Annotated in this window: 48 protein-coding genes (2 of these 48 cut by a window edge); 30 read left to right on the top strand and 18 right to left on the bottom strand. The window is 39.4% G+C overall.

Translation table 11 applies throughout. The features are described from left to right. Window positions 1-331, bottom strand: the beginning of a protein-coding gene (gene pgi / locus DTA23_RS15785; protein ID WP_070565858.1) for a glucose-6-phosphate isomerase. 1340 nt of this gene lie to the left of the window's left edge; only the first 331 of its 1671 coding nucleotides appear in the window; its start codon is at window positions 329-331; its stop codon lies off the left edge, out of view. A 218-nt stretch (window positions 332-549) separates the two neighbouring features. On the opposite strand from pgi, the gene prfB reads away from it, so the two are divergent. The 3 genes from prfB to DTA23_RS15770 all read left to right on the top strand — a co-directional run bounded on the left by prfB (window position 550) and on the right by DTA23_RS15770 (window position 4824). Next, window positions 550-1633, top strand: a protein-coding gene (gene prfB / locus DTA23_RS15780; protein ID WP_112375267.1) for a peptide chain release factor 2 whose coding sequence is annotated in 2 segments (ribosomal slippage) — window positions 550-609 and window positions 611-1633 — 1083 coding nt in all. Because the reading frame shifts where the segments join, the coding sequence is not laid out codon by codon here. Window positions 1634-2042: 409 nt separating this feature from the next. Beyond that, window positions 2043-3488 carry a glycosyltransferase family 2 protein gene (locus DTA23_RS15775; RefSeq protein ID WP_201303443.1) on the top strand — a complete coding sequence of 482 codons (1446 nt, stop codon included), beginning with the start codon at window positions 2043-2045 and terminating at the stop codon, window positions 3486-3488. Window positions 3489-3522: 34 nt separating this feature from the next. Continuing rightward, a complete protein-coding gene (locus DTA23_RS15770; RefSeq protein WP_112375265.1) occupies window positions 3523-4824 on the top strand; it encodes a nucleotide sugar dehydrogenase in 1302 nt (433 codons plus the stop codon). 185 nt (window positions 4825-5009) lie between these two features. On the opposite strand, the gene DTA23_RS15765 is transcribed toward DTA23_RS15770, so the two are convergent. The 5 genes from DTA23_RS15765 to DTA23_RS15740 all read right to left on the bottom strand — a co-directional run bounded on the left by DTA23_RS15765 (window position 5010) and on the right by DTA23_RS15740 (window position 15082). Beyond that, a complete protein-coding gene (locus DTA23_RS15765; protein ID WP_088159797.1) occupies window positions 5010-5645 on the bottom strand; it encodes a carbonic anhydrase in 636 nt (211 codons plus the stop codon). Window positions 5646-5727: 82 nt separating this feature from the next. Then, window positions 5728-6600, bottom strand: a complete 873-nt coding sequence (locus DTA23_RS15760) for a phosphotransferase (protein ID WP_239468906.1) — start codon at window positions 6598-6600, stop codon at window positions 5728-5730. An 830-nt stretch (window positions 6601-7430) separates the two neighbouring features. Next, window positions 7431-10769: a DUF6443 domain-containing protein gene (locus DTA23_RS15750; protein WP_112375262.1), complete on the bottom strand. Its 3339-nt coding sequence runs from the start codon at window positions 10767-10769 to the stop codon at window positions 7431-7433. A 33-nt stretch (window positions 10770-10802) separates the two neighbouring features. Next, window positions 10803-11219: a hypothetical protein gene (locus DTA23_RS15745; RefSeq protein WP_112375261.1), complete on the bottom strand. Its 417-nt coding sequence runs from the start codon at window positions 11217-11219 to the stop codon at window positions 10803-10805. 8 nt (window positions 11220-11227) lie between these two features. After that, window positions 11228-15082, bottom strand: a complete 3855-nt coding sequence (locus DTA23_RS15740) for a hypothetical protein (protein WP_112375260.1) — start codon at window positions 15080-15082, stop codon at window positions 11228-11230. A gap of 624 nt (window positions 15083-15706) precedes the next feature. On the opposite strand from DTA23_RS15740, the gene DTA23_RS15735 reads away from it, so the two are divergent. From DTA23_RS15735 to DTA23_RS15695, 10 genes are read left to right on the top strand one after another with little or no spacing between them, the layout of a single operon-like run. Then, window positions 15707-16075: a hypothetical protein gene (locus tag DTA23_RS15735; protein ID WP_046674316.1), complete on the top strand. Its 369-nt coding sequence runs from the start codon at window positions 15707-15709 to the stop codon at window positions 16073-16075. A 2-nt stretch (window positions 16076-16077) separates the two neighbouring features. After that, window positions 16078-16584 (top strand): hypothetical protein, encoded by a 507-nt coding sequence (locus DTA23_RS15730; RefSeq protein ID WP_112375259.1) that lies wholly within the window; start codon window positions 16078-16080, stop codon window positions 16582-16584. Next, window positions 16574-17212 carry a toxin-antitoxin system YwqK family antitoxin gene (locus DTA23_RS15725; protein WP_112375258.1) on the top strand — a complete coding sequence of 213 codons (639 nt, stop codon included), beginning with the start codon at window positions 16574-16576 and terminating at the stop codon, window positions 17210-17212. The genes DTA23_RS15730 and DTA23_RS15725 overlap by 11 nt, the downstream gene beginning before the upstream one ends. Window positions 17213-17223: 11 nt before the next feature. Further along, on the top strand, window positions 17224-18474 hold the full coding sequence (locus DTA23_RS15720) for a hypothetical protein (RefSeq protein ID WP_112375257.1): 1251 nt from the start codon (window positions 17224-17226) through the stop codon (window positions 18472-18474). Next, window positions 18464-18697: a hypothetical protein gene (locus DTA23_RS15715; RefSeq protein WP_112375256.1), complete on the top strand. Its 234-nt coding sequence runs from the start codon at window positions 18464-18466 to the stop codon at window positions 18695-18697. The genes DTA23_RS15720 and DTA23_RS15715 overlap by 11 nt, the downstream gene beginning before the upstream one ends. 2 nt (window positions 18698-18699) lie before the next feature. Further along, window positions 18700-18840, top strand: a complete 141-nt coding sequence (locus DTA23_RS27160; RefSeq protein WP_172462428.1) for a hypothetical protein — start codon at window positions 18700-18702, stop codon at window positions 18838-18840. Continuing rightward, window positions 18837-19331: a PulJ/GspJ family protein gene (locus DTA23_RS15710; RefSeq protein ID WP_112375255.1), complete on the top strand. Its 495-nt coding sequence runs from the start codon at window positions 18837-18839 to the stop codon at window positions 19329-19331. Before DTA23_RS27160 ends, DTA23_RS15710 begins: the two co-directional genes overlap by 4 nt. A 12-nt stretch (window positions 19332-19343) precedes the next feature. After that, entirely contained in the window at window positions 19344-20495 is a 1152-nt protein-coding gene (locus DTA23_RS15705; protein WP_112375254.1) for a type II secretion system F family protein, read from the top strand. Between the two features lie 18 nt (window positions 20496-20513). Beyond that, the gene (locus DTA23_RS15700; RefSeq protein ID WP_112375253.1) at window positions 20514-21452 is read left to right on the top strand and encodes a hypothetical protein; all 939 of its coding nucleotides are present in this window, start codon (window positions 20514-20516) and stop codon (window positions 21450-21452) included. A 40-nt stretch (window positions 21453-21492) separates the two neighbouring features. Further along, a complete protein-coding gene (locus DTA23_RS15695; RefSeq protein ID WP_146753089.1) occupies window positions 21493-22413 on the top strand; it encodes a hypothetical protein in 921 nt (306 codons plus the stop codon). A gap of 760 nt (window positions 22414-23173) precedes the next feature. Here DTA23_RS15695 and DTA23_RS15690 read toward each other — a convergent pair. From DTA23_RS15690 to DTA23_RS15635, 12 genes are all read right to left on the bottom strand, one after another. After that, window positions 23174-23743, bottom strand: coding sequence for a hypothetical protein (locus DTA23_RS15690; RefSeq protein WP_112375251.1), 570 nt, complete (start codon window positions 23741-23743; stop codon window positions 23174-23176). Further along, on the bottom strand, window positions 23744-24034 hold the full coding sequence (locus tag DTA23_RS15685) for a hypothetical protein (RefSeq protein ID WP_112375250.1): 291 nt from the start codon (window positions 24032-24034) through the stop codon (window positions 23744-23746). It lies immediately after the preceding gene. Window positions 24035-24169: 135 nt separating this feature from the next. Next, window positions 24170-24733: a hypothetical protein gene (locus tag DTA23_RS15680; protein ID WP_112375249.1), complete on the bottom strand. Its 564-nt coding sequence runs from the start codon at window positions 24731-24733 to the stop codon at window positions 24170-24172. A gap of 601 nt (window positions 24734-25334) precedes the next feature. Continuing rightward, window positions 25335-25799, bottom strand: coding sequence for an Imm26 family immunity protein (locus DTA23_RS15675; RefSeq protein WP_112375248.1), 465 nt, complete (start codon window positions 25797-25799; stop codon window positions 25335-25337). After that, window positions 25796-29098, bottom strand: a complete 3303-nt coding sequence (locus tag DTA23_RS15670; protein ID WP_172462427.1) for a DUF6443 domain-containing protein — start codon at window positions 29096-29098, stop codon at window positions 25796-25798. The genes DTA23_RS15675 and DTA23_RS15670 overlap by 4 nt, the downstream gene beginning before the upstream one ends. 16 nt (window positions 29099-29114) lie before the next feature. Then, entirely contained in the window at window positions 29115-32981 is a 3867-nt protein-coding gene (locus DTA23_RS15665) for a hypothetical protein (RefSeq protein ID WP_146753088.1), read from the bottom strand. Between the two features lie 272 nt (window positions 32982-33253). Further along, entirely contained in the window at window positions 33254-33784 is a 531-nt protein-coding gene (locus DTA23_RS15660; RefSeq protein ID WP_112375245.1) for a hypothetical protein, read from the bottom strand. Beyond that, the gene (locus DTA23_RS15655; protein WP_112375244.1) at window positions 33762-34997 is read right to left on the bottom strand and encodes a hypothetical protein; all 1236 of its coding nucleotides are present in this window, start codon (window positions 34995-34997) and stop codon (window positions 33762-33764) included. The genes DTA23_RS15660 and DTA23_RS15655 overlap by 23 nt, the downstream gene beginning before the upstream one ends. 3 nt (window positions 34998-35000) lie before the next feature. Continuing rightward, entirely contained in the window at window positions 35001-36974 is a 1974-nt protein-coding gene (locus DTA23_RS15650) for a secretin GspD/PilQ domain-containing protein (protein ID WP_112375243.1), read from the bottom strand. A 2-nt stretch (window positions 36975-36976) separates the two neighbouring features. Then, window positions 36977-38404 carry a GspE/PulE family protein gene (locus DTA23_RS15645; RefSeq protein WP_112375242.1) on the bottom strand — a complete coding sequence of 476 codons (1428 nt, stop codon included), beginning with the start codon at window positions 38402-38404 and terminating at the stop codon, window positions 36977-36979. A gap of 38 nt (window positions 38405-38442) precedes the next feature. Then, window positions 38443-38946, bottom strand: a complete 504-nt coding sequence (locus DTA23_RS15640) for a hypothetical protein (protein WP_112375241.1) — start codon at window positions 38944-38946, stop codon at window positions 38443-38445. Window position 38947: 1 nt separating this feature from the next. After that, the gene (locus tag DTA23_RS15635) at window positions 38948-39364 is read right to left on the bottom strand and encodes a type IV pilin protein (RefSeq protein WP_112375240.1); all 417 of its coding nucleotides are present in this window, start codon (window positions 39362-39364) and stop codon (window positions 38948-38950) included. Window positions 39365-39940: 576 nt separating this feature from the next. Between DTA23_RS15635 and DTA23_RS26940 the strand changes: the two genes are divergently transcribed. From DTA23_RS26940 to DTA23_RS15550, 17 genes are all read left to right on the top strand, one after another. Then, window positions 39941-40099 (top strand): transposase, encoded by a 159-nt coding sequence (locus DTA23_RS26940; protein WP_146753087.1) that lies wholly within the window; start codon window positions 39941-39943, stop codon window positions 40097-40099. Window positions 40100-40920: 821 nt separating this feature from the next. Beyond that, window positions 40921-44013, top strand: a complete 3093-nt coding sequence (locus DTA23_RS15625) for a hypothetical protein (protein WP_112375238.1) — start codon at window positions 40921-40923, stop codon at window positions 44011-44013. A 17-nt stretch (window positions 44014-44030) separates the two neighbouring features. Beyond that, window positions 44031-46856, top strand: coding sequence for a DUF6443 domain-containing protein (locus DTA23_RS15620; protein WP_112375237.1), 2826 nt, complete (start codon window positions 44031-44033; stop codon window positions 46854-46856). A 13-nt stretch (window positions 46857-46869) separates the two neighbouring features. Continuing rightward, the gene (locus DTA23_RS15615; RefSeq protein ID WP_146753086.1) at window positions 46870-47325 is read left to right on the top strand and encodes a hypothetical protein; all 456 of its coding nucleotides are present in this window, start codon (window positions 46870-46872) and stop codon (window positions 47323-47325) included. 11 nt (window positions 47326-47336) lie between these two features. Then, the gene (locus tag DTA23_RS15610; protein WP_146753085.1) at window positions 47337-47816 is read left to right on the top strand and encodes a hypothetical protein; all 480 of its coding nucleotides are present in this window, start codon (window positions 47337-47339) and stop codon (window positions 47814-47816) included. 359 nt (window positions 47817-48175) lie between these two features. Beyond that, window positions 48176-48712 carry a hypothetical protein gene (locus tag DTA23_RS15605; RefSeq protein WP_112375234.1) on the top strand — a complete coding sequence of 179 codons (537 nt, stop codon included), beginning with the start codon at window positions 48176-48178 and terminating at the stop codon, window positions 48710-48712. 48 nt (window positions 48713-48760) lie between these two features. Continuing rightward, window positions 48761-49180: a DUF4372 domain-containing protein gene (locus DTA23_RS27765; protein ID WP_218565390.1), complete on the top strand. Its 420-nt coding sequence runs from the start codon at window positions 48761-48763 to the stop codon at window positions 49178-49180. Beyond that, window positions 49143-49937: an IS4 family transposase gene (locus tag DTA23_RS15600; RefSeq protein ID WP_218565389.1), complete on the top strand. Its 795-nt coding sequence runs from the start codon at window positions 49143-49145 to the stop codon at window positions 49935-49937. Before DTA23_RS27765 ends, DTA23_RS15600 begins: the two co-directional genes overlap by 38 nt. 301 nt (window positions 49938-50238) lie before the next feature. Further along, entirely contained in the window at window positions 50239-50535 is a 297-nt protein-coding gene (locus DTA23_RS15590; RefSeq protein WP_112375232.1) for a hypothetical protein, read from the top strand. Between the two features lie 2 nt (window positions 50536-50537). Next, entirely contained in the window at window positions 50538-50981 is a 444-nt protein-coding gene (locus tag DTA23_RS15585) for a hypothetical protein (RefSeq protein WP_112375231.1), read from the top strand. Then, on the top strand, window positions 50968-54210 hold the full coding sequence (locus DTA23_RS15580) for a MalT transcriptional regulator family protein (protein ID WP_112375230.1): 3243 nt from the start codon (window positions 50968-50970) through the stop codon (window positions 54208-54210). The genes DTA23_RS15585 and DTA23_RS15580 overlap by 14 nt, the downstream gene beginning before the upstream one ends. Further along, window positions 54203-54652 (top strand): hypothetical protein, encoded by a 450-nt coding sequence (locus tag DTA23_RS15575; protein WP_112375229.1) that lies wholly within the window; start codon window positions 54203-54205, stop codon window positions 54650-54652. The genes DTA23_RS15580 and DTA23_RS15575 overlap by 8 nt, the downstream gene beginning before the upstream one ends. A 357-nt stretch (window positions 54653-55009) precedes the next feature. Then, on the top strand, window positions 55010-55543 hold the full coding sequence (locus tag DTA23_RS15570) for a hypothetical protein (protein ID WP_256603938.1): 534 nt from the start codon (window positions 55010-55012) through the stop codon (window positions 55541-55543). Window positions 55544-55678: 135 nt separating this feature from the next. Continuing rightward, entirely contained in the window at window positions 55679-55957 is a 279-nt protein-coding gene (locus DTA23_RS15565) for a helix-turn-helix domain-containing protein (RefSeq protein ID WP_112375451.1), read from the top strand. Further along, complete coding sequence (locus DTA23_RS15560) at window positions 55944-56267, top strand: hypothetical protein (protein WP_112375228.1); 324 nt, start codon at window positions 55944-55946, stop codon at window positions 56265-56267. The genes DTA23_RS15565 and DTA23_RS15560 overlap by 14 nt, the downstream gene beginning before the upstream one ends. Next, entirely contained in the window at window positions 56260-56814 is a 555-nt protein-coding gene (locus tag DTA23_RS15555; protein ID WP_112375227.1) for a BfmA/BtgA family mobilization protein, read from the top strand. Before DTA23_RS15560 ends, DTA23_RS15555 begins: the two co-directional genes overlap by 8 nt. Window positions 56815-56819: 5 nt before the next feature. Continuing rightward, window positions 56820-57671: the 5' portion of a DUF5712 family protein gene (locus DTA23_RS15550; RefSeq protein ID WP_112375226.1), read on the top strand. 126 nt of this gene lie beyond the right edge of the window; only the first 852 of its 978 coding nucleotides appear in the window; it begins with the start codon at window positions 56820-56822; its stop codon lies off the right edge, out of view.

Here is a 57671-nt window from a genome sequence, read left to right as displayed (position 1 = left end):
GGTTTCTCAAAGCGGTGTGTAACACCGGTCTGTTTTCGGTCACGTTGATCCGCTCGCCCGAGAACATAGCCGCTATCGCTTCTTCAAGACCACATTCTTTAGCCAGCTGTACCAAGAGCGCTTTTGTCTCTGCAGTAATCCGATTTTTGGAGTAATCCAAAAGTATATCTTCAAAAGCGATCGAGAACTTCTCAAAACGTGCGGGATCTGCGGCGAAAAGTGTGCGTAAATCATTTTTTTCGCTATTGTTAGATAGCCCTGATAAAGAACCAAAATGCTGTGCTAGATTCGTATAGGCCGCAGTCTTTGTAAAATTAATTTTTGGGAACATACTGTTTTTACTGAAATTAGTTGTTTTAAACATCAATAAGAGCCTTCTGTATTTCATTGTTACACATCGTGTAGATCCTTAAATGAAGGTTTATTCTGTTGACAATACCAAAACTAAAAAAAAAAGGTCAAATTATCTCTATTTGACCATCTATTAGGACGCGAAGTTATTAAGCTAGAAGCGCGAATTTATTAATTAAAATTTCTACTTTAGCGGATATGACAAAAGAACAAATTCAAGACTTGAGGGATCGTGTTACTTCCCTGAGGAGGCATCTTTGACATCGATGCACGCAAAGAAGAAATAGAAAGAGATCAAGCTATTACGCTTGAAGCAAGCTTTTGGGATGATTCCAAAGCTGCAGAAAAAATACTCTTGGCCATAAAAAACCAAAAGGTATGGACAGACCACTTCGACGAAGTTGCAGCGGCGGTTGAAGACGCCTATGTCATGTATGAATTCTTCCAATCTGGCGACGCGAGTGAAAAAGAAGTGGACGATCAATATAGAGTAGCTTTAGAGAAAGTCGAGGAGCTCGAGTTCAAAAACATGCTTAGTGCCGAAGAGGATCAGCTGGATGCAATCTTACAGATTACAGCTGGTGCCGGAGGAACTGAAAGCTGTGACTGGGCTGCCATGCTGATGCGGATGTATATTATGTGGGGCGAGAAAAATGGGTATAGGGTGACCGAACAAGATTCGCAGGAAGGTGATGTTGCAGGTATCAAGAGTGTAACGTTACAGATATCCGGAGATTTTGCTTATGGCTATCTGAAGGGCGAAAATGGTGTACACAGGCTCGTTCGGATTTCTCCATTTGATTCCAATGCAAAACGCCATACCTCGTTTGCTTCTGTTTATGTCTATCCTTTGATTGATGATAATATTGAGATTGATGTTAAGGATTCAGAAATCGAATGGGATACTTTCCGCTCGGGTGGTGCAGGAGGTCAGAATGTCAATAAAGTGGAAACAGCTGTTCGATTACACCACAAACCTACTGGCATTATTATTAAAAATCAGGAATCCAGATCGCAATTACAAAACAAAGAAAATGCGATGCGCTTATTGAAATCACAGTTATATGAGATTGAAATGCGTAAACGCCAGGAAGCTACCGCTGCTATTGAAGGAAACAAAAAGAAAATCGAATGGGGATCCCAAATTCGAAATTATGTCCTCCATCCTTACAAGTTAATTAAAGATTTACGGACCAATTACGAAACCTCCAATACACAAGCTGTCCTGGACGGTGATCTAAATGATTTTCTAAAAAATTATCTAATGGAATTTGGTGGATAAAGACTATTCCGAAACTTGATGATATTGAAGACGTCCCCCTTTGGAGGCGTCTTTTTTTTGTACTATCCTTTGCCCCCTTTCCTACACAGTTTGTCACAAAAACTGTCAATTTCTTTTAACAATCTGCATGCAAATGTTAAAAAACCTTAAAAGTCTATTGAATCGATCGTCGTTATATTTTGGCATAATTCTGTTACAATAAAATCACAAAACACTACAAATCAACAGATTAATTACATATTATTTGTATCAAGAACGTTACAATTAGAAGGGATTGCTTATTTTTGGCACGAAATAAAGGCATGTCTTTTGCGTTTATGGAATCGTAATATTTTCATTACAAAAGATACCGACAGCGGTATCTCTTTAAACACTGAACGAAAGAATGTATATCTAAAATAGAACGGTTATGAATTACATGAAAGACAACTCGATCGTATCCAAGCAGATGGCCAAACAATGGAAGCCTGCGGTATATGATGTAAATGCAGGAGAAAAGCGATCTGATCACACAGTGAGCAAAAACGAGGAAAGCAACTTTGGACCAAAAGAATATGGTATTTTTGGAGCCACTTTTTTTATACTATTTGCGTCAGTTTTTGGCGTATACATGCTTCAACCAGATTTTGACGCATTACGTTTCCAACGTTTAGACAGCATCGGCGGAACATTTTTAATTGCGTTGGGAATATTTCTTGCTGTTGTTGCTATCAGCTTTTTGATTTTTTTGATTGTACTGCATCGTAAATATAAACCCATTGCTTCAGTATCGGACGATGAGCTACCGACTTGTACGATTATCGTTCCAGCTTATAACGAAGGACAATTAGTTTATGATACCTTACATAGTTTGGCTAGCAGCGATTATCCGGAGAAGAAATTGCAGATTATTGCAATCGACGACGGTAGTAAAGATAATACCTTTGCTTGGATACAACGTGCCAAAATGGAATTGGGCGATCGTGTTGAAATTTATCAGCAGCCCAAGAATATGGGTAAGAGACATGCCTTGTACCGTGGATTTAAGTTAGGTACGGGAGAGATTTTCATCACGGTTGATAGTGACTCTATTGTTAAAAAGGATACCATACGTAATATGGCCAGTCCATTTGTAACAAACAAGGAATGTGGGGCAGTTGCGGGTAATGTGCGTGTATTGAATACTAAAAAAGCGATTATACCGCGTATGTTGAATGTGAGCTTCGTATTCAGTTTTGAGTTTGTGCGTTCTGCACAAAGTATGTTGGGTACTGTCATGTGTACACCAGGAGCATTATCTGGCTATCGTAAAGAGGCTGTCATGAACTGTTTGGAAGATTGGATTAACCAGACTTTTATGGGACAACCGTCTGATATCGGTGAAGATCGCGCGATGACCAATATGATCCTGAAACAGGGGTATCATGTTCTATTTCAATCCAACGCATACGTTTATACCGACACACCTGTACGTTACAAAAATCTGTACAAGATGTTTATCCGTTGGGAACGAAGCAACGTGCGTGAAAACATTGCGATGAGTCAATTTGCATTTAAGAATTTCCGTCAGGGACCTAAATGGGGAGCACGTATCTTATTGCTTATGCAATGGAAAAAAGTGTTATTGTCTTATCCGATGATGTTACTGATGTTATGGACCGTATTTCATTATCCACTGATGTTCTTAAGCTCAACATTGGTCGGTATCTTAATATTTTCCAGCGTCCAGGCCTATTTCTTTGCTTCCAAAAACTCGGATGCCAAAGAAGCTTTCTGGGCATATAGTTACAGTATATTCTACGCCTTCAGTTTATTCTGGATTACACCCTATGCCATAGCAACAGCTGGACGCAGAGGTTGGTTGACAAGAGGTTAAATTTAAAGCAAAGAACGTATATTTACAGCTATATATGAGAGATTTTCAGGTAAAAAAAATTGCCATCATTGGTCAAGGATATGTCGGATTGCCGTTAGCAATAGCATTTTCCGATTATTTCCCCGTGATTGGATTTGATATTAATGAAACACGTATTGATGAACTTAGGCGCGGTGTTGACCGTACACTGGAAGCTGATAAAAAAGAACTGGAACGTGCAAGAGAGCTATTTATCACATCAAACCAAAGTAAGGGATATGATGCGAGTAATTCTACCGCAGACATTGCTGATGCAAACGTATACATAGTCACTGTACCAACTCCGATAGATCGCTATAATTCACCAGACTTGTCACCATTGTTGGAGGCATCTAAAATGATTGGCGGATTATTAAATCCGGGCGATTTGGTTATTTATGAATCTACCGTCTATCCTGGTTGTACTGAAGAAGAGTGTATACCTGTTTTGGAAAGTTGCTCGGGATTAAAATTTAACCAAGATTTTTTTGTTGGTTATTCACCAGAACGTATTAATCCAGGCGATAAAGTAAATTCACTTCAAAAGGTCATGAAAGTGACTTCTGGAAGTACACCTGAGGCAGGATTGGTGGTAGATGGACTTTATAAGAATATTATTGAAGCCGGGACACATTTGGCGCCCTCAATCAAAGTTGCCGAAGCTGCCAAGGTGATCGAAAATGCGCAGCGCGATGTAAATATCTCCTTTATGAATGAGCTCGCGCTAATCTTCGACCGTGTAGGAATAGATACACAGGATGTGTTAGATGCTGCGGGCACAAAATATAATTTTCTACGTTTTAAACCAGGACTAGTGGGCGGTCATTGTATTTCTGTAGACCCCTACTACCTCGCTCAAAAAGCAACTCAACTAGGTTATCACCCACATGTTATTTTATCTGGAAGAGAAGTAAATGATCAGATCGCCTCCTTCATCGCATCAAAAGTGGTGAAATTGATGATTCAGAAAAACATCAAATTTGAAGGGGCAAAAGCGTTAGTATTGGGCATCACCTTCAAAGAAAACTGTCCTGATATGAGAAATAGTAAAGTTATAGATATGATTCAGGATCTTCAAGAATTTGGTCTAAAAGTCGACATTTATGATCCATGGGTCAATAGAGATGAAGTGAAATCACATTTTAATTTAAAACTATTATCGGATCTTCCCGAATCTGCAGATTATGACAGTGTTATTCTGGCTGTGGGACACCGAGAGTTCTTACATTTAGATCTCAATAATTTAAAAAAGAACCCATCCGTTGTTTTTGATATTAAGGGCATACTCGACAGAAAATTTGTAGATGCTCGTCTATAAGGAATTTATTTTGATTACATTGGTTACTTTATAAGATCTTGATCTACTTAAATTTGTAATAAGTAGATCAAGATTTTGTTAGTATTGACAACTATATCCCATCGGCAATGTTGAATCGGTAGTCAAGTCAGCTGCGGTTGTTCATCTTTTATAAACGACAAAACCTATTTGTCTGTCTCTACAACTTACAACCAACTTACGCTACCGGTCTCAACGTCATAGTTTGCGCCAACAATCTTAATTTTACCCTCTTCTTCAAGTTTACGAAGCGTTGAACTTTGTCTGCGAATGTCACGGATTGCATGTTTAATGTTCTGTTGATTTAGTTTTTCAAGCAACACACTATTTTTAGAAGAACGTTCTTCCCCCTTATCGATCACCTCATTAATGATTGGGTCGAAATGATTTATCAAATGATTTAGGTTATCCATTCCCATACCCTCAATCTGCGCCGCATCCAATCCTCCTTTTAATGCTCCACATTTGGTATGCCCTAGAACGACAACAAGTTTAGAACCTGCCACATTGCAACCAAACTCCATCGAACCTAAAATATCTTGATTGACAAAATTTCCGGCAATCCGGATACTGAAGATATCGCCCAATCCCTGATCAAATATAAGTTCAGCTGAAGTACGGCTATCGATGCAGCTTAACACCACGGCAAATGGCCATTGTCCCTCACGCGTAGCGTTCACCTGTTCAAGTAGATCTCGGTTAGCTTTCAGGTTATTAACAAAGCGCTGGTTTCCCTCCTTCAGGAAATTTAATGCTTTTTCAGGTGTAATCGTCGATTGTGTTTCGTACGTATGTGCCTTCATAAAATTTTATTATTTGGAATATTAAAGGTAAAATTAATACGTTACATTTTAATTACCAATAGGAGAAAATACCTGTAATTTCTTATACAGCCCCAGTAACTTCGTTCTTTGTGTAATAATCCATCCAAGCTTTAATTCTTCCAACAAACATTTTAAGATAGTTTTCTGTCAAAAATATGTTGGACCAATCAAATCTTTGTGCCTGTACGCCCAGATAAAAAATAAAAATAGAAGCGCCAGCTTTTGGTATTAAGCTGAGCTCTTTTTCAGATAAAAATCTATTGCTCTGGTATCCCCGCAAGAAGCTTTGCATTTTTAATTCATACTGCGTTTTATCTGATTCTATGAAAAACAGTTGTTTGCAGAAATATCCAACATCTAAAATTTGCCATCCATTTCCACAAAAGTCAAAGTCAAAAATCGTAATCTCCTTTTCAGCCGTAACGGCCATATTATCATACCATATATCCATATGAATAATTCCGGTTTTCGTATTATCGAAATCTGAATTTTGAAAATTTCCTCCAAATTCCCTAATGAATTCCATTTCTGGCAACTTGTCCGAAAAGAATTGTTTCAAATACCCATAGGGTGATTCTATAAGAGACTCCTTATGATAAGATACTCGGTTAATGTTCTTGTTTTCGGTATGGTTGTGCATATTCGCCATTAGAGAACCTATTCGAAAACAAGTTTCCTTGTCCATAAATCGAATTTTCTCCCCTTGAGCAAAGGAAAAAAGTACAACATATCGGATTCCTTCAGGAGCATTTATTTCTTGAATGTATGCTCCGTCTTTATCTTCAATTGGAAAAGAAACACTTAAATTTTTATTCTTCAATGATTTCAGAAGTTCAAGCTCTTCAATAATTTCGATTTTTGACCTCCAGTTATGACTATAAACGCGCAAAACATATTTCGTTTCGGTGTTGGAAAGAAAATACGTATGATTCATTCCTGTTCTGAATAAGGTACAATTGTATTTGTCGTCTAGGCCATATCTATCTTTCACAAAATCTCCTAATTGTCTGGCAGAAAGAGTAGAGGCTATAACCGGAAATGTTGTCATTTTTTTTTGGAAGTTCGTATTGGTTTTTTAGATACTAAAAGACAAAAAAAGCTTGCAATTCATATTGCAAGCTTTTTTTAAGTTTTAATCTTTCGATCTGTAGCCCGTAGGGGAATCGAACCCTACTTGCATCAGTCTATTTATCAGTTATTTACAAACCTTCCATTTCCCTACTCACCGAATAACTCACTGGTTTGACATACGTTTTAGCTGCAAGTGCCTATAGATAAAGATAACGCAAAAAACTAAGATATTCACTTTAAAAGATAAAAGTATAACCATTTGTTTCTTTCAGTAAGATATATTATTATTTAGCTCTGGAAGTTTTACTCCAATATAGATTTCTTATAGGATTTGCTACAATTAGAGAAACCATCAATATATAAAAATATCTAGGGAAATCCCATAAGAAGGTCCAAACATAATTATTTTGGTAATACTCAAAAAACGAACGTATTTTATTGTATAAAGATCCTGTAAAGTTCATGTAAGTAGGATCACTGTAAATTTGCTGTCTAAAAATCATATTATACACGCCATACAAGCAAAAAATCAATAAAAAACTCCATGAAACCTTATTTCTAAAGAGCAATAAGATTATAAGAAGAATAACTATAAGAAAATGGTCAAATTTAAACCTGTGATTTTCTAAAAGTAATGTTAATTGTAATATCGCTATAAAGAATAAAAAAATAGCAATACCATAGAGTACAGTTTTATTCTTCATCCTCGTCATCCATTTTCAAATTGTAATACCTAATTTTCGGAGCACTATCATATATCCTATGCACTTCCTTTTTTGTTTGAACCTTTGGTGTCTCTTTAAATCCATTCTTAGACCAAAGATACAAAGTCCCATCTTTGGACACACCTAAATAGATTGCTGCGTGGATAGGTTCCTCATACTTTCCATCAAAAAAATTGGAATTCTCCTCATTAAAACTCACAACTGTTTCACCAAAAATATAATCATCTTTCTTTTCAGTAACTTCACGATAATTTGAACTAATAATGCTTGCAAAATCAGCGTTCTCAGTAGCTCGGCTTGAAAGGAAACGGGGAGTATCACCAATGGAAGTGGCAATGGCTGATTCATAGCAATTATAATTAATTTGATTAAACTTATACCACGGTGTATATTCCGCATAACGGCTTTTATTCGCTACAATATCATTTAATGCTGAATTAATAGATGCAACACCTGATATCTTGTCCGACAACCTCAATAGACCATATTTGCTTGTATTTGAATATTCCCTGTTAGCAGTATTCTGGTCAACATTTAAAAATTTTGCCAATGTCTGAGCATTGTCACCCTGTTCTTTTTGAAGTACCAATTTATTATTATAGACCCTCGGTTTCCATAACGGCGCCATCCCATCAGGATCTATGAAACGAATCGGGTTATCAAAAGCATAGTTATATGGTGAGTGTCTTCGCATTTTCTCTGCCAGAGGATCCACAACATTCCACCTACCGATTTCAGGGTCATAGAATCTTGCACCATAATCCAGCTGATCTCCGATTTCGTCCTGTTTTTCCTTTCCATTGTAAAGATATCTATTGCTTGCGCTTGCCAAAATAGATTTCGTCTTCCCGAATGGATAATAATCCTGTTTCTGTACCGTCTCTACATTGGATCCATTACGTTTTAAAACCGCACGTACATTTCCAAGGTTATCCTCAAGAAAATAGTGGTAAACATATGATCCTCCACTATTGACAAGATAGCCGTTCTCTGTCGCCACCCTTTCGATAGTATGGCTTGCAGAACCAACCTTATTATACTCTATCCCTTCAATATAATTTCGCAATGTCGTAGTGTTGCCGGAACTGACTATTTTCCTTAATTTCCCTCCCGATCCGTCATACAGGTATCCAACTTTCATTGTGCCGAACCAAACGGAATCCGGACGGTTAAGATGGTTATAGTTCAAGTTCATACCCATGCGTGTTGTTTTGGCATTTCCGTTCACATCGTAGGTATAGCGTCCGGAGAGCCCCCCTTTCAGTGAATCAAGTCTATTTCCGATATAGGCATATACAATAGCATTTGCATTATCCCGCTTTAGGCTGGTGATATTCCCCATCAAATCATAATCTACCTGCTCGCGCATAGAGGCCGAATTTCCATCTTTTAGTCTGTTCAACCTATCATAGCTGTAAGTAAAAAACTTGGATCCTGACTCTCCCTGACGGGTCCAGTACTGCTCAGAAATATTACCATTATACTGTGCCGTTGCTCCCTGCTCAGGGTCGTCATACCTGAGCCCATAGCTAAAGTAAGGCGAGCTAGCGGATCTCAGCCAGCCTCTGGCATTATAGCCATATTCCGTGACGTTATGAAAATTTGCACCCGAGCCATCTCCTCCGACAGATTTTTTCTTTAACTGCCCGATCTCATTATATTCATTGCTGACCAAAGTTACTGCATTCTGACTGTTTACACTATGCCCCACTGTTAATATCCGTCCTACATGGTCATATTTATAACTGTTTTTAAGTGTCAGAGCCAGAGCTCCGTCTTTATAATGTTTTCTGGTTGTGGAAACTACTTCATCAACAAAATTATAGCTGTTGGTGGTAATATCTACTCCGCCAAGTTGGTGCTCCTTTACGATCTTACTTATTCTCGCCTTATTATCGTAGTATGTCGCCACGATCAGAAATTTACTGGTTCCCAATATATTCGTCGCAGTCACTGTGGGTAGCCCTCTTGTATGCTGACTTTCGCTGGCGGTCCCATTTGGTAGGGTAAAATATGTACTGTAAGGATTCAGCGAGGAATTACCGAGTACTGCATAGTCATCATAATAACTGACCGTAAAAATGGTAGTTCCGCTGGTTGGCATCGTTATATTTGTATATCCCTTTGTAGCCGTCAGGGTCGCATCAAACGATTCATATAGCTGTGTGCTTCCTGTGGGTTTTAAAGTATTATCGACTGTCTGCTGTAAAGCTGCTCGGGTTGTCCCCACGGCAATTGCCGCTTCTCCTGTAATGATGATCCTTCCAAGTGCATCATATTTAACAAATCCCCATTTACCGCGATCTCTTTGCGCCTGATCACTGGAAAAGACAACCCGTCCGGCGACATTGTATACGGAATATTCCCACCCTTTGCCCGGAACCTTTTTTTCAATAAGCCTTAATTTACCATCATAACGATAGGCATAAATAAAATTTAAAAAGCTGGCATCCGACTCCGTAAAAGTTGAAATATTGTCCAGTGAAGGTGGTATAACATATATAAGTTGACCAAGATCATCATAGACATACTGCGTTGTCGCAAAAGCAGGTGCCTGATCTGTACCGCCATTCTGTACTTTTCTACAGATTAGCAGCCCATCCCTATCTTTATACTCAAGAACTTGGTTCTGCTGGTCATCTTTCGATACAATCTTATATAGCTGTCCGGCATTATATGAACCGGTGCTCGTTGCTCCCGTACTTAATGTACCATTATAATTTATATTCCATAACCTTACTTCCCCAGCTATATTGATCTGGTAGGCAGTCGTCATTGTATGCCCATTGCCTATGGCCCAGCTTGCACCAGGGGAAGACTGCTCTAAGGGACGGTCGAGGGATGAGCTTTCAAAAACAGTCTCCGAAAATGGATTTGAAATCATTGCCACCGCGCCTGTTTCCTGCTGATAGAATCTATATTGTGCACTATTATTATAATTGGCCAGATCAAGGGCACCTGTTCTATAAGATCCAGCACTACCAGCTGACGCATAAGCCAGATATTTTTTTGTCTCCCTTCCGAGCGCGTCATAACTGACTGGGGTGACAATATCTTTATTGTCTGATGACGCCTTTACGTTTACAGTCTGCAAGAGCCTCCCCAGACCATCAAAATACTGAACATCAGCACGCATGCTATCCGAAGGAAGTACCAAAAGGTCCGAATCTGTCTTTGTCCCCTTTTTCATGATCACCCGCGTAAAGATATAATTTGGATAAGGGGTCGGGATCACCTGGGCATTCATTTCCCCGGATAAAAAGGCCATGACTAAAAATGACGCTATATATTTTAAATTAAGCTGCATAAAAGAATATTTACACTGTTTCCAAAATATGTGTTATTTACTGCCGGCAGAAATTCCACGCCGATGGTTAATTGCCTCCATCCTTTTATCCGAACGCTTTCTCATTGCTTCCAGTAGAGAATCATAACGCTGTAACTGACTTGGATCAAGCAATGCTTTCATTCTAATCCTAAAGTCCCGTTGTACAGACTTGATCTTTTCCGAACGTTTCTTTCCCAGATCATCTCCATTGCCTTTAAAATTGAAATAGATACTGTCGACCAGTCTGCTGCGTTCCCTGTCCAGTTTAAAGAAAACATCGGATTGTTCTTCCGTTAATGTAAGCCCGTTTTTTATTGACTCTTCCATCCGGCTAAGAAGTAAGTGTTCATTCCTTGGCTGGGCATTTTGCTGCGCAAATGTGAAAAACCCAACATGTACGAGAATAATAGATAATATTAAGATCTTCATAATAAATTTTAATAAAAGGTAATCCGATAATTGGTCCCCGGCTGTAAAAAATAATTATCGGCACATTGCTCGACCAGACATATCTGTACCCAGGTACCCCCAGGATAATTCGGACCCGGCACTTCGCCCGGACCACATTCAGGACAGAATGTTGGAGGCTCATAGATCCATTCGCAGTCACTCTCATAGGAGCCATATATTTTTGCCTGGTATGCAAGAACGACAGAAGTTCCACTGGCAACCGCTGTGCGATAATAACCTGCCGGAACCGGGCCGGGTGGAACAGGCTCCGGTACCTCCCCACCATCAATTAAACCTCCGCTGCCGTATGTGTCCCCACCATACATTCCATCAACTGGCTCTGCAATAGGTTCACCCACTGGCAGACCGGGAATATTCGCACACCCAAAGTTTATATTATAATTGACGGTCATATTTTCAACACGTATAGGTCTGGTGCATGCCTCATCGGAAAAGAATTTCACAATAACATCCGCATAGTTATTTCCAGCACCGGGATTCCAGTTTTCATAGACCAGTTTCGCATAAACTATCGCCCCAGGTTCTGCCTGAGGAATGTAGTTAATATCAGCAAAACCATAGTCGTATCGTTTAACTATATCTCGGTTGGCATCATATACAGTTTTTAGCCTCTGAGCATTGTCATATGCGTAAAAAACATTAATTTCCTGTGGGCTGCCTATCTTGGAGAGAAGCCCCAGACTGTTGCTATTGTAGAAATAGATATCCGTCTTGTTGAAATAACTCCTGATACTATTTTCAAGATCATTTATTTTTGACTCTGTCAAAAAGTACCGTTCAGCGAGATCAATGTTGGCGCCAAACTGGGACTTGATCGTAGCATAATCAGCATTCTTTACTACTGCAATTGGACGGTCCTTGTAAAATCCCCACACATAACTGATCCTGTCAGCCTGTTTGAATAGTATTTCAGTCGGTTTTCCATATTTATTATAAGACTCTATCCGTGCAAGTTCATCGATATTACCCGCTTTTGTCAGCGTTGTTCCGGACTTATATAATTTCTGATAGGATGCAGAGAGAAATTTATTCCACTGAAATTCTTTAGAGATCTGTGCGGGATTGTTAAGTCCGGCATATGATTTATACTCATATATTTCCGCGGAAATTGGACTCCCATTTTTGTAGTTGATCTTTTCAATGGGTACCAGTATATTTTTTTGGGCCAATGTATTTATAGCCTGCCCAAAAGTATCGGAATAACCACTTGAAGCCATATCAATGGAATATCTATATTCAGTTTTCAGAATATTGCCCTTACTGTCATTTCGCGTGATCTCTTTTGGTTTTCTATGCTCATAGTAACTGTATTCTGTTGTATTTACCGCTGTAGTAGAACTGCTTCCGTTATAGACATACTCAGTAACTTTTTCCTTGGAGGGAAGGACGGAATACGTGTAATTCACATAATATTTTGCAGTGGACTCATACCATTCCCCCGCACACAATTTATTTCGTTCTACATAAATTGCCTTAGATATATTCTGGGCAGGATTAAGATTTATGAAAGTTGTCTCCACTTTCTTTACCAACCTTTTGGAATTATCATAGATTTCGGTCTTGTACTCTTTCCCCCGTTCTGCTTCTTTAGATGTATAGGGATTATACGGGCTTAAATCTGCAATAACTGACAGTCCTGATTCATCTTTGTGTCCATTGTCAAAATTCGTAAAATAATGCTTAATATAGCTTCCATCGGAATTCTCCTCGACAACTTCACTATACCCGATATGGCTTCCCTGACTGCTGCTAGCTGCGGGAATTACAGAATTATTGGAAAATATTGTTTTTGTCACATATACATCTCCTTGGGCCGCCTTGGTTTTGAAGTCCTGAAAATTGTACTGTATCTCATGGGAAAGCACGCCACTGGATCTCTGCTGACCAGTTGTATTGTAATTGGTCACATAATGATAAGTTTTAACGATCGGGGAGCCTATTTCCGGGTAGAAGCTCAGCTTTTTTATTCTCAATCCTCCCACAGATTTATTCCAGAGGTTCAAAGAGTCTGTACGATTTTTCGGAACGGAGAAATATGCGTCGTTCAATTCATAATCCAGTTCCGCCCTTCCACCAGTGGGATAGGTGATTGACTTTAGCATATTCATTTTCGTATGCATCAGAGAAGGATTGCGGGCGTTATAATATTTTGCAGGATTATTTTTAAGATCATTGGTTTCCACCGAGTAGATCGCGTTCGAATTATAGAAGCCCCAGTGGTCTGTCCGTCCATTGAAAAAATAACAGTTACCGTCCAACGCATTATAATCCATGGCATAGGAACTGATTTTTGAGCTATTTCCATCGCTGAAAACCACTCCGGTCAGATTGTACCTATTACTGCTTGCTGTGGAAGTCGTATAGTTCAGGTCGATATGCTGTATTTTCGAGATGTCGCTCAGGGCATCTGATGGAAGCACTGTGAGCGTGCCGTCCGCATTAACCCCGCTATTTACATTATTGAAAATGTCGATTTTCGACAGCCTCAGATCCTCAAGAAAACTCGAATAGAAATACGAAAAATCAGCGGACCGGAAATTATAGGGAATTGTTCCCGCAGAGCCATATGAGGATGATAAGTTATTATAATATTGTATCAGATAGGGAAGAGCTAATGTATTATAATAATAAGGGAAATTGGCGCTATCATTTTCCTCGTTCAGACGTACAGAAGGATAACTTAGACTCTGAAAATAAAAGTTATGCATATTCGTAAACGGGTTTACGGCTTGCAATATCCCCTGATTTACCCATGTGGCCGCAATCTTTGTCGGATTATTTTCATACTGGAACGTAATTCTCTTGCTGGAGCTTATGATTTCCGAAAGATAGATCGGTGCATTTAATCTTCCTGTAAATGTAGATTGCAGTGACTGGCTGTTTCCTCCACATGAAATTGCTCCTAGAAAATTAAAGATAGAGGTATTGGTATTGCTATATTTAGTCTGTATATTCCAATATTTGTATTCTGAAAGCTGCGCCGTGAAAGCGCCCCTAGTATATTTGAAGTCGATTATCTCGCCATTGGGGTGAATTACCTGTTTCAGATGCCAGGCATCTGCCTGCCAGAAGTCCCTATCCTGATTAACAAAATCAATACTGTATTCAATATAGTTACTGCTGCCCCCAAATACATATTTCGTACCGTCCTCATCGATTATCGTAAAACCTCCAAAGGTTTTATAACTGCCATATTGTGCCCTCCAGTTGTTACCGAAAGCTCCACTGAAAGAATACCCATCTTTATCCTTGCTCGTTACCGGTAGTTTAAAGGGAACTTCAAGAAACGTGCTATTGAGTTCAACTTTGAAATTTTTATCCGCCGCAACTACCCAGTTCCCATCTATATCCAGATAAAAGCTTCCTCCGCCCGTGGGAAGACTAAAGGAAAACTCATCCGGTTCCGTATCACGGTAGCCAAGCAGTGTATTGGTCAGCGGATTGGAAGAAGATAGTGGAAAAGCAAGGTCATTCAGGAAACTGATCTGTCCCCAGCGCGTTCCCATCATCGTCTTCAGCGTATCCCTATTGAAATAGAATCCCGAATAATTATACCTTTCTGCTTCATACTTGGAAATCCCGAGATTTGGAATGCCATCATATCCATAATAGTTCATATCATCAGCCCTGTCCTTTACTTTCCGCTGGATTACGCCACTGGACTGTAGGCTCCAGTTAGGAGCAATAATCCCCGGTTTTAAGTCCGATCTAAAGCCGCTAGCATGATAACTGAGCTTAACGGGAACATTTAATTCTCCCTCATGCAGATTATAAATAGGTATTTCAACATTGGGAAGTCCGGTAAACAGTGAAACAGGCATTTCTTTAAAAAGTCCCAAACTCGAAACGATGGACTTTGTATCGATGCATTGAAATCACGGATCATCTGCCCTGAACTCGGAGTTGAACCTCCAATAAAAAGCATAATGCCCAGCAAATAACGGATAGCATAGGTTAATTTTCTCATAAATCCGGCTAATAAAACTGATATACTCAACGGAGCAAGCTAGAATAGCTTTGAAGCAAAACTAGGCTATCAGATTGTCAATTTAATTAATAAATGGTTTTGTTACACTAATATAATGAAACATAATGAAATGTGAAACAGAAATTTCACCCTATTCAAAAATAATTAACATTAGCCATAAGATCCTGATCCAGGATTTTCAATCTCAAAAACTAAAAGAACTTCACTGGTATATTATCAAGATAGAAAATATTGTTGGCCGATATGTATATTCAATCAAAACAAAATCTGCTTATTCTTAGTCAAAAAAATGGGAGCGTATTTATGCAACTATTACCGGATTATACATAATGACAAGTATGTATTCTTTTTATTTGGCCGACGCATATTGTGTAGATGAATAAATCCTCATATTATTAAATGAAGCCCTTAAATATCCAAATTTTTATTACTTTTAGATATCTCATTAAGATAAATTATGAAAAGATTTTTAGCTATATTTCTACTATTTTCCTGCTGCTTTGCCGCCTGTTCCGAATTTATAGAATATCCTTTGGAGAAAGAAAGTGTCGAACTATTGGCGCCGATGGACAGCCTTTCCACACAGGACAGTGTCGTGAGCTTTTATTGGAAAAATCACCAGGACGCAGACAAATATCGGCTTCAAATTGCACGTCCAAACTTTGATTCTATTCAAAAAGTAATAGTAGACACGGTAACCACATTGGATCACCTTAATCTGACAGTAAGTCCAGGAAAATATACCTGGCGCGTGCGACCGGAAAATTCGGGCAGTGTAGGTCTTTTCAAACAACGCCAGATCACCATTTTGCCGAGCTTGAAATAAAGATGAAAAACAAAGCGATGACATATATATTGCTCTCCTTGGTCGTTGGACTTTGGGGCTATATTATATATAGGATTTTTGCGGCCGTTTCTGATGATGATCAGGGCCCTCGGCAGGCACAAAAGAATTTTGTTCAAAATGTGAGCGACCTCAGTTTTTACAATCAAAAGAAAACAACCGCTTTGCTATTAAACTATCCCGATCCCATGTTAAAAAATGTCGTTGCCGATACCGTCCCTTCAGCACCAGTAACGTCCGCCGTAAACAACTATGTCGCGCCACCTGTTCAGTCTTATCAGCCCGAACCGCAAATCAATGTGCACTATATCGGGTTTATCGAAAATCTAAACGACAAGAAACCTACGGCCATCGTCGCGATCATGGACAAACAATATATGATGAATGTCGGTGATGAACAGAATGGGGTTAAATTGACAGCTATTAACCAAGGGCAGATTACCATCAAAGCCCACGGTAAAAACAAGACTATATTTAAAAATGACAACTAAAAAAATTCTGTATACGATCTTTTTCTTCATGATTTCTATCATCTGTCAGGCTCAGGTTAAAGAACTCGCCATCTTTCGGAGATTCACCATTTCGTCCAATGATGGAAGCAAGACAATATGCTATGCCGACAACATCAAGATCAGCCCTAATAGTGACAAAACCTACGTCTGGTACGAAAGCAATCAGCTGCACCAAACTATGGGTGGCTATTCGGGGAAACTTCTCAATGGACAGTTCACACACTATTTTCCCAACAAGAATCTTTCCGACCAGGGATTATATGTGAAAGGACTCAAACAGGGGGTATGGCGCCACTGGTATCCAAATGGGAACCTCAAAAGCGAATCCCAATGGATGGCAAACATCGAAGAAGGAACTTTTGTACGTTACGATGAGCAGGGCAATTGGATCCAACGCGGATATCTAAAAGAGGGTAAATTGCACGGTAGCATAGAGAACAAAACAAGCGATGTCATTAGTTACCAATATTTTGACCTGGGAAAGGAAATTTCCAAAGAAGCTTTCCAAAATAACAATATCTTCCGCAAGACTGGAAAGCTGATCGGTGACCAGATCAATCAATGGTTTAAAAAGAAAGAGAATCAGCCCGAACCTGTAACACCCTAATTCATAAAACTATGCTCAAGGCGGCAGCATTATATCTGGTGTTGGTCATTTCCCTTATCGTGTCGGTACTTTTGGGGAGTTTGATCTATCTTGCTTTCTTTTTTCGGGATCAAGATGCCCGTTTTAACCGTAAAGAACAGCTGAGACAGCAGATTGATGCCGGATATAGTCTGGTTACCTCCACCAATTTCCCCTACGCCCTGGATACCGCACTGACCAATATCACCCAGCAGGGAGATTCGGTCTATCTATCGAGATACGAATGGGGACTTTATGATATTGCCGTCGTCCGCGCACATATGCAACGCGATTCCCTGATGAAGACTGCTTTATTAGGTCCAGCGCCCACAGACTCAACAGTACTCTATATCACGGATGAAGATCGGCCAGTTTCTGTAAGTGGTGAAACGGTTATTAAAGGAACAGCATTCATCCCCAAATCTGGGGTTAGGCCATCTTATGTTGATGGGGAATATTTTAAAGGCAATGAGAAGATCGTTGAAGGAAAGAGTAAAGACAGCGACCGGCAGATGCAGGCACTGAACACCAAGCGCCTGACAGCGCTGCAAGCCTTGCTCAAACAAGACAGTCTGCGGGGCGAGATGATGCCTATAGGTACCACAAATAAAAACCCTTTCCATCAGCGCACACTACGTTACCATCTACGTGCAGGCCAGGGACAGATCAGCGATAGTCTGATGGGTAATATTCAATTGCTATCGGACACCACAATTGTCATCCCCGCTGCAGCCTTTTTACAGGATATTTTGGTGATCGCGCCATGCATACGGATCGAAAAAGGATTTAAAGGCGCTGCGCAGTTCTTTGCCACCGACTCATTGATACTGGAAGATAATGTTTCCCTCCAGTATCCATCGACCGCAGCAGTAATCGGCGCAGAAGGCAAAGGAATAAGCTTAAGCATAGGAAACAACTGCAATATCGCAGGAACTGTTCTCTTATATGAACCCAAACGCTCCGATATGCCATCGGCTGCAAGCCTCGGAAAAGACTGCAAGATTCAGGGGGATCTCATTGTCTATGGTCTTTTAGACTACAGCAAAGGATTAGAAGTAGTAGGCCGCACAGCCTGTTACCGGTTTCTCTACAAAAGCCCTTCATCCATGTACGAGAATTTTTTGGTCAATATTAAATTTGACCGCAGCAAGCTATCCCCACATTTCCTAACCTCTTATTTATTGATTTCCGATCAAAAAAAACAGATCAATAAACCTTTAAAGTGGTATAATTATGGGAGTTAACATTCTTCGGCTCAAAGCCTCCTCCCTGGTGGAAACTCTGGTATCCATGGTGATTATCCTGATCGTCTTCGGCATAGGCATGCTTATTTTTGTCAACCTGACCAAAGCCTCTAGAAGTGAAACACGAAAGAGCACAACGGAGCAGATGATGCTTTGGAGCCGCCAGCTAGAAGCCAATGGGTTTGATGGGAACACCGAGGGGAAAGCTTGCAGGATAGTATAAAATTGAGCTACCAGCTCAAGGAAACCGAAGGGTATCCCGACCGTTCGCGGCTAGCTGTTTATGTGATCTCCGAAGAAGGCAAAGTGACAGATAGCCTAGTACGCTATATTGAGAATAAAGCAGGGGAAAGGGATCAGCAATGAGCAAACAAAAATTAAAGGCTTTTACACTCATGGAACTCACCATTGCCATGCTGATTTCAGCCATCAGTATCGGTATGGCTTTCTATATGTTTCAATATTTTCAACAGCTCTTCCTACGGCAGCAAAAGCAAAGACAGGAGCGTTTCTCCTACAGCCTCTTCAAACATCTGCTGGAACAGGACATCAATAGATCGCTCTGGTTAAAAACAAGCGAAAATGGTCTGATCTGCGAAAATGAGTTCGGAAATATCAGTTATGAGTTTGCCCCTAAATTCATTGTGAGAAATCAAAATACCGTACAAAAAGATACTTTTTTGATCCAAACTGTCAACCTGGATATGACGCCAAGGATACAGCATCTTCCATCGGAAGAACTGACAGACCATATTAACCTGAATATCCGGTTTGAAAATAAAGAACACGGGTTTGATTACCATAAGATCTATTCAGCTCAACAACTTTTACAGCTTGAATCGGGGATCACTAATTAATGTATTTCGTTTATGCCTTCAATTGATATCTCAAAATATAAGAAAAAGCCTGAACAGCCTACTTCCCCTAAGAAAAAAGAGGGGGCTGGCGATATTTTGGCCTTTCTGAACAAAGACATCAGCTTTGGAAACGGCCAGCTTCCCGACAAGAAAAAAGAAGAGTTCTATGTCGAATTCAGTACCCTGCTCTTATCGGGTGTTGACCTTAAAACAGCTTTTGATCTGGTTCTTTTGGATCAGAAAAACAGCAAGGACAACAAGTTGTTTCAGGAAATCAAGAGCAACGTCCTCGTAGGGGATAGCCTATCAGATGCCATCCGTAAAAGCGGAAAGTTCAGCAATTACGAATTTTTCAGTTTACGGATTGGAGAAGAGACCGGGAAACTTGGCGAGGTTATGAAAGAACTGGCCTCGTTCTACAAAAGTAAGATTGGCCAGCGCCGTAAAATTATTTCGGCACTCACCTACCCCGTCATTGTCTTAAGCACATCGATGGGCGCAGTACTATTTATGCTTAAGTTTGTGGTACCGATGTTTTCCGATATTTTCAAACGTTTCGGCGGCGAGCTCCCGGCCATTACTGCCTTTATTTTAAAAGTCTCCCAATTTATGGACCGTACGTTCTGGTGGGGTGTATTAGTCCTTATTGGTCTTATTGTATTTATCCGTTTCAACCAAAAGCAGCTGTGGTGGCGCAAGTGGTCTTCCAGAATTATGTTGCGACTTCCACTATTTGGCGATATTATCCGCAAGGTCCATTTGGCGCGTTTCGCTAATACCATGCGTCTATTGGTCAGCACCAACACGCCGCTGCTGCAGTCTATCCAGCTGGTGCAACAAATGACCGATTTTTACCCGATAGCACATTCATTGGAAGGAGCAGAAAAGGAAATTTTACAGGGAGAATCCCTGCATGCGGCGCTTTCCAAATATCCTTTTTATCCAGCAAAAACAGTACAATTGATTCGTGTTGGCGAGGAGGTGAACAGACTGGATTTTTTCTTTGAAAAGATAGCAACCCAGCTGACGGAAGAAGTCGAATACAAGACCTCAACCCTTTCCAGTTTGCTTGAACCTTTTATTATTATCTTCTTGGGCTTGGTCGTTGGATTGATCCTCATCGCCATGTACCTGCCGATGTTCCAAATGAGCAATAGTTTTTAACCACAAAAAATATATTTTATGAACAAGTTTATTTTTTCAATTGTCCTACTCCTTTTAGGATATAACTACTGTGCCAAAGCGCAAAATGCGAATCATTATTTCCAGACTACAGTTACTTTTCCAGTTGACTATAAAATTGGAGACTATATTGAATTTGCATCTGCTAATCCAATTGCTGCCGGTGCATCAGGCTATTATGAAGTTTCCATTTCTTACGATAGAGGATACATGGCAGCTGCCGCAACCTACATCGTTTCATCGTCACATTCTAATCCTTCGAGATGGCTTGAAGCTGGTCGAATAAATAATAACGTATACACATCTGGAGGTCTAAATTTTACGATTGATCATAATCCTGGCACGAAATCTTTTCGAATCAGGGCAGTCAATACTTTTGGAGCCCCCATACCGCTCAGTGTTGATATCAAAATTCGCTCTATTAATTTTAATGTAAACTTTAGCACTTTTCAGATATTTGGGCATGAATCAAATGAGATCGGGCTACTACCTATGACTTACGACTGGGATTTAATCGTTGGAAACACGTTTACTTATGGACCTTGGATTTTGGCAATTAAAGCAATATCTAACGGCAATGTTGGCATAGGTACACCAAATCCTACAGAAAAACTGGCTGTAAATGGAACAATTCGGGCAAAAGAAATCAAGGTTGAAGCCAATCCATGGCCTGACTATGTCTTTAATGAAGATCATCAACTAATGCCCTTGGATTCACTTGCAAGTTTTGTAAAAGAAAACAAGCATTTGCCCAATATAGCTCCTGCAAAAGCAGTCGAGGAAAATGGTGTAGCCTTAGGGGATCTGAACCGCCAGCTACTTCATAAAATTGAGGAAAAGACTTTGTACCTGATTCAACAAAATAAGGGTATGAAAACGCTCAATCAAGAAATTGAAAGTTTAAGAAAGGAAATTGATGTATTAAAATTGAACAGATAAAGCACCTCTGTTCAATTTTTTAACCAAAAAGGTATATTTTATGAACACATTTATTCTATTTTTCACCCTATTCATGTTAGGCCATGGTTACTATGCCAAAGCACAAAATGCAAATGATTATTTGGAAACTAATGTCACTTTCCCAGCGAATTATAAGATTGGGGATTTTATTGAATTTGCAACATCAAAACCGCTCTCGGCCGGTGCATCGGCTTATTATGAAGTATCAATAACCTATGCGAGAGCCAATATGGCCGCAGCAGCGACACATATAGTTTCATCCTCCCATGCCAATAGTCCAAGTTGGCAGGAGGCCGGCCGTGTCAACAATAATGTATATACAACAGGTGCGGTAAATTTCACGATAGACCATAATCCTAACACAAAAGCCTTTCGTGTTAGAGCGATCGAAACTTTTGGTGTTACAGCGCCTTTAGTTGTATATATCAAAATACGTTCTATCAATTTTAACACTGGTTTCAATACTTATCTGACAACTGGAAATGAGCCTAATTTAGTAAAAAGGCTACCTATGACATATGATTGGGATTTGGTTGTTGGAAACACTTCTACTTCTTCAGAAGGTAGTTTAGCCATCAAAGCAGCCTTAAATGGAAATTTCGGTATAGGCACACCAAATCCTACAGAAAAACTGGCTGTAAATGGAACAATTCGGGCAAAAGAAATCAAGGTTGAAGCCAATCTATGGCCTGACTATGTCTTTAATGAAAATCATCAACTAATGCCCTTGGATTCACTTGCAAGTTTTGTAAAAGAAAATAAGCATTTACCCAATATAGCTCCCGCAAAATCTGTAGAGGAGAATGGTATTGCCTTAGGAGAGCTGAACCGCCAGCTACTTCAGAAAATTGAGGAAATGACGCTTTACTTAATTGACCAAAGTCGAGAAATCAAAAGTTTGAAAAATGAAGTTCAGGCTTTGAAAACGCAGAAACGTTAATTTCCATCGCAAATAAAAATCTTAGTGCGAGTAGTAAACTTCAATAAATTATTCGCACTAATTCATATGAGACATAATATCCTCTAGATAGCTTCTCAATATCTACAAAAGTTGTTGCCACCACATAATTGTGAAGCCATCGTCAGTGATGATTTGTAAATGAATACACTTTATGAGACAGTTTCAAGAAAAAAAAGCCATCAACCAAGGTTATCTAGTTTCAAATATCCGATTGTTAAATTTACATTTTTTTTCGAACGATACTAATGAGTCAAATTAGTGTCACACGAACAAAATTGCTCTCTATTGAAGAAAACGTTTGCTCCAAGCCGATATCCCATATAACAGCTTTACCGAGATCAAAATCCCACGCCTACAATTTAGAATTCAACTTCAATTCCCTGGTGAAGGTCATAGAATTCTATGAGTGTCTCCTCTAACTAAGTAAAGATCCTAAAAGATAAATTAAAACAATCAAGCCCAATCTAATACTAGATTGGACCTAGTTGTTTTTTGGATCTCCTTCATAAATTTTATTTATCATCATTTTTCAAAAAAATTTAATGACTGTTAGGCCGTAAGAACTTTTCATTGAAATTTCCATTTTCAATTTAATATTTAAAACTAGCTATCAATACATAATTTGAATCGATCTCCGGCGCCATAAAACACATAAACATTTACGTGAAATACGATTACCTTGTGAGGTTTAAAAATTTCACTTCAAAAGATATAGCTTGGCAACAAATTTTAGATGATTTTATTTTCTATTTCCATTCCAATCAGTTACGCTTACTTGATAAATTGAATGCCATTTCTCAATAAAAAAACCTATATTTTGCATATCGCTAGAAATTAAATTTTTCAATTTTTCTACCTCCCGTTGAAATCCATTTGAAGAAAAACTTATACCCAATTTATAATGCGGTGAGAACAGTTCATTTATCAAAACTATACCTTTATTCCCATCCTCTCTTAACCTCATTTTAGTAAGACTACTAGGAGGGATTCCAAAATTTATTCCATTTAACTCTTTTAGCTGTTCAATATTCTCAACCATTGGTGACAATTTAAAAATATTTAAATATATCTGAATCCATCTATCGTCCCGATTTATATAAACATTAAGATTTTCTAATATTGAATTATTCAATAAACGACCGATTTCAAAAATATAACAGTTTATTCCACCATTCCAGCCAAACCAGGAAGTGCTGAATGGAGATCTTTTAAACCCCTGTTTTTCAAGCTCTGGCAGACCTTCTTCCATGAAGATTTTTTGTCTTATAACTAAAAGCTCTTTTTTAGACACGTTGTATGTTAATCCCATTTATCTATTATTTTGTGAACCTACTCCTGCACCTGCACCAGTCGTCACAGCTCGGGCTGAATTACCCAATCCTTTACTGGTTGTCCTATCGACAATCAAGCCTCCTGCAGTCTGAACATTGCCTTCTGCAGCCACTTGATTAGGTGTCAAAGAAGATGTATTAAATTTACTTTCCACCGTCAATTCTTTACGCGTAAATACGTTTTTCATTTTATGATCGTATTTAGCCACCTGAACACGTCCCGTGGCTGTCGCTCGTCCTGTATCAACGTTTGCCTTACCTTTACTCACGTAACCTTTAGCAGCATATTTAATTTTAGTTACACTCTCTCTATTTTCTTTTGCCTAGTTTGAAAAGCAGCTATGTCACTATCTATTTTTTGATTTGGTTACTTTCAATTATCATTCTCAAATGCTGATATTATTTCAATCGGGCTCTTTGATGATAGGCTTGTGAAGTTCGTACCATCTTTTTACAAAACGATCAATATTTGTCATATCTGATTTGACCAGATGTTTTAATCTTTGACGTTTGTATTCATAACCAGATTTAGTGAAATAGCATTTTATATCATAGGATGGTGAAAAAAGCATATGATACAGTGGTGAACCTTTATAATCGTCACATCTTAATTGCATATACTTATTCTTATTATTAATTGTCATATAAAATGGCATTCCATCAGTTCCTTTCATAGAAATAAGTGAATCAATTTTAGGAACTAGTTTGAATGCGCAGATGTAAAAACATATATTATTTTCATTTTTATTAATTGTCACATAAAGCATTTCTAAATAAGTATTTTCAGTAAGACGACAAAAATTGTAGTTAAATTCTTGGTGAGCCGGATCAAATTCTCCATTGGAATCATTATTGAATACTGACATTTCAAAACCATTTTTCAATAGCAATGGAATACCAACTTCTTTAAAAATATCGTTTCTGTCTTTTAGTAACTGCTTTTTTGATAGTTCAAAAAAATAATCCATATTAAAATCATCTATTTGTTTGAGCGCTAGCCTCCCCAGCGCTACCTACAATAGCTCCTCGAGCGGCCTCGCCTAGACGTACACTTGTTGTTCTATCGTTAAATTTACATTTGTTTTCGAGCAATACTAAAGAATCAAATTAGTGTTCATAACAAGAAAAATTGCTCTCTATTGAAGAAATCACCTGCTCCAAGTGGATATCCCATATAACACCTTTACCGATATCAAAATCCGATTTCCATAAATAGCACACTTTCTAAAAAAGCGCTCTCAGAGACGGGAAGATGATCAACATTATCGCTTATTAAGTTATTATAACTATAAAAAAGTCTTAAATTATCAATTTTAACATGTATAATGTTTTGCTCATCAATCCCCTTTTCAATCGCAAGAACTGTAACGTTATAATCATATTCATTAACCCTAGTTTTATAAGTCCAAATTTGTTCCTGATTTTATAGTTTTCATATTAATATTATTCTCCTTTGGCAACCAAGTCATCCGTATCTTAGAAAAAAACAAATAATTTTATCTATTTTTAATATCATCATTCGAAAAAGAAAAAGCTATTCGAGCACTTTATATCGAAAGATTTCAAAATCTATTTCAGTTTGAGTCTTTCTACCCAGACGTTTGGTCTGCCTAAATAGTAATCTTTTATTCGATCTTCGACATGGTTAGCTTCCCAAACAGCGGCTCGTTCTAAATTAGTGCATTCTCCTTTTGTAGCAGGAGTAACTTCTCCTGTATTAGGGTCATATAATTCACATTTGTTAAAATCATAAGGATCCTGTATAAATTTCATTGGTTGAATAAGTAGATCATGTCTAATTGGGAGCTTTCCTATCTTTTTCCATACCCCCTTTGTAACGACATCATCATATACAGCTATTATAAAAAGTACCTTACATTCGAGAAGATCATTTAATTTTTTTATTTTATCTTTTGATTTATAGTCAAAAAAAGCATACCCCAGCCCCTTTAACAAAACCTGAGCATAAATGAAATACTCATTCTCTATATTAATCTCTAATATAGCACCTTCCGTTATTCTTTGTCTTTTCATTTCAATTTTAAAGCTTCCTGCATGTATTTTTCTAATTTCTTATTATGGGGACTTATACTATTGATACGATTTCCTGACGTCCCGCCACCTGATATAGCCCCACCGCTATTTGTTATATTTACCTGCTCTCGTCCTCTAATAGCATCAGAGTTTGTTGAGGTTTTATCCAAATAAGCTGGTCCATGAGTTTCATTCATATGATGGTTTTTGTCCCTTTTAGCTATGTTTTTTTCAGGAGTGTTAGTCCCACTCGTCCTACCTGAATACTTTCCATCTTTTTTAGGATCTAACGCATCTTTAAAATACGTTTGAAACGTTTTCTTGACCTCAGTACTTACTTTCTTAACAACTTCCTTTTTAACAGCTTGATAAAGAACTTTCGAAACAGGTTGACTTTGCTGCCCACCAGGCAGTGAATTTGTTACTATTGACGTATTGTAACTATCATATGCCTGTTGAATTTTTGCAGCATCTCCTGCCAGATCCCTTGTTGGGGCAACAGCTGGTTGAGATGTTGTCAAATATCCTATTATTAAAATAATTGGCACTATCGGCACTCTTCCGTCGGGATCTATAAAACGTATCGGATTATCAAAAGCGTAATTAAACGGCGAATGCCTTCTCATCTTCTCCGCTAACGGGTCCACCACATTCCACCTTCCTATCTCCGCGTCATAGAACCTCGCCCCATAATCCAACTGCCCTTCCAGTGTGTATGTACTTCCCAAAGTATGCGTACCGCCATTTAGGTCAGCCTGCATCTCTTTGCCATTATAAAGATACTTATTATCGATACTCGTTGCAATACTCTTCGTCTTCCCAAATGGATAATAATCCTGCTTTTGCATTACTGCCGCAGTTGGCACCGTAGATGTACCTCCTTTTTTCAATACTACACGTACATTACCCAAGTGGTCCGTCAGATTGTAGTAATAGCTATATGCCCCCGAACTGTTCAACAGAAAACCATCCTCAATACCAATTCGTTCAATGACCGGACTACCCGTTCCAGTCTTACTGTATTCTATCCCGCCGATATAATCCCGCTGTGTCTTGATTCCTCCTACATCCGACGTTCGGCTTAGTTTTGTTCCAAGGGCATCATAGGTGTAAGAGATAGTCTTTCCTCCTCCACTAACTGTTTTAGGAAGGTTCAGCTGATTGTAGCTCAATAGCATACCAGTACGGTCTTTGGTTGCATTACCGTTCTGGTCGTAGGTAAACGATCCTGTCAGACCACCGGACAATGTATTCAACCGATTACTCTTGTTGCTATTGTTATAGCCATACGTGATCGCTGTACCATTGTCCCGGACCAGTGTTCGGATATTGCCCATATCGTCATAGGTCATTGCCTCACTCATCACTGTTCCCGTACTCACACCGTTCTTCAACCTGTTCAGGGCATCATAACTATAATTAAAAGTACTGTTTGTGGTAGCGGCATATCCCCACAGCTGCTGTGCGATATTGCCATTGTACTGTGCATTTGCAAGAACTGTGGTACCGTTGACATTATAGTTCAGTAATGAGGTGAACTGTGCCGAACTGGCTTTGGTCTGCCAGCCACGTTCGTTGTAGGCATAAGCTATGCTGGTCATAAAATTACCACCGCCATTCTCACTGTGAAGCGATTTGGTTGTAAGCTGGCCGATCTCGTTATAGCCCAATTTACTCTGGATAATCTCGGTTTGGCTGTTCACCTTTTTTCTGACCTGGACCAAACGTCCCTGATGGTCATAATCATTGCCCGTTGAAAGGGTAACGGCCGTCCCTGTGGACGGTGTGTGTACCCTGGTACTCTTAACCAGTTGATCCGAAAAATTGTATTCATTGGTGACGATATCGGTGCCATCAAGATGGTTTGTGCTACTCACTTTCACAATCCGGCCCTGATCATCGTAATCATTGACAGTCCATAACCACTTTGCAGGACTTGAATCCAGTACAAGCACTTTATTGGCAACCAGAAGGCTCTGTGTCCGGATACTATAGGTGCTATGATCCGTAAAGGGTAAACCCGGTATGGAAGTATAATTATCATAGTAGTTGACTGCCTGAACGGTAATATTGCCTATATTTTGTGGGATCGTATTGTTGGTATATCCTTCCATAGCCGATCCGCGCTGTTCCCAAAGGGGGCCTGTAAAGGATGACAGCGATGACTGTAGGCTGCTTTGGTCATCACCGGTATGCCCTTTCTCTATTCCTGTCAATATTACCCGGCCTTGCGCGTCATATTTGGTAAAACTCCATTCCCCACGTGCTAGCTGTTCGGCATCACGTGTGAAGACGATCTGATCATTATTGTTATACACATAATACTCCCAGCCTTTTCCCGGTATTTTTTTCCTGACAACCCGTTTTCGCGCATCGTACTTATAAGCATAAATAAGCTCAAAAAAATCTCCGCTAACCGTTTCCGAAAATGTGGTACCCGTAAATCCTGGCGGCAGTACATAGCGAAGATCACCAAAATCATCATATACATAATATGTATTTAATGCTTTGGATTCTGTTTCCCAAATTCGTTTAAGAACCACACGATCCTCAAAGTCTTTGAATTCCTCTACAGTGCCTTCTTTAGACGGAGGAAGTCCCGTCCCATTTTTATTGATCCAGTTTTCATCTTTCAACACAGTTTTGTAAAGCCTACCTGCCGTGTAGTAAGTAGCTGCAGCACCATTGTTTGTGCTATTGATAGTCCATAAACGGACATCGTTGACACCATTGGTTCCATATTCGGTTGCTACAGTACGCCCTGCATTTGCTCCCGAAGGCACCGTATTCCGGTCAGCAGCAGGTTGCCAGGCCGTACCTGGAGCTCCTTGCTGTTGCACACGATTCAAAGGGCTGCTTTCAAATACGGCAACAGCATAGGGATTACCGGTCTTCATCACTGTGAGATCCCAGCCACCACCTACTTTGTAAAAATCAGCTTGGGTAGTCTTTGCTGCACTCCTAAAACTTCCATTGCCAGATTGCTCTGCATAAGGCAAATATTTTGTATTCTCCCTGCCAAACCCATCGTATTCAATATGCTGAACAATGTCCTTATACGTCGGACTCGCCATCAGCTGTACGCGCTGTACCTCGCGCCCCAAACCGTCAAAATACTGAATTGTTTGATTTTCCTTCCCAATGGTACGCTGTGCTGCCAACTGAGCTATCCTTACTGTATCCCTAAAAGTTCGGGTCAGGATATAATTCTGACCCGTGGTGGGTATGCTCACAATATTCTGACCTTGTACAATACCGGCTGTCAATAAAGATAATATGGTTAAAAAGTTCTTTTTCATAATTTCGTCCAATCTTTTATTTAACAATATATCCGTCATTATTGGAAAGAGTTATCACGCTGTTATAGCAGGTCGTGACATCTCCACCCTCTCCAGGTGGAAGCCCCCTCGTGGCTATATCCCCCTGGGCTACCCGCGATATTTCGATAGGGCCGCCCTCACAATAGCTCCAACCCGTACTGAAGCTCCGGGAGGATGCGCCCGCCTCGAGGAGAAGCTGATATTCATATTCCAATATCTGAGTGGATGCCACATTAGAGGTAATGGTCGTTTTTTCCTTGAATTTGATCTGTATGGGATTTATAAGTGTGTAAGGAATTGTACAAGCCGCATCCGAATAAAAGGAAACAATGTATGGTGTGGCAGTTTTCATCACTCCATTATGATCTGATGTTGTCTGGGGACCGGTGGTCAGCTTTGCATACAATACAGAAGGCTGTGTCACCGGAGGTACGATGACCGGTGGGTCAGCAACATCAATATAGTTATAATCATACACGCTTTTTATATGATGGTTATCATCTTCGATCGATCTCAATCTATTGAAATCATCATAGGAAAAATAACTGGTTTCAGCACTGGGCGAAATGATGCTGCGTATGCCTATTCCCGGGTAATGCGTATAGGTCGTAACAGAAGCATCCTGCGGATATATGCGGACATCGTCAATTCCGTTCGGCGCGGCAATAGTGACATTTCCCGTATAGTCCTGCTTCATATATTTCCATACTCCCCCCTGTAGCAGCCAATATTCAAGAAGATACGATTTGCTATTGGGACGTTGCCAGGATAGTGCATATGACCCCGTGAAATACTTGGCTCCTGAATGTGCATTTCCCACCGTACCATTTTCTTCAAAACCTTCATAAAATAGTTCATTTTCCTCCCCGTTTACAATCTGCCCAATCACCTCCGTTCCAACTGAAGGATATCCTACCAGCAAAGGATTCGACGCATAACCATATTTATAGGAAGTGGAAGACCCTTGCTTCAATTTTTGTATTATTAGCTGCCCGTTTATATTGTAGGTAAAAATAACCCGATCAGAAAGCCTTGTATCACTTAGCAGATTATTGAATAGCTGTCCGGTTCTGGATTCAGCATTCAGCGCTGGGATAGCCCCATCAGGTTTGAATATTTTAATCGGCTTAAAGAGACTATTGTCATACTGTGTAACCGTCATATCCACAAGGGAGGAATCCGAAGTACGCTTTTTCCATATCTGCTCCTCCAGTACGACATTTCTCACATTTGCATTTAAGAATCCAGTCGAAATACTTCCAATGTAGTCTTCAGGATATTTATATTTGGACAGCAAAAGATTGCCATCGGAGGTTGTATTCCGCTGTAGTTTTAGATTTCGATGATTGTTATCATAGATATATTCCTTGCTGCTGAGTATCGGTTCACCAGTTTCGTAACTATACTCCCTTTCCTTAAAAAGGGATTTCCAGACCTGATAGTGAACCCCTAATTCTGGATTGAAAGCGTAGGGCGGTTCGGCAGATGGCCCACTCATGCCAAGTGTGCCCTTAGTTTGCTCAACCCTTAAGAAATTGAAGATGGTATCGTATTTAATTTTATACTCCATCTCCTTTTTGTTGAGCCGCACAAATTTATTGTTCACCTTACGGTAGGTAACAACCGAATCTAGATCAGCATCGAGATTAAATACCCTATCGTAGTCCTTGTAACTATAGCGTGTTTTTAAAGTATCTGTTCCTTTAACCTGTAGTTCGTCGACCACACTATAAAAATAGGTCTGTCCAAAAGCACCCGATGACGCTATTGTAGAACCATATATTATCCCCGGCATAATGGTAACCGTAGGTGATCCATTCTCCCAGACCAACTGCGTATAACCTTTGGCAGAAAAATTGGGACGCATATCCGAGCCGCTGGAATATCCCAAAGCATTTAGATATTTATATTCTTTGCGCATTTTTTGCCCATTTGAAGGGTCTACTTCTATGGCTTTCATTCTTAATCCAGATGTTTTTTCACCGATGATCTGTTCGGTACCTGGGCTAGTATAATTAAATTCACATTTAATGTATTCCTCTTTTATGTCATTCTCGACACGGGCTTCATATTCTCCCGGCAAAAGATGCAAGGTCCAATTGTAACCCGCGCCGTCGGACTCCAGTCCCAACTTAATTGAATTCTGTAAATTCAGTCCATCTCCCCCCACTACCGAATAGATATATAGATCAGGTACCGTATTTCGTGAATTGTTGTCTGCATAGGGAGAAAATGCTTTCCGCTGTATAAAAAAGGTAATATCCTGTGCCTGGTTGATTACAAATCGTTTACGGATCGGTGGCATATTTTCGTCCAGAAAACCTCCGGCCTGCAATTGGACACCTGTCACCACATCCTTATATTTCAATCCCAGTCCAACATCATTCAACTCATATTCAATTTCAGACTTGCCTCCGGTTGGGTAATCAATTCGCTTTAGAGCGCCCATAATTGTACCTTCTAATGCAGGTGAACGGTCCGGACCACCCGGATAATAGATATTAGGCACGATAATTCCATTAAATTCTCCCCTTCCGGTATAATATCCATTTACGTCAACATTGGCAACACCTTTCGCTGGAAAATTGACGTTGACATCTTCATTATAATAATAAAAAACGTGTCTATTTTTCTTGAGCGCATCCAATTGTGCCGGAGTCAGTAGTACATTTGATTTGGACAGCTCCGTGATTGACTTAAGTTTGAGATATCTATTTCCATTGGAAATCCCATAGCCAAAATACTCATACTTGAATCGGTAACCCTTTATCAGATCACCTGCCGAATTTGAAATTGTAATCCCTCCAAGTGTGGAGGAGCTGCCCAAACTGTTTCGTATATCTACACGATTGTCGCCCGGCAAAAAACTAATGTTGTAGTCGGAAGTTATTATTGAAGAAAGCCTGAGTGTATTTACTCTTGAAGCAAAAGTTGTCGAAACCGGAGACAAAACAGAATTACCACCATAAGGCATTTCAAACTTCATATAGGTCTGCGATATACCGCCGCCCTGTTCAACCTGTCCATCAGAGACATAATTAAATAAAACAGCTGTTTTACCTGAACGGCTCTCGATTTTCGTCAGGTAATAGGTGGAATTGTAATTAGGGAGGGTATAAGGTTCACCATTCACCTTGTGGGACGTCGATTCATAGGCGCCAAAACTATATCGGGTGCCGTCTTCTGTCACAATGGTAAAGCTCGTGGAACCTCCGGTAATCCTAAACTTATTGTTTGGCATGCAGTAAAATTTGCCCTTATAGGCAATGAATCTACCGTTGTATCCAGCAAAACTGTATTCATAAACATCGGGCTCGGTGTCATAGTTACCATTGACAACAGCTAACATGAACTGCTCTGTCGGATTAGGATTGATATTCGACTGAACATAACTATCTTTGTAATTATTTCCGGCTCCGTCGGTATCATCTAAGTGGCCAAAAGGGATTCTTGATATGGATCCTCCGGCAATTAGATTCCAGCCCATACCTGATGATCCGATCTGCTGGTTCGGTTTGAAGCCATCGTAACTGTAATTCAGTGAAATTGGCAGCTTTATTTCATCACTGCTGGCATCAAATAGAGGGATGGAAAGGTTAACGGTACCTTTAGCAAAGTTATTGCCCACATTCGTATAAGCCAAAAGACTTGCTGCATTGGGGGACGGCTGTACCACATCTGTTCGCAGCATCTGCTTGTGCCCTTCTCCCGAGGGTGTACTTTTAGCCATCTGGGAATAAACAGACATAGGCTGCATCAGTATAAAGAATATGGTCGCCATAAGAACGACAATATCTCTGCTTAAACCAAGAAAAAAATAATAAAACAGGCCGTTTTCGGTTAATAAAAACTTTCTTTTCATAAATATCGGTTAACATTTATTATCAGAGCTTACATTAGAGTAAATTCCTTTTGCTAAATATAACTAATATCTGATAATCATAAACAATTGATTTAAAAAAAAGAAACAAATATTACCCCTTAAAGTCACAATATCAACAATTGTGTAATATTTTATATTGAATAGATTTATCCGTATCAAAAATATAAATTAATACCTATCGCATTACTCGGAAAATAATTTTTAAATTATTCCATTTGTATCAATTCTTCTATATTTTTACTTTTCCAACTTCACCTTAAACCCACTTCCCCTTCGATCACTTTACGCTCGTTGGCTGATACCCTCCTGTTGTCAAACTTCAAGTTAACTGTGCTCAGATAGCCCAAAGTATTGATCTTTTCCAGTTCGGCAACGGATGCGACTATAGAGCGATAATCTCCCTTTAAGGTTAAGCTCTTGGATTTTACAGCAGCGCTATCTACTTGCATCGCATTATTCTTTGGAAGATTATTAAAATAAACCTGAATACGCGGTGAATTAATTGCCCGGCTTGCTTCTGAAAGGAAATTATCATTCCAGGTTGCCGAATCACTTTGATACACTTTACTCAGGCTATCCAAAACTTTACTCTTTCTTGTAAAATCAAACTGTGTACTATTACTGATGTCACTGCCGATCAGACTATTAAGACGCGTATTTTCACGATAGGCTAGATAGGTCTTTTGGAAGGCCAAAAACCAGGCAAGCACCAGGAGAGTCCCGGCACCTACAAACAATAGCTTATTGCGTTTTTTATAATCAATTTCCTTCCACTTTATCATTGTAGTTTATCTTTATGGTAAAGGCATCCATCGTTTCGTCCAGTTGCTTGTTGCCATACTCCTCGATACTGACCTTTGCGATCCAGGGATTATTCTTGAGTTCACGCAGCCACAGATTGAGCATTTCCAAAGTTGGACTATTCCCTTTAATGATGATCTGGTCAGCCTGTTGGATCACTGTATTCCCCAGTCCTTTTGATTGCGGATTGACCTGGATCTGTGCCAGACTGATCTGCGTAAACTGTCGGATGGAATAGCCGATCTGATCCAGTAGCCAGGCTTTGGAAACACCACCATTCCAACCTAGTTCTGCCAATAGCTGCTCATTGCTCTTTATTCCCCCTTCTAACTTCCCTAAATCCTGCACCGTGCTCTGTTGACTATTTACCCGATCTCCTAAGGTCATATTTTCCTGATAATAATGACTAAATAAGAACGTGTTCGCTAGCAGTAAAAGAAAAAAAACAGCAACTAGAATCAGCAGATTTACGTTGAACTTTTGTTTTTCGAGCCAGCTTTTACGCTGTTCTTCCACTTCGGGAATAAGCAGCCCATACTCGGGAACGTAACCTGCCATCAAAGTTGAAAAAGCAGTTGCATAAGCGGTCACATACTGCGGTTTAATCGGATGGTCGCCAATCTTTAAGGCAAATCGGCTCTCGAACTCCTGTCCATACCGATATTCTTGCCATTGTTTGTTTTCAGCACCGATCCGTATGGAATGTCCGTCAAAAGTGTAGGCATCACCGTAACTATTGATCTGGCCAAGTATTGCGTCGAGCACAAAGGGACCGATAAACACTTTGATAACCTGATATCCGCTTACTGCAAATCTGTCGATCATCTCCACAATATAATCCTTTCGCACAAAAGCCACCCATTGTTTTGTTTCTCCTTGTAGCTGTCCATAATAAAAACGATCCGCATCATAGCTGGGGAATATAGTCTTTAACCGCTCCTCATCCAGATCCATAGGCGCAGTCTCTTTGATAAGGATCTGCCTCGAATCAAGGTGAAGTGCAACAGGCGTATCTTTGTATTTGTTGTTTGCGATAAGTTCCCAGTCATCTACCTCCCAGGTATCTTCAATTTCAAGTTGGTCTTTCTCTAACTTCACCTTGCAGTACCGAAAGGATAAGCTAGAGGCATCCTGTCGGAAGGAAATTCCAAGACAAGCATTCAGTCGATATTTTTCCTTGATCCTGTTCAACATGTACTAATACAATATCGTTGGTTTAATAAAGACGACCGACACAACCTTCTGTGTACTTTTCTCCCGGCTGCTAAACAACCATTTCAAGATTGGAATACGGGACAATATCGGAATTCCCCTTCCACTGTTACTATTTTCGGTACGCTCAATCCCGCCCAATACAATCATATCTTCATTGCGTGCACGAATAATGGACTCAAACTTACTGTTGGACGTGGGAGGCGGCTCATTTTCTTTTGGTGTACCTATAAAGTCGGAGATATCCACTTTGATTTTCATTGTAATCTGATCATCACCCGAAACAACCGGGACAACTTCGATCTTCAAATCCGCATTTACTTCATTATACTGCGTAGTGAATACATTTGTGTTAGTCAATCCCGGAAAAACATTTTGTGTCTCAATCTTGTAATAACGCTTGCTTCCTATACTAAGTGTTGCTTTATGACCATTTAAGGTAGATAGCTTAGGTACAGAACGTAATTCAACATTCTTATTTTCCTCTAAGGCCTGCAGCCGTACATAAAAATTTGGAGTTACACGGCCGAGGTTGAATGAGTTATTTTTCCCGATCTGCGACAAAAAGCGATTGACGGAACCGGCGCCGAATGTAAAACCATCGGACAGGCTTCCTCCAGTTTTTGGAATGGAGTCAGCTACCCCCATCTTAATACCTGTTTTTAATGTATTGCCTTTTTGAATATCCAGTAGCGTCACCTCAATCAGTACCATCGGCACCAATTTATCCAGCTGCTTCACATAAGTTTCAATTTCACGGATCTGTGGTCCCGATCCAGAAAGCAATAACATATTCTGTTCTTTAAATTCCTTGATCTCAACATCTTTCCGCCATTCCATCGGAATCATCATCATGATGGTATCGATCGACCGATGTTGCAGCTGCACGATTTTACTATCACGCAGTCCTTCGTTGCGACGATTTCCGATCAGATAAGTATCCTTGTCCATCCGAAAGGTATACGGTGTTCCCTGAAAAATAGAGGTCAGGAACTGGTCGAAAGAAATATCTTTTACATTGGTCGTAATATTTCCGTCAATCTGGCTATAGATAAAATAATTAACGTTAGCTTCCTCGGAAGCACGTTTAATCAATTCGATAATTGGCGTATTGGTTGCCTGAATTGTGAAACGCTTTCCTCTACCCTCTTCCGTTTTTCCATAAAGTGCATAGTTACCTGGCTGCCCGCCACCCATGCCCGGATTCATTCCATTCGCTCCATTTGCTCCATTTGCAGGATTACTTGCATTGTCCGGTCTAAAACGAACATCCGTCTGCCTGTCGTCGTTGATAAACAGTTCCTCTCCGGGGATCAAGGACTCAAATACATACACATTATCATTGGTCTTGCGGTATTTCAACCCATTCACATAGGCCAACTTTTCCAATGCTGTTTCAAATGGCGCCTCAGCCATAAATCCAGTCACGGTCTTCTGGAGCAAGGGTGTGGGCACTATTAAATTTTTACCCGATAGTGAACTGATTTTTTGAGTCACTTTGCCTAAGGGGTCATTCTGCAGTTCATAGCCCAATCCATCGCTTGAGGTATTGTACTGTACTTTGATATCCTTCTCGATCTGAACAGGCCCAGGCTCCGGTAATTTTTTGATCGTCATAATCGAACCGATCACATCGATATCCAGACCATATGTTTTCGCTAGAAATAGCAGTACGTTTTTAGCGGTTTCGCCTGTAAAGTTATTGACGATGGAAAAACTCAACGTAGGGTCAACATTGATATTCAAGTCATTGGACTGCGCGAGGGCCCGTAGAAATTCCTGCGCCGTAACGCCCGAAACGGAAAGTTTCACCTTCTTTTGTAATCCAGGTACCGTTCCTGCCAAAGCTTCCAGCCGTTGTTCTACGCGTGCATAGTTTTCTGTCGCATTTTGAGCAAAAGTGCTGATGCTAAAAGACAGTAATAGCAATAAGGTTAAATATAATGTTCTCAAACTCATCATCAATAATTGAATAGTAATGGATAGATTTCCTCTATCGTTGTTTCCCCGGCAGCGAAAAGCTCAAATGCATTTTCGCCAAGTGTTTTTATTTTTCGTTCCTTCAGTTGCTCGTCCACCCGCATATTCCCTTTTTTGATCTCGTCCACCAGCCCATGATCCATCGGAATAATCTCATAGACCGCTTTTCGCCCTTTAAAACCTGTAAAATAACAAGATGCGCAGCCGACGGCAACGGCATGCCTATGCACCGTAAAATAAGGTTTAAATTGTCTGGGGTATAGATCGGCTGTCAGCTCCTCCTCCCGTTTACAATTGGGACAAAGCGTACGCACCAAACGCTGAGCTACGGAAGTATTTAGGGTACCAGCGATCAAAAAATTGGGAATCCCCATATCGATCAAACGCGATACCGTTCCCCATGCAGAATTCGTATGGATGGTGGACAATACCAAGTGTCCCGTTAGCGCTGCCCGTATAGCCATATTGGCGGTATCGGGATCACGGATCTCCCCCACCATAATAATATCCGGATCCTGACGCAAGAACGTACGCAGTGCTGCACCGAAGCTCATCCCAATATTTTCCTTGAGCTGCACCTGATTGATGCCCTCCAGCGTATACTCGATAGGATCTTCAATGGTCAGAATATTATTTGTGGTCTTATTTAAGTGTTTTAATGTAGCGTATAAGGTAGTTGTCTTACCCGAACCAGTAGGTCCGCTGATCAGCAAAATACCATTGGGCTTTTTCACTCCGTGGAGGTAATTTTCATAATCCTCCGGAGACATCCCCAATTTATCCAGCTGAATATTGGTAGCATTATTGTTCAGCAGACGCAGCACCACCTTTTCCCCGTGAAGAGTGGGTAGCACCGATACACGGATATCAAACTGATCCTGATTACGTCTGTAATGGATACGCCCATCCTGCGGAAGGCGTTTTTCGGCAATATCCAGATTGGACATGATCTTGATCTTATTGATCAAAGCCGGATAGTCCTCTCTTTTCAGCACATACCGCTCCACCATCATTCCATCGATACGAACGCGTACACGACAGCGGCTTTCATAAGTTTCGATATGAATATCACTGCTTTTGAGCTGTTTTGCTTCGTAGATTAAATTATCAAGAAAATCTGCATTAAAGACCAAGTTTTTGACAGCTTCATTTCCTTCCGACTGTTTTTCGCCAAAGTAATGTTTACCCAGCCATTCTTCGATCTGGGCCGATGAAGTAATCTCTAGGATAATATGTTCATCAAAGAGAATAGCCAACTCATTCTCCAGTCCGGAAAGGTCCGTGGACCGATCTGTATAAAAATGAATTTCCTTGCTATTCCGGTCAAATGGAATAATACGGTAGTGCCATGCGATATCCCGGGAGATTGCATGCAGTATTTCTGTTGAAAAATGATAACCTGTCCCCACAACGCTTCTTTGTTAATAATTCGGTATACTTTTCTATGCTATGACATAAACGATTGACCGATCAAATCCCAATCAATCCAATTCATCCGTTCGGAGGTAAAATACCCTAAAAAAAGTAAAGCCTGGCAACCAGCCAGTGGAATACCTTTTTGCGGATCCTGCCAATTTTTGTTGACCATAGCAACCAACAATACGGTGATCAAACTGACGATGTGGAAAAGAAAAAAGTTCAGAAAGGGCATATAGAGCAATATACAGAGCAAAAATGCAATATCCCCCCAACCCAACTTTCGATCCATGATCCGTCCCCATTGCCCATCTTTGATCCGGAAATAGATCAGGATGCCCCCCATCTGAAAAGCCAAAAACAAGCTACTCGCCAACATATCCGGATAACAGTCCTGCCAATAACTTTGTGTCAACTTAAGTCCCAAAAGCAGTATGGCCAGTAAAAGAAAGAGAACAATGCTTACAGCGCGTTGTTTAAAATCCTGATAAGCTATACCAATTAAAAGAACAACAATGGATATGGTCCACCACATGTTAATCTGCGGTAACCTCTTTTAGGTTTTTATCTTGGTCTATTTCCCACACATTGAACTTACCGTCGCCATTGAAATCCACTACGGCAGTTGCTCTTCCTAGAAAAGTGTTCTGATCGGCGCGCACAATTTCGATGCGGTAGTTGGCTTTCCCGTCTTTCCCGTCGGTACTTAATTTTTCCTGTACAAAACCGATCTCATCCAGGTTGCCACTGTATTTGGACTTTTCGAAAAAATAATTTTTCTCCAAGGTCTGCAAATGTTGCAACTGCACCTTAGCTTCGGTGCTTTTGGCTTTGGTAATCAATGGCATCAGGTTAGGTAACGCTAACAATACCAGTATACCGATAATCACCATAACCACAAGGATTTCCGTAAGACTATAGGCTTTTAACCGCTTTTTGTAGAATCTTTTCATAATTCGACTTCTTCCCTATTTATTTAGGCATTACTAATATAAAAGTTTTCGCCTAACTCTCCTAATTTTTAATTCTTGGTCCTAATAGCCATATTATCTCCATTAATAGGAATATCAAATATACAGCATCTATTATATCGTGGTAGGAAAGCATAATCGAAAACTTATTTTTACAAAGCGATAGGAATTAAAAATCTACTCTAAATAAATTGTTAGTATCATCCAAAACGATTTAACAGAAGCGAAAAGACAGTACCAAATTGCAATGTCAAAAAATTATATATTGAAAACACAACTACACCACTTCAGTATTTGTGTCATCTCTCCTCCAGCGATTAGGTCCGCATATCAGTAACGGACTTCGTAGTACCACAATTACATGAACCATATGGGAATTTCCTGTTCATCGAGCATTCATATATGAATGAACATCGCGACTATCTGCTGTTAAAAGACCTTTATTTTGCCATTTTGGACAACCTTTGGAATAAGAAGCCCGACCGTCTCAAACTAGCTTAGAGCATTGAAGCGTAAGGTATATCTGATGGATGCCAGCATGATCCCATATGATTGTCAATGTTCGACTGGGGTAAATTCCGAAGTAATAAGGGGGCAGATAAGCTGCATACCGTACTTGACTATAATGGCTGCCTACCAGTGTTTATGGAAGTTACCGATGGTAAAGTGCACGAAAGTAAAAAGGAAGACAGTTTTCTTTCCCCAAGGGCAGCATAGTTTGAAGGGCCTAGGTTATGTTGATTTAACTGGATGCATATTTTGGACAGCACAACGGGCGATGAATATGAGATCCTGACTAACAATGCTCACTGGAAACCTTCGATGGTAGTGATAATATATAAACAACGCCGCCATATCGAATTGCGAAGCAATCATAAATGCAAATAAAAACAAACATAAGTGAATAAATCTTTTTCAAACACCTCAAACAGCATCTTAAGTTCACAAGTTTTGTGGAAATATCGCAAAATACCTTTCAAATACAGATACGGTGTGCCCTTATTGGAATACATTTACTGAAAAATATACAGAAAAAAGTCATCTACAAGTAGAATATCTCCAATCCTTTGAGCTTTAAACGCATGAACATATTTGCTAAGACTAACTTTTGGCAATGGGCCAACGACCCATTTATCAAGAAAAAAACGTTTAATAAAAACAGGCAGTTTGGCGTTTTTTAAAAAATAAAGGGGATCGCTAGTAGCGGCGTCTAAATAACACACTTCTAGACAAGCAGAACCGCCCTTTTTCGTAACCTAAATTTTATTTTGGACGGTAGTGATAATTTTGTTGCTTTTTTAATATAAAATAAATAATTTTATATATGTCATATCGACATTTATAATAGCAGTATACCTAATTTCCTCATGCCGTAAAGAGTAGTAACCTAATTTAATACATAAAAAAGCTGTTTTAGAATTATTTCAATATTTAACTTTTACACAAAAGAGCTGTATTTCCTTGAGTTAATGCTATTTATTTTAGTCCTATTTTCATTCAAATGATAATCATTTAATATAAATAACCAATAAGAGACCATGACTGAATTCAATGAATTTCGAAAAAGCATTCTTGTGCTCACGCTTTTGATGATACTTTCAGTATTGTCACATGCACAATTGGCATTGCAGCCTGTCACGCCGCCGTCACCTAGGGCCGCTGAAATTATGCGTGCAAATATTGTTCCAGTGGGATATCATACAGGAACGATAAGCCCTGACATTAAACTACTTACAGTTGATGCCAACATGATCAAAATTCCTATAAGTTTGTCTTACAATTCTCAGGGAGTCAAAGTTGAGACGAGTTATTCACCTGTTGGGACAAACTGGGCTTTGAACGTTGGTGGCATGATCACCAGAAATATTCGCGGAAAGGAAAATCTAAAGCGTTTTAGATTAGAGGATGTTTCAATACCCACTAGCCCAACCGAAAATAATTTTTGGAATGTATCCGAATTTGCAACAGGTGCAATAGACGGAGAGGGTGATATCCTACATTTTAACATAAACGGTTATACAGGAACGTTTTTTTTTGACAATATTGGTGTGGTTATGCAAAAGCATGATCCACGTATTAAATTTAACTTTGATGCAACTGGGAGTGGAACCTTTACGATGTATGATGAATTTGGTAATACATATGTTTTGAAGTCTCTTGAGAACACTTATGAATATAACAATGTCAACTGGTATCTTGAAAAAATTACTAGTCGCGACGGCTCAGTAGTAGTAACATTTGATTATATAATAGGCCAGTCTTCCATTGTAGCCCCCCGTAACTCGAAGCGATACTGGTTTGTGGGAACCAATCCTACAGGGCATTCTTTGTATACTCCCTCTGATATGTATTCAATACAAAAGAATGATAGATTGATCAAAAAGATAACCGTGTCTACAGGCGATTCAGTTGTATTTGGATATGGAGCATCTACTTCTCTTGAAGGTCCGAGCTTGAGAAATATCAAGTACTATTCCGCGCAGGGAGAAGTAATAAAACATGTAGATCTACAGGTGGATCGGGTCCAAACATTGAATGCTTATGTCGAGACCGCTCCTGAATATCCTTCAGCGTCACAGAACCCTCAGTTGAACTATCGGACATATCTTAGTCGGGTCGTGCTCCGTGCAGGAACAGATTCAATGCAATATCGGATGGAATATTTCGGAAGATCCTCTTCTGGGAGAGATTCGCTCCCAAACAGGCTAAGTTGCGCGCAGGATTACTGGGGATATTATAACGGAATAAATACAAATACAACTATGATTCCCAAGATATATGAAAGCCTTGATCCTTTTTTGGGGAATTTGCCAGAAATGTGGGGCTTTTTAGATGAATCTTTTCCAATGGTTCCACTTGAACTTCCAGGAGCGGATCGAAGACCCAATAATAGTTTTCGTAAATATGGAACACTGAAATCCATAACCTATCCAACAGGTGGACGGGATATTTTCGATTACGAGTCAAATGTTACGCCTTTAGATGGAGGGATAACCGATGGACTCCGGATAAAAACTATAAAATCTTATACAGCTGGTACAGTGCTTGCCCAAAGCCGTAGTTTCATGTATGAAGATCCCGTACTGGGTTACAATGATTATCCGATGTATGGCTTTTTGTTTTATGACAACGGTTCACCACAGAATATCCAATATTTTGTATGGAAAATACCATCTCTTGGAGACCCCGTGAGGTATGGAATAGGCATTGAGTTATTTCCAGGTTTTAGAGATGATGTATATCTTAATTCTGTTCCGAAGATTGCCTATAGAAAGGTAACCGAATATCAAGGCGATGGCGGGGGGACTGTATACAACTATTATGCTGAAAGCGGCTATAATGAACAATATGATATTAATAATACACGAGTTTTGTTAATGTCTAACAGTACACCCCAGGGTACAGTTACCAACCAGTATCCGACCTACGGGAGGTTTGGTTGGCCGATGGGGCCTTATTTGACCAATGACCTCTGGAAAAATGGAAATCTGATCAGCAAATCCATATTTAATGCAGAAAATAAAGCTATTGAGACCGAATACAGATACTATAAACATCAGGTTTTAGCGGAGGTACCTTCCATCAAGGCAATTACACTAGTTCAGGATGGAGCCTATATGTTCTATAATTACAAGCAATTGAGTACTTATACACAGCTCGATTCCATTGTAAGTTTAAAGGACGGTGCCAGAAGCAAAAGGAGCTTTGAATATACGACACTTCCATTAGGGAATATCCGTAAAGAAATCGTAGAAAAAAGCGATGGCAAAACAGCATATACAGATTACAAATATGCTTTCGATCGCACGGGATCTGTCTATACAGGTCTTTCTTCGGTGAATTATCTGGCGCCATTGGAGATAAACCGTTATGCAAATAGCAAGCAGGTGGGCCGTGAGGTAGCAAACTTTGGACTTTTTGGAACAAAAACCCGACTTCAGTCAGTATTGAATTATGGAAGAAATTCTACGGTCACATCGACTACAAATTACCTAAACTATGATACATATGGAAATCCACTAGAAGTACAAAAAGATGGAAGATATTCATCATTTCTATGGGATCACAATGGACGTTCACTAATTGCACGGGTAGAAAATTCAAGATCTCTGGATATGGCTTATACAGGGTTTGAAACTAATGAAAAGGGCAATTGGACATATACAGGTATGTCAAATCCCGCTGTCACCCATACCGGTTCCAGAGCTTATGCATTAAATAGCTCAAACTCTCTAAGTAAGAGCGGTCTAGATGTATCAAAATCTTACGAAGTAACACTATCCGTAGCAGGGAGTAGTTCTCCACAGGTGGGAGGAGGAACTATTGTTTCAAGCTACAGTCACGTCGGACCGATCTGGACAGAATACCATTATATCGTTAAGGATGCCCCTACGATTACAGTCGCTTATCCCAATTCCGGCAGTATTATGGTTGACGATGTTAGGATTCATCCCATCGACGCGAAAATGACGACTTATACTCACAAACCACTTGTGGGAATGACAAGTGCCGCGGACGAGCGAGGTATTCCAGAGTTATATTATTTCGATAGTTTCCAGAGGCTTCAAAGTAAATATGACTTTGAGAAAAACATCCTGCAGGATTATCAATATCATTACAGACCAAACTAAGCGAAGGAGAAATTTTTATGAAAAGAATATTAAGAAATATTATCCTGTCTTGTCTATTGCTTCAGATTGGATCAATTTATGGACAGACAGCAGCTAGTCTGAATCAAAACTATCTGATCTCCCGTACGGCCCGTACCACTTATGGTTCATCGGGATTGCTTGACGGAAAGCCTGTGGAAAATGTGAACGTTAACATTCAATATTTTGATGGATTAGGGAGGGAAGTCCAAGCTATCCAGATGCAGGGTAGCCCATTAAAAAATAATATTGTCCAATATCGTGAATATGATGCGGTAGGAAGGGAAGGAATAAAATACCTGCCTCATGTAAAGACTGGAGTTACAACTGGTTTGTTTACTACAACCGCTAAAGCCGATCAGTTGGCCTATTATGCGACAACAAATACCTGGGATCCATCCATTGTAAAAACAACTAAGCCTTACGCTGTAACAGTATTTGAAAAAAGTCCATTAAACCGCGGGGTAGAACAGGGAGCACCGGGAGTTCCATGGCAACCTGCTTCCATCCGGGACAATGTGACATCGGGAACAAATTCAGGGAGAACTGTAGTAACTGAATATGGGACGAATAATAAAAATGACGTACGCCTCTGGGCAATGAATACTGCCAATACCGGAGCAACTTCCAGCTATTATGCCATGGGTGTTCTTAATAAGATTGTATTCAAGGACGAAAACTGGGTCAAGACAAATGGCAGAATGGGGACTGTTGAGGAGTTTAAAGACATTTCCGGAAATGTCGTTTTGAGGAGGCATTGGGAAACGGATACTAAGAAACTGGAAACGCAATATGTATACGATGACTATGGTGACTTGAGGTTTGTCCTGCCACCGGGATATACAGATACGACTTCAGTTTCAGAATCAACAACGGGAGATTTTCATGAATTGATGTACGCTTATAAATATGACACCCGCGGCCGGCTGATTGAAAAGAAGCTTCCGGGAAAAGGTTGGGAATATCTGGTCTACAATAAAAATGATCAAGTAATATTGAGTCAGGATGCAAATCAGCGCGTGCTTAAACAATGGAATTACATAAAATATGATGCTTTTGGGCGAGTTGTTTCTACTGGTATATATACCAATGCAACAACAGGCCAAACGACCCGTGCCCAAGTGCAGGCACTGGCTGATGCTGTAATTTCGCAGTGGGAAAACCGGAATAGCGGCACAGCATATTCGCTGACGAGTTTTCCAAATGACGGAAGCCAGCTATCTGAAAGGATGGTGTCTTATTATGATAATTACGATTTTAAGGCAACCACATTATTACCAGTAACGAGCGGCATCGGAAATACTCTGATTGTAAAGGGACTGTTGACCGGTACCAAAACGACAAAAGATGATGGCACACTTCCGCTTTTGGCAGTAAATTACTATGACATAAGGGGACGCCTTCTTGAAACGGTATCAGAAAACCACCTTGGTGGAGTTGATAGAACTACAAACACCTATAATTTTTCGGGAGATCTTCTCACCAGTAAACGCCAGCATAGGATTGATGGTGCACCTTCTGTGACAACAGTTTTAACTACGAATGAATATGATCATGTAGGGCGTCTTACGCAGACCAAAAAGAAAATTAATAGCCAGGCTGAGGTGCTCCAGAGCCTATTGGCCTATAATGAAATTGGTCAGTTGAAGGGCAAATCGTTACATAGTGAAAATGGTGGCACCAACTTTCTGACAAGCCTAAATTACACCTACAACGAAAGAGGCTGGCAAACTAAGGTAAGTTCGGTACAATTTACCTCGCAGCTGAATTATAATGTCAATGGTACAGCAGTGCTAAGTAATGCGCAATATAACGGAAATATAGCGCAGCAACTTTGGGGGCATGCAGCTACTACAAGCAGCACATTTACCTACTCTTACGATGTGTTGAATAGGTTAAAAAGCGGTGTCAGCACGGGTACGGTCATGAGCGAGGCTTTGACCTATGATGATATGGGCAATATAAGGACACTCATACGGGATAACGGTACGGCAATTACTTATAGCTATAATAACAATAATAAAAGTAACCGCCTTGCGACTTTGTCAGGCGGACTTATTGGAACCTTTATATACGATTTAAATGGGAATACGACGAAAGACCGTACTGGTATGACCTTAACTTACAATTACCTGAACCTGCCCAAAACGGTCATTAATACGAGTAAAAATATAGCATACACATATGATGCTTCAGGTAAAAAGTTGAGTAGGAAATCTACCGTTAATGGAACTATGGCTCAGCAGGATTATATTGATGCTATTGAATACGGTAGAACAGGCAGCGCTGCCCCCACTATTGAACGTATTGCGACAGAAGATGGATTTCTACTGAACAATGCAGGAACATATAGTTACTACTATAATTTGACGGATCACCTAGGAAATGTACGTGTGGCCCTCAAAAAAGATGGCACATCGACGGCTCCATTAGTTACGATTGTACAAAGGCAGGATTATTATCCATTTGGTAAAACCAAGTCTCTATTGACAGGAATAAATAATAAGTATCTTTATAATGGTAAGGAAATGCAGACGGACTTGAATGGTGGCTCGCATACCTTGGGAAGTTCTTATATATTGGAGGGACAACTGGATTATGGAGTTAGATTTTATGACGCAGAGATAGGTCGGTGGAATGTTGCTGATCCATTGGCTGAGACAATGAGACGACAATCGGTATATAATTATGCATTTAACAATCCAATACGCTTTATCGATCCTGATGGAATGCGACCGAGAGCTATGCAGGAGGAGAATATAAATATTTTGACTATGACGAAGGTAAGATGGTTACAAGTGGAGATCCAACTATTTAGACCATAGTGAAGAAGAGGTGTTGGCTGAGAAGCAATTAGGAAATGATCAAGATGATCCTCCTAAAAAGAAATTAGAGATAAAACCTAGAAATTACTTTGGCTCGTATTATATTGGTCCGAATAATCCAAAAGATGAACGGGGGGAAGATAATTATGATCCTAACCCCCTTTCATTGCTTGATTTCTTTGCATTAATTCATGATCGTAAGTACGACAAAGTTGATGCAAAAGGGCCTACTGATGCGTTGTTAAATACGAAAACGTTGGATGCAGATATTGAATTGACACTAAGATCATTGGGATACTCTTCATTGATGAATTCAATGAATAATTATGAATCTGGAAAAGGGGCACTTGTAGGAGCGGCATTTTTAGGGATTTCCATTTCAAAAACACTACAAAAAGGCGTAGATAAGGCTTTTAATGGCATTTTTCAGCCTGCAAGTAATAAGAATAAAGTTAAAGAACAAAAGTAAAAAATAAAAATATGAAAAGAACTAAATTCCACCGATCTATAATTTTGTTACTTCTTTTAAGCAGCTTCCTTTTTTCTTGTGATTTCATCGCTGCCGGCAGTAATTTAATGGCAGAACGCTATAAATTTGAAGTAACACAGGATTCTCTTATAAAGAAGATAACTGCTTATAATGAGAAAAGTATTCAAGACTCAGTATTTAAAATTAGTGATAAAAATCCATCGTTCTACAGAGGTTATATTAATGATATAGAAAATAATGATATTTATTGGGTTTTAATTCCAGTTGCATCTGATGCTCCAACTGAATTATTGCTAATCTCTGTAGAAAATAGGGTGTCAGGAAAAATAATAATAGTTAATCAAGAACCAAAATTGGAAAAAGAGATCAATTCAAGGAAAATTGTTGTCAAAAATTTTAAAAATAGAGTTTTAGATAAAATAGGATTGAAATATAAGCACACTGGCAATGCAATGAACAAAGTTTACTAGTCATCTATCAAGCGATTATAGAGCAAGCAGAAGTTGGGCATAGCCCTACTTTTCTTGCCCCATTTGCCTAAAATGGGGTTTAGAGTATCCTCCAGGGATACTCTCTTCACTTAATGCTCGCATCAAGCCACTTTTTAGTATACTGGACAGTATACTTTAAATCCATTCCACCATGAAAATAATAGGCTGTATATCAAATAGGCAATATATCTAGCCTTAAATTTATTCATATAGCTATATATCAAATTTTATAAAAAATAAACTAAATAGATTCTTAGAAGTTGAGAGTTACCTCTTCAATGCAAAACACTTTGTGAAATGATATTTTTTTTAGTAAATTTATATTAAAACATTAACGAATGCTAATACAATTTGGAATAGACTATGGGCTAAAGCCTAAATTCGGAATAATTGGTGATATCAGTTTTCAAGAAAATTATGATAAAGCAAAATGCAAAGGCTTAGTTTACGTCCATTGTCCAGATAGCACAGGAAAGGAAATGCCTTGCGAGTTTGGTTTTATGATGCAAGAAGAACGGTATGCTGAAAAATTTCTTGATTCATTAATTGCCTGGAAAGAGAAATTAGACGATAGTAGAGCTATAGATTTAGAATTTTTCGAATACGAGAATGGAGATTACCTTCTCTCAATATCACCAAATGTAAAGCTGTTAATTGAAAGTATAATTCCAGACCACCTTAGGGACCACGTTGATCCAGCTGTAGTCCAGATGTATCAGGGGAAAGGAGGAATGAAAATTAGCCAAAATTATAGAAATTTTAAAGAAAACTATTTAAAGGGGAGAAACATTGCCGTACGATATTTTCTTGTAAACGAACACAATCAGATTATAAAACACTTGCGTCCTAAACGTTTAAAAAGTGGCGGTGTTTAGATATAGCAAAGTTGCTATATTTAAATCGCAAAATTATAACACACCGCCATGATAAATTTAAACGTTTTTAGTCAGATTTTATCTCTTATCGACCGCGAATTATTCAAAGATTTGGTTTCAAAGCACAAAAGTGACAAACATCAGAAAGGGATCAACAGCTGGACGCATCTAGTCAGTATGCTTTTCTGTCATTTTTCCTCGGCAGATTCGGTTCGTGATATTAGTAACGGTTTACGCAGTACCACTGGTAATCTGAACCACTTAGGTGTAGTAAGAGCTCCAAGTAAGTCTAATATATCCTATATCAACACACACCGTACCCATGAACTTTTCAAAGATCTTTACTATTCTGTTTTGGATAGGCTTTGGCAAAAGGACACCCATTTTCGCAAAGATCTTGGTCAGCTAAAGCGTAAAGTATATCTGATGGATGCCAGCATCATCCCCTTATGTCTATCTGTATTTTGACTGGGCTAAATTCAGGAGCACCAAAGGTGCGGTAAAACTGCACACCGTTCTGGATTATGATGGCTGCCTGCCTGTTTTTATGCAGATTACCGATGGAAAAGTACATGAGAGCCAGCGGGCCGGTAGTTACAGTTTTTCTAAGGGAAGCGTGGTGGTAGTGGACCGTGGCTACGTGGATTACAGCTGGCTTGGGGATTTGGACAGCAGGGGCTGTTATTTCGTTACCAGGAGTAAAACCAACATGAATTACAAGGTTATCAAATCATATCAGAGTGAAGCACTCTTGGAAAAGGGAATCATTAAAGATGAGATCATTGAGCTTTCCGGTGCTGCCTGCAATAAATACAATTCCAAACCGTTACGCCTGGTCCACTTTTGGGACAGCACCACTGGTAATGAGTACCACTTTTTGACCAATAATACTAAATGGAAGGCTTCTTTGGTGGCAAACATCTATAAACAACGCTGGCATATCGAAGTCTTCTTCAAGCATCTAAAGCAGCGCTTAAAAGTATCGACATTCATAGGGACTTCTGAAAATGCAGTGATGATACAGATCTGGACTTCACTGATCGGCATATTACTGTTAAAGTACCTCCAAAAGAAGGCCAAATATGATTGGAATCTTTCCAATCTTGTGGCATTTATCAGAATGAATATCTTCGTGAAAATAAACATCTGGAAATGGATAGATGATCCATTTGTCAGGCCTCCGGTCAAAGGAAAAAATGGACAGCTGAACATCTTCACGGAATGAAAAGTAGGGGTCAAAATTCAAATGAGCAAAAAATCAATGGTTGTAACACAGAAAACGACTCCTAAAATTTATTTAGGACACATGTGATTATAAAAAGAAGTGAAAAATATTTTGTGAAGACTGAGTTTCAAATTTTCAATAGAAAACAATTTAGACGATGAATCTAAATTAAATCCCATACTAAATCGTAACATCAAACGATCGAAACCACCCAAAATAAAAAAGGGATGATCGGGAAATTCATTGACAATAGGAATAAAAAGCTTAAATATTTTTTTCCCTGTAAACATATCAAAGATTAATGAATGAAGGATGGTTATCAGAAGTTGTCTCTGAAATCAATAAGCGATATTCAATGGATCAAGTTATACAGGCTGTTAGTAATTTAATTTTTATGGAAAGGTTAAAACAAAATGATACAATAAAAATCGACACAGCTAGAAGTGGCTATGATCTTGAATTAATCAAATATTTATCAGAAAATTATGAATCCTTTAATAGTTACTTTCCTGACAGTAGTATATTCAATAAACAAAAAATAGAAAAACAGATACGCCTTGATGAACAGTATTTTAAGAAACAAACTAATAATATATAATTATGACAATTTTAAGTGAAATCGTTGCCTTTCTAAATCAGGATCCGACTGGGATCGCCAGTTCAGTGATCGCCAGTGCTTCTTATGATTTCTTAAAAAACACGCTTAATTTCAAGAGCCTAAAAACTAAAATAGGGAAATTATTCAGGAGTGAAAAAGAGACCGAAATTTTCATACAGAATCTATGTGAAAGACCTGCGTCAAATAATGTTGAGAGTGACATAAAGGCTTTGTACCAGGAAACGACGGGCAGTCAAGCCCCATTGGATATACAATCGCTCTTAGTAGACTGGCTTAAAGAAAATAAACACGCGATTGAAAATATAAACAACATACAAATTTCTCATTCAAGCGGCTTTAATATCGGAGTACAAAATGCTGCAAGAGATATTATAAATATACAGGGGGATTACAGGGCTACTAAGGATTCTGATGCAGATCAATAAACAGGAAGCAGACACGATAGTCAACATTGCTGGAAATCTTATTAATTCAGGAGAGCTCCGCATCAATACGGTGTATCTAAATGTAGATGGGAAGCAAGTAGAAGCATTTACGCAATCCGATCAATCTGCCCTGAAAGTCCAATTCAATATAAATTACCTCACATTTCTTCAAAAAAACTTTGAAGGTAAGAATCTTATTAAACGTTCTGCCTGCACAGAAATCGAGGAACTTTTGGATACGAAACAGGAATTGGCTGTAATCGGTCAACCCGGCGTGGGAAAAAGCTGCATGATGTATGAACTTTCAAAATCATACGTAAATGTCGTTTATCTTAATCTAAAAAATAAATCACTCAAGACAGTCCTGCTGTATTTTATCAATAAAATTAATGAAGTCAACAGTCAGCCCCTAACCTTTATAGATGATATTGATATTTGCCTGGAAATATTGCAGAGCCTATTGATCAAAAGCAAAATGATCTTCTTTCTTGATGAGTGCGAGGCAGCAGTTGATTCATTTGAGAGAATACTGCTGCTCAATAAATTTGAAAATAAATTTCTGTACACTTCTCAGAATAACCTGCCATTCACAAATAGCAGAATTGAAATCTTTACACTTGGGACATTTGACATTGAGGAATCCCGACAGTATTTAAATCAACAGGGGCTAATCCTTGATATCTTAACTTTTAATGAGCTGTACGATGTTTCATGTGGGAATGCACTTTACCTATATTACTATAGCCAATATAGTGTCAATCCTCTCCCTAAGGATCTTGCAAACTACCACAGATCAATATGGGGAAGTCTCTCTAACAAGGAAAAAGAATGTCTCATCTTTATTTCACTTTCTTATCTTCCCATGTCAATTACATCGTTGGTTTCACTTGTTTCTTTTGAAAGCTTGCAGGAAGCCAGCGAATTTATAAGCAGATTACGCTTGGCAACAATATCAGATGATGGGCATTTATCTATATTCCATCCCTCATTTAGAGATTTTATTTCAGATGAGCTGGCAAGATTTTCAACTTTAAAAACTTATAAAATTCGGCTAGGAGAATATTATCAGGAAGAGAACGACTATATTCAGGCGACGTTTCTTCTAATTGATGAGAAACCGGATGCAATACATGAATTTGGTTTTGAAGCTTTACCTGGGCTTGTAAACAGGGGTGATCTTGAGCTTGCCAATCGTCTCATAAATATCCTGCTTACTAAAAAACAATCCTCATATGTTACAGGCTACCTTAAATACCATCTTTACGGGAATCTCCGCTTGCTGAATAGAGCAAGAAAGGCGGATGATATTCTCGAAGAAGCACTGAAACTTCTAAAAAAAGCAAAAGACCGCAAACTTTATTTAAGCGCATTAATGGGCAAGGCTATTGACCTTATTGAAAGAGGAGAACATCAAACAGGAATCGATCTCGCAGATTCTATTCTAACAGATAAATCCTGCTCAGATGAATTGTTTAAAGGCCAGCTATTGGTTAGCCTTTCCAAGATATATGTTGACCTCCACCAATTCAAAAAAGCTGCGGTTGCAGCAAAAACAGCCTATGATTCGTTTGCAAAAGAAAACCATCTCCATGGGTTGATATCAAGCCTTTCAAATTTAGCCTCTGCATTGGGATGTACAGATGACCAGAAAAAACTTGCAGAGGAATATGCGCTGAAATTACTCCAACTCCCATTGGAAAAAATAAATTATGGTACAAAGTTGATTGTCCTAAATGTCTTAACATCCTTAAACCGTCAGAACGGGAATTATGAAGCAGCAAAAAAGTATGGGTATGAAGCAGTATACCTTTGCCAGCATTATAAACTTGAACAAAAAGCAATTTTGAATCTTACCAATTATGGGAATGTAATTAGGGATACCGGAGATCTAACGGGAGCAATAGCAATCTATGAAGAGGCATTAGAACATAGTGTTAAGCTCGATCTACCTAAAGAACAATCAAGGGTCTGCTGGATTTTATCAAGTATCTATGCTGAGCAGGGCGAACAGACGAAAAGCTTAGAATTTATAGCGGTTTCGATCTCGATGGCCGAGAGGGTCAATTATCTTTATGGAATGGCACATGGACTAGATGAACAGGGAGCACTACTCTCAGAAATGAAGAGAATGAGTGATGCCGGTGCTAGCTACGAGAAGGCATTCCATATATTCAATTCAATGGACGACATGGTCAGGGAAAGTAGAAATTGTCTCACGAATGCAATCTTATGTTATATGGAATCCGAAGAATCCGACCGGCTCGAAGGACTTATAAATCTTTCATTGGATAGCTTGGAAACCAGCCGTTTCATCGACCTTGGAGGGATTTCCGATTACGACAGAATCAATATCGATGTACATAATTATTTCCTCAGAATAGGTAAAAAGGCAACAGAGTCAGTAAATGCACCAAATTTAATTCAGTCATATCTCAATTATTTAAAATATTGCAAAAGAACTCCTCTGGTCAGCAGTAAGGATTTTAAAAATTTATTACTTCAGCTCAGTAAAAATGTAAACACAAACAAATATATCAAAGCGAATCTTGCTGTCCTCATCGAGCAATCAAGCAATTTATTAAACCGGAAAGATTTATTGGACGTCATCGAATCTTTAGACCAACAGTTAGAGGGCTTTTTTGCGAGGGAAACAGAATTTGAGATAATTTTCTTAATAAGTTTGAAAGAAGGATTCAATATTGAAATAGGAGTATTAAAAGACGAATTGACCAACATAAAATTGACTATTAACTTTATATTATTTTTATACTCACTTCCAAAGTGTCTATGCTTTAAAGGAAACAAAATGGAATCGTTCTGTAAGATTAACATGATTAACTACTCTACACTTATATCCCATTTAGGTAACACTAAAGTGCCGTCATTTAATTTTGATGATTTCATACAAGTAACGATCTTAAATCGACCGGACTATACGATACCTCTTTTTGTCGTTGTGAATGATGACTTTGAGTCTTTTTCAGATCTCATGGAAAAAGAAGAGAACAAATGTAATTTCTACTTTATCCGAACATTGATTAATGAACTTATCGGACATTTCCACCATGCCAAAAAGAATATTATCTGGAAATACGCAAAGTCTTTAAGCCAAGAAATAGCTCATCTATATGATTATACAATGATTTCTGGCCAGGCGGAAACCCAATCTGATTTTCATGTTGATCTTTCCAAGCTTGACGAAGCATTTAATTCAACTGATTATGAATGATATAAATAAAATTTTCAAGCAAGCGATGTACTTGCTCATTCCTCCTCCAACCCATAAAAACGAAATCCCCACTTTGGGTATTGGATTTTCAAATCGAGAATTACCTTTGACCGCAAGCAAATTGCTGAAATTAGAGGATGTCGACTTTATTCTTAATCTTCATATAGTAGGAATGTGCGTAGATCTAGTAGCTAGTGATAGTAAAAGTTCTAAAGATGTATTTCGAGCGCACTTAAATTGTGATTTAAATGAAGTCAACAATTTCAGAAAAGTAGTTAAAAACAATTCAAAGGTGCTTTTGTATTGGGTGTCTTTGAAAATTGCGAATTTTACGTATTATACGAAGGCAAAAATTTTGAACCTTTTATGGTTAATAAAATACAATTTATCGAGAATTGATGAATATAATTTTTATCACTTAGGACTTGTTATAAGAATATAGATGCTTGTGAGATCTTTTCGGAAAGACAAGATAAAAATACTCTAGAGTCTAAAGCCTTTTTCGTGCTAAACCCGCCTGCATTTATTCTATTCCAAACGAAAGGAAGTGTATATAAATTCATTTGTAATAAATTAAATCTATGTCAGCACACTACTTTAAAGCAAGAAAAATACTTGATTTTAAGTCACATCCTTTCTCAATCGGAACTATAAAAGGAGTTCCTAGAGGATATGAAGACAATCATTTTCTTTTAAAATCTATGGTTTAAAACGTGAGGTATTTGACGATTACTATCAGTACCATCTGGAATATTATATTTCCAGTGAAAACCGTTCAGAAAAGAAGTTCTTTTCCCATGTGTGGCATATCGTTTCCGATAGGATCGATTATTTTAAAGGCCAGAGTCCCTATTCCTCCAAACATCCGCTCTATGTTTCCAATATTGGAAAGCTGAATGAATTCTTGGATTTTCTCTCACCGCTGGACAAATGGAATATCAGGCCAAACGATATGCTGATTAAGGAAAAGGATGAACAGATCTCGAGATTGCAGTCAGAACTGGAAATCCTGCTAAAGAAATTGGCCGATCTTGAAAAATACGAAGTGTCCGTCAAACCGATGATTCAAGACGAGCATCTTCCAACTTTTATCGACCTGCTCCAACAGATGAAAAACCTGACACTTCCGAATGGAAGGAAGCTATTGGTCAGCGACTACGAAAGCCCTTATTACAAAATGGTATCGAAATATTTCGTCTACAATGGCAAAGATATACCTGTCAATACCGCCCGGAATTATTTCGTACAGAAAGATCCAAAAGATTCCATGAAAGGCGTCAAAATTCCTGATGATAAAAAACTGTTCCAGATAATCCCCATAAAACAGGATTAATAGCGATCCTGTTCGAATGTTGAACATGACCAGCGGACTCCGCTGGTCATCCAAACAGCCTTTCGTGTACCCAATTTTGTACCGGTGGCAGAGCACAAATGTCGAGCCGGTATTGTTCACAAAATTGGTATGCTTATGGTATTTGATATCCTGACAAAAGAAGATTTACAGCAGTTCAAGAAAGAACTGCTTGAAGAGATCAAACAGGTTTTAAAAAGAGAAAATCCAGGGAACAGCGGAGATAAGGAATGGCTCCGTAGCAGGGAGGTCAGAAAGAAACTGGACATATCTCCCGGAACCTTGCAGAACCTACGGATCACGGGCATCCTACCCTTTAAAAAGATCGGGGGCAGCATGTACTATCGCAGCAATGATGTCGATAAAATGATGGAGGGAGGTAATGGCAATGGATAACGGTATGCAGGATCATTACTTTAGCTCATATTTGGAGCAAACAGCAAAAGATAGCAGGTTGCTTCCATCGCACATCGGGTTGCTCCTGGCAATGTTCTATTATCACCGAAAAGAGCGTCCCGGGGAATTCTTTCATTCCAGCCGTAAAAAACTGATGCATTTTTCGCGTATAAAGTCGATTGCGACCTATCACAAATGTCTTTCTGATCTCATCCTTTATGGATATGTGGATTACATACCCTCCTGGCATCCGACAAAAGCTAGCAAGTTCCGGTTTATCATTGACGATAATCCCGACAGTAATGGCTAGATCAGATGAGAATATACGGTCAGTCCGCTTCCCAGTGGAAGTGGATGGCCGTCTGGCACTGCTCTCCCGTAAACTGGGCAGGACCAAGCGGCAATTGGTGATGGAGATGGTTGATTATTTTTACAGGAGCAAGAAAGACCCTGCTGATCTGAATGATGAAGTCCTGAAAAAAGAACTCTCCAGTGGGGTAAACCGTATCCTTTCCTTTATCCGAAAACAGGAGACCGATCTATTGGTTCCCCTGTATTCCATGCTGGACGAACTTGGTGCTGTCACCAAACAGCAATCCGGTCTAATTGATCTGATTTCCGATGAACAGCAGAAATCGTCCGAATTTCTAAAGGCAAATACGGAATATCTCGGGAGTCTGGATAAAGTCCTTAAAAAGATATTTCTGGGGATTACCCAAAGACAGGAATTAAAGGATGGTTTCAGGAGGATCCTTGAACATTACATCGCCCAGCGGGAAACACTGGGCTGGCCGATATCTACCACAAAGAAAGAAGAACTGGCAAGGCAGGTCAGGGAAGCACTGGATAAACTTTAGCCGTTATGTATATCAATATCACGGATTCCGAAACAGGAAACAATCAAGGAAGTTGTGGCGATCTTGTCGGCTATCTGGAAAAAGAAAACCGTTTGACCGATAATAAAAAACAGGAACACTGGTTCAATGGAGAGCGGAACGATATTAAACCCCATGAGGTGCGCATCGGGATTGATGGCAATATTGCCAAACTGGGCAGGCAGGACAGTAAGTTCTTCCTGCTCAATATCTGTCCCAGCAGAAAGGAGATCGATTTCCTGCTGGCTACTTATGGTGAGGATGGTGCAAAAGAAAAATTAAAGGAATATGCTGCACGGATCATGGATGAATATGCGCGTAATTTTAAACGCCCGGGAATAGAAAACAACAAAGATCTGTTGTGGTTCGCCAAACTTGAAAACTACCGGTACTATAGCCATAAAGATCGTGAGGTCAAGAATGGCACGAGAAAAGCGGGGCAACGAAAGGAAGGTCCACAGATGCACATTCAGGTCATTGTCAGCCGAAAAGACATCACCAATCGTATCAAACTGAGTCCACAGAACAGGTCCCGGGGCAGGAATGTGGAACATTCCAAAAAGCTGGGACAGTTTGACCAGATGGCCTTTAAGCAGTGCGGGGAAACTGTATTTGACAGGATGTTTGGTTTTGACCGAAAACTGAAAGAAACCTTGCAGTATGCGAATATCATGAAGAATGGCAATGCGGAGCAGAAGGCAAGGCTTCATACCTTTGACAGGCTCCTGGAAAGAGGGGCTATCCCAAAAATGGAAGATGGCTGGACAGATAGGCTACTTGCTAAGCCCGCTCAGGACAGACCTACCGTACTTGGGGATATATTATCCTCATTTGCCACA

The organism is Sphingobacterium multivorum (genome assembly GCF_900457465.1).
GTDB classification, from domain to species: Bacteria; Bacteroidota; Bacteroidia; order Sphingobacteriales; family Sphingobacteriaceae; genus Sphingobacterium; species Sphingobacterium multivorum.
The sequence above is the reverse complement of the archived record's forward strand: the minus strand, read 5'-3'. Positions and strand labels throughout refer to the sequence as shown.

Excerpts from the sequence above, each read along its gene's own strand:
- DTA23_RS15665 (WP_146753088.1), bottom strand. The coding sequence starts at position 32,981 with ATGAAAAGAAAGTTTTTATTAACCGAAAACGGCCTGTTTTATTATTTT.
- DTA23_RS15635 (WP_112375240.1), bottom strand. The coding sequence starts at position 39,364 with ATGAAAAGATTCTACAAAAAGCGGTTAAAAGCCTATAGTCTTACGGAA.
- DTA23_RS15555 (WP_112375227.1), top strand. The coding sequence starts at position 56,260 with ATGGCTAGATCAGATGAGAATATACGGTCAGTCCGCTTCCCAGTGGAA.
- DTA23_RS15600 (WP_218565389.1), top strand. The coding sequence starts at position 49,143 with ATGCCAGCATCATCCCCTTATGTCTATCTGTATTTTGACTGGGCTAAA.
- DTA23_RS15590 (WP_112375232.1), top strand. The coding sequence starts at position 50,239 with ATGAATGAAGGATGGTTATCAGAAGTTGTCTCTGAAATCAATAAGCGA.
- DTA23_RS15565 (WP_112375451.1), top strand. The coding sequence starts at position 55,679 with ATGGTATTTGATATCCTGACAAAAGAAGATTTACAGCAGTTCAAGAAA.
- DTA23_RS15620 (WP_112375237.1), top strand. The coding sequence starts at position 44,031 with ATGAAAAGAATATTAAGAAATATTATCCTGTCTTGTCTATTGCTTCAG.
- DTA23_RS15715 (WP_112375256.1), top strand. The coding sequence starts at position 18,464 with ATGGGAGTTAACATTCTTCGGCTCAAAGCCTCCTCCCTGGTGGAAACT.
- DTA23_RS15670 (WP_172462427.1), bottom strand. The coding sequence starts at position 29,098 with ATGAAAAAGAACTTTTTAACCATATTATCTTTATTGACAGCCGGTATT.
- DTA23_RS15585 (WP_112375231.1), top strand. The coding sequence starts at position 50,538 with ATGACAATTTTAAGTGAAATCGTTGCCTTTCTAAATCAGGATCCGACT.
- DTA23_RS15740 (WP_112375260.1), bottom strand. The coding sequence starts at position 15,082 with ATGCCTGTTTCACTGTTTACCGGACTTCCCAATGTTGAAATACCTATT.
- DTA23_RS15575 (WP_112375229.1), top strand. The coding sequence starts at position 54,203 with ATGAATGATATAAATAAAATTTTCAAGCAAGCGATGTACTTGCTCATT.
- DTA23_RS15765 (WP_088159797.1), bottom strand. The coding sequence starts at position 5,645 with ATGAAGGCACATACGTACGAAACACAATCGACGATTACACCTGAAAAA.
- DTA23_RS15680 (WP_112375249.1), bottom strand. The coding sequence starts at position 24,733 with ATGGATTATTTTTTTGAACTATCAAAAAAGCAGTTACTAAAAGACAGA.
- DTA23_RS15610 (WP_146753085.1), top strand. The coding sequence starts at position 47,337 with ATGAAAAGAACTAAATTCCACCGATCTATAATTTTGTTACTTCTTTTA.
- DTA23_RS26940 (WP_146753087.1), top strand. The coding sequence starts at position 39,941 with ATGTTCGACTGGGGTAAATTCCGAAGTAATAAGGGGGCAGATAAGCTG.
- DTA23_RS15655 (WP_112375244.1), bottom strand. The coding sequence starts at position 34,997 with ATGTTGAACAGGATCAAGGAAAAATATCGACTGAATGCTTGTCTTGGA.
- DTA23_RS15725 (WP_112375258.1), top strand. The coding sequence starts at position 16,574 with ATGACAACTAAAAAAATTCTGTATACGATCTTTTTCTTCATGATTTCT.
- DTA23_RS15735 (WP_046674316.1), top strand. The coding sequence starts at position 15,707 with ATGAAAAGATTTTTAGCTATATTTCTACTATTTTCCTGCTGCTTTGCC.
- DTA23_RS27765 (WP_218565390.1), top strand. The coding sequence starts at position 48,761 with ATGATAAATTTAAACGTTTTTAGTCAGATTTTATCTCTTATCGACCGC.
- DTA23_RS15720 (WP_112375257.1), top strand. The coding sequence starts at position 17,224 with ATGCTCAAGGCGGCAGCATTATATCTGGTGTTGGTCATTTCCCTTATC.
- DTA23_RS15695 (WP_146753089.1), top strand. The coding sequence starts at position 21,493 with ATGAACACATTTATTCTATTTTTCACCCTATTCATGTTAGGCCATGGT.
- DTA23_RS15770 (WP_112375265.1), top strand. The coding sequence starts at position 3,523 with ATGAGAGATTTTCAGGTAAAAAAAATTGCCATCATTGGTCAAGGATAT.
- DTA23_RS15750 (WP_112375262.1), bottom strand. The coding sequence starts at position 10,769 with ATGCAGCTTAATTTAAAATATATAGCGTCATTTTTAGTCATGGCCTTT.
- DTA23_RS15675 (WP_112375248.1), bottom strand. The coding sequence starts at position 25,799 with ATGAAAAGACAAAGAATAACGGAAGGTGCTATATTAGAGATTAATATA.
- DTA23_RS15710 (WP_112375255.1), top strand. The coding sequence starts at position 18,837 with ATGAGCAAACAAAAATTAAAGGCTTTTACACTCATGGAACTCACCATT.
- DTA23_RS15705 (WP_112375254.1), top strand. The coding sequence starts at position 19,344 with ATGCCTTCAATTGATATCTCAAAATATAAGAAAAAGCCTGAACAGCCT.
- DTA23_RS15745 (WP_112375261.1), bottom strand. The coding sequence starts at position 11,219 with ATGAAGATCTTAATATTATCTATTATTCTCGTACATGTTGGGTTTTTC.
- DTA23_RS15730 (WP_112375259.1), top strand. The coding sequence starts at position 16,078 with ATGAAAAACAAAGCGATGACATATATATTGCTCTCCTTGGTCGTTGGA.
- DTA23_RS15690 (WP_112375251.1), bottom strand. The coding sequence starts at position 23,743 with ATGGGATTAACATACAACGTGTCTAAAAAAGAGCTTTTAGTTATAAGA.
- DTA23_RS15775 (WP_201303443.1), top strand. The coding sequence starts at position 2,043 with ATGAATTACATGAAAGACAACTCGATCGTATCCAAGCAGATGGCCAAA.
- DTA23_RS15650 (WP_112375243.1), bottom strand. The coding sequence starts at position 36,974 with ATGAGTTTGAGAACATTATATTTAACCTTATTGCTATTACTGTCTTTT.
- DTA23_RS15625 (WP_112375238.1), top strand. The coding sequence starts at position 40,921 with ATGACTGAATTCAATGAATTTCGAAAAAGCATTCTTGTGCTCACGCTT.
- DTA23_RS15760 (WP_239468906.1), bottom strand. The coding sequence starts at position 6,600 with ATGAATCATACGTATTTTCTTTCCAACACCGAAACGAAATATGTTTTG.
- DTA23_RS15560 (WP_112375228.1), top strand. The coding sequence starts at position 55,944 with ATGGCAATGGATAACGGTATGCAGGATCATTACTTTAGCTCATATTTG.
- DTA23_RS15700 (WP_112375253.1), top strand. The coding sequence starts at position 20,514 with ATGAACAAGTTTATTTTTTCAATTGTCCTACTCCTTTTAGGATATAAC.
- DTA23_RS15660 (WP_112375245.1), bottom strand. The coding sequence starts at position 33,784 with ATGATAAAGTGGAAGGAAATTGATTATAAAAAACGCAATAAGCTATTG.
- DTA23_RS15605 (WP_112375234.1), top strand. The coding sequence starts at position 48,176 with ATGCTAATACAATTTGGAATAGACTATGGGCTAAAGCCTAAATTCGGA.
- DTA23_RS15580 (WP_112375230.1), top strand. The coding sequence starts at position 50,968 with ATGCAGATCAATAAACAGGAAGCAGACACGATAGTCAACATTGCTGGA.
- DTA23_RS15640 (WP_112375241.1), bottom strand. The coding sequence starts at position 38,946 with ATGTGGTGGACCATATCCATTGTTGTTCTTTTAATTGGTATAGCTTAT.